This is a genomic window from Thermosynechococcus sp. B3 (assembly GCF_030323045.1).
GTDB lineage: Bacteria > Cyanobacteriota > Cyanobacteriia > Thermosynechococcales > Thermosynechococcaceae > Thermosynechococcus.
This window is the reverse complement of sequence record NZ_CP097584.1, coordinates 451,321-508,991: the sequence shown is the minus strand read 5'-3', so window position 1 is coordinate 508,991 and position 57,671 is coordinate 451,321. Positions and strand designations below refer to the sequence as shown.

General features: G+C 53.0%; 41 protein-coding genes and 2 CRISPR repeat arrays (2 of these 43 only partly in view). Of the genes, 18 read left to right on the top strand and 23 right to left on the bottom strand.

Annotated elements, in window-relative coordinates; translation table 11 throughout:
- Together M0646_RS02495 and M0646_RS02490 are read left to right on the top strand one after the other, a co-directional pair.
- A protein-coding gene (locus M0646_RS02495) for a cysteine desulfurase family protein (RefSeq protein ID WP_286626455.1) crosses the window boundary here: on the top strand, positions 1–210 show its 3' portion. It extends 936 nt beyond the left edge of the window; the window shows 210 of its 1,146 coding nt (coding positions 937–1,146); its start codon lies off the left edge, out of view; its stop codon occupies positions 208–210.
- A 294-nt stretch (positions 211–504) separates the two neighbouring features.
- Positions 505–858: a hypothetical protein gene (locus M0646_RS02490; RefSeq protein WP_149817857.1), complete on the top strand. Its 354-nt coding sequence runs from the start codon at positions 505–507 to the stop codon at positions 856–858.
- Here the strand turns inward: M0646_RS02490 and M0646_RS02485 are convergent.
- The 5 genes from M0646_RS02485 to M0646_RS02465 all read right to left on the bottom strand — a co-directional run bounded on the left by M0646_RS02485 (position 855) and on the right by M0646_RS02465 (position 6,052).
- The gene (locus M0646_RS02485; protein ID WP_149817855.1) at positions 855–1,127 is read right to left on the bottom strand and encodes a DUF3143 domain-containing protein; all 273 of its coding nucleotides are present in this window, start codon (positions 1,125–1,127) and stop codon (positions 855–857) included. The two genes, M0646_RS02490 and M0646_RS02485, sit on opposite strands and share 4 nt — an antisense overlap.
- Positions 1,124–1,597: a J domain-containing protein gene (locus M0646_RS02480; RefSeq protein ID WP_206201315.1), complete on the bottom strand. Its 474-nt coding sequence runs from the start codon at positions 1,595–1,597 to the stop codon at positions 1,124–1,126. The genes M0646_RS02485 and M0646_RS02480 overlap by 4 nt, the downstream gene beginning before the upstream one ends.
- An 8-nt stretch (positions 1,598–1,605) precedes the next feature.
- Positions 1,606–2,826, bottom strand: coding sequence for a type II secretion system F family protein (locus M0646_RS02475; protein ID WP_286626454.1), 1,221 nt, complete (start codon positions 2,824–2,826; stop codon positions 1,606–1,608).
- Positions 2,827–2,862: 36 nt separating this feature from the next.
- Positions 2,863–3,960, bottom strand: coding sequence for a type IV pilus twitching motility protein PilT (locus M0646_RS02470; protein WP_149817851.1), 1,098 nt, complete (start codon positions 3,958–3,960; stop codon positions 2,863–2,865).
- 67 nt (positions 3,961–4,027) lie between these two features.
- Entirely contained in the window at positions 4,028–6,052 is a 2,025-nt protein-coding gene (locus tag M0646_RS02465) for a GspE/PulE family protein (protein ID WP_149817849.1), read from the bottom strand.
- A gap of 261 nt (positions 6,053–6,313) precedes the next feature.
- Between M0646_RS02465 and M0646_RS02460 the strand changes: the two genes are divergently transcribed.
- From M0646_RS02460 to M0646_RS02450, 3 genes are read left to right on the top strand one after another with little or no spacing between them, the layout of a single operon-like run.
- Entirely contained in the window at positions 6,314–6,526 is a 213-nt protein-coding gene (locus M0646_RS02460; RefSeq protein WP_286626452.1) for a hypothetical protein, read from the top strand.
- On the top strand, positions 6,527–6,724 hold the full coding sequence (locus tag M0646_RS02455; RefSeq protein ID WP_024125597.1) for a lipopolysaccharide assembly protein LapA domain-containing protein: 198 nt from the start codon (positions 6,527–6,529) through the stop codon (positions 6,722–6,724).
- Positions 6,725–6,771: 47 nt separating this feature from the next.
- Positions 6,772–8,247, top strand: coding sequence for a right-handed parallel beta-helix repeat-containing protein (locus tag M0646_RS02450; RefSeq protein WP_286626450.1), 1,476 nt, complete (start codon positions 6,772–6,774; stop codon positions 8,245–8,247).
- Here the strand turns inward: M0646_RS02450 and M0646_RS02445 are convergent.
- On the bottom strand, positions 8,244–9,209 hold the full coding sequence (locus M0646_RS02445) for a hypothetical protein (protein WP_286626449.1): 966 nt from the start codon (positions 9,207–9,209) through the stop codon (positions 8,244–8,246). The two genes, M0646_RS02450 and M0646_RS02445, sit on opposite strands and share 4 nt — an antisense overlap.
- Before the next feature lie 90 nt (positions 9,210–9,299).
- Between M0646_RS02445 and M0646_RS02440 the strand changes: the two genes are divergently transcribed.
- Positions 9,300–10,256, top strand: a complete 957-nt coding sequence (locus M0646_RS02440) for a glycosyltransferase family 2 protein (RefSeq protein ID WP_286626448.1) — start codon at positions 9,300–9,302, stop codon at positions 10,254–10,256.
- On the opposite strand, the gene leuD is transcribed toward M0646_RS02440, so the two are convergent.
- Together leuD and M0646_RS02430 are read right to left on the bottom strand one after the other, a co-directional pair.
- The gene (gene leuD / locus M0646_RS02435) at positions 10,249–10,839 is read right to left on the bottom strand and encodes a 3-isopropylmalate dehydratase small subunit (protein ID WP_286626447.1); all 591 of its coding nucleotides are present in this window, start codon (positions 10,837–10,839) and stop codon (positions 10,249–10,251) included. The two genes, M0646_RS02440 and leuD, sit on opposite strands and share 8 nt — an antisense overlap.
- A gap of 9 nt (positions 10,840–10,848) precedes the next feature.
- Positions 10,849–11,901, bottom strand: coding sequence for an adenosine deaminase (locus tag M0646_RS02430; RefSeq protein ID WP_149817839.1), 1,053 nt, complete (start codon positions 11,899–11,901; stop codon positions 10,849–10,851).
- Between the two features lie 211 nt (positions 11,902–12,112).
- On the opposite strand from M0646_RS02430, the gene M0646_RS02425 reads away from it, so the two are divergent.
- The 10 genes from M0646_RS02425 (at position 12,113) to cas5 (ending at position 27,925) form a co-directional block, all read left to right on the top strand.
- Positions 12,113–13,867 carry an RDD family protein gene (locus M0646_RS02425; RefSeq protein ID WP_226971990.1) on the top strand — a complete coding sequence of 585 codons (1,755 nt, stop codon included), beginning with the start codon at positions 12,113–12,115 and terminating at the stop codon, positions 13,865–13,867.
- A 12-nt stretch (positions 13,868–13,879) separates the two neighbouring features.
- Entirely contained in the window at positions 13,880–14,491 is a 612-nt protein-coding gene (locus M0646_RS02420) for a hypothetical protein (RefSeq protein ID WP_149817835.1), read from the top strand.
- 20 nt (positions 14,492–14,511) lie between these two features.
- A complete protein-coding gene (locus M0646_RS02415) occupies positions 14,512–15,084 on the top strand; it encodes a Uma2 family endonuclease (RefSeq protein ID WP_149817833.1) in 573 nt (190 codons plus the stop codon).
- A 46-nt stretch (positions 15,085–15,130) separates the two neighbouring features.
- A complete protein-coding gene (locus M0646_RS02410; RefSeq protein ID WP_286649835.1) occupies positions 15,131–16,789 on the top strand; it encodes a type I-MYXAN CRISPR-associated endonuclease Cas4/Cas1 in 1,659 nt (552 codons plus the stop codon).
- 3 nt (positions 16,790–16,792) lie between these two features.
- Entirely contained in the window at positions 16,793–17,086 is a 294-nt protein-coding gene (cas2, locus tag M0646_RS02405; protein ID WP_149817829.1) for a CRISPR-associated endonuclease Cas2, read from the top strand.
- 252 nt (positions 17,087–17,338) lie between these two features.
- A CRISPR array of direct repeats spans positions 17,339–20,445; the repeat unit is 36 nt; unit sequence GTGCCTCTACCTTTGATGCCGTAAGGCGTTGAGCAC.
- Between the two features lie 692 nt (positions 20,446–21,137).
- Positions 21,138–21,600: direct repeats of the CRISPR family, unit length 36 nt; unit sequence GTGCCTCTACCTTTGATGCCGTAAGGCGTTGAGCAC.
- A gap of 291 nt (positions 21,601–21,891) precedes the next feature.
- Positions 21,892–22,560 (top strand): type I-MYXAN CRISPR-associated protein Cas6/Cmx6, encoded by a 669-nt coding sequence (gene cas6 / locus M0646_RS02400; protein WP_149817827.1) that lies wholly within the window; start codon positions 21,892–21,894, stop codon positions 22,558–22,560.
- A gap of 85 nt (positions 22,561–22,645) precedes the next feature.
- Positions 22,646–24,844, top strand: a complete 2,199-nt coding sequence (gene cas3, locus M0646_RS02395) for a CRISPR-associated helicase Cas3' (RefSeq protein WP_286626443.1) — start codon at positions 22,646–22,648, stop codon at positions 24,842–24,844.
- Positions 24,841–26,358: a type I-MYXAN CRISPR-associated Cas8a1/Cmx1 gene (gene cas8a1 / locus M0646_RS02390; RefSeq protein WP_286626441.1), complete on the top strand. Its 1,518-nt coding sequence runs from the start codon at positions 24,841–24,843 to the stop codon at positions 26,356–26,358. The genes cas3 and cas8a1 overlap by 4 nt, the downstream gene beginning before the upstream one ends.
- 29 nt (positions 26,359–26,387) lie before the next feature.
- The gene (gene cas7i / locus M0646_RS02385) at positions 26,388–27,260 is read left to right on the top strand and encodes a type I-B CRISPR-associated protein Cas7/Cst2/DevR (protein ID WP_286649834.1); all 873 of its coding nucleotides are present in this window, start codon (positions 26,388–26,390) and stop codon (positions 27,258–27,260) included.
- Positions 27,260–27,925, top strand: a complete 666-nt coding sequence (gene cas5, locus M0646_RS02380; protein WP_149817819.1) for a CRISPR-associated protein Cas5 — start codon at positions 27,260–27,262, stop codon at positions 27,923–27,925. Before cas7i ends, cas5 begins: the two co-directional genes overlap by 1 nt.
- A gap of 52 nt (positions 27,926–27,977) precedes the next feature.
- Here the strand turns inward: cas5 and M0646_RS02375 are convergent, their stop codons facing one another.
- A complete protein-coding gene (locus M0646_RS02375) occupies positions 27,978–28,592 on the bottom strand; it encodes a histidine phosphatase family protein (protein WP_286649833.1) in 615 nt (204 codons plus the stop codon).
- 115 nt (positions 28,593–28,707) lie between these two features.
- Here M0646_RS02375 and thrC point away from each other — a divergent pair, with 115 nt between their 5' ends.
- Positions 28,708–29,796: a threonine synthase gene (gene thrC, locus M0646_RS02370; protein ID WP_149817814.1), complete on the top strand. Its 1,089-nt coding sequence runs from the start codon at positions 28,708–28,710 to the stop codon at positions 29,794–29,796.
- Here the strand turns inward: thrC and M0646_RS02365 are convergent.
- The 6 genes from M0646_RS02365 to rsfS form a co-directional block, all read right to left on the bottom strand.
- A complete protein-coding gene (locus M0646_RS02365; protein ID WP_286626438.1) occupies positions 29,793–30,035 on the bottom strand; it encodes a hypothetical protein in 243 nt (80 codons plus the stop codon). The two genes, thrC and M0646_RS02365, sit on opposite strands and share 4 nt — an antisense overlap.
- 291 nt (positions 30,036–30,326) lie before the next feature.
- Positions 30,327–38,537 (bottom strand): filamentous hemagglutinin N-terminal domain-containing protein, encoded by an 8,211-nt coding sequence (locus tag M0646_RS02360; RefSeq protein WP_286626437.1) that lies wholly within the window; start codon positions 38,535–38,537, stop codon positions 30,327–30,329.
- Positions 38,538–38,834: 297 nt separating this feature from the next.
- A complete protein-coding gene (locus M0646_RS02355; protein ID WP_286626436.1) occupies positions 38,835–40,511 on the bottom strand; it encodes a ShlB/FhaC/HecB family hemolysin secretion/activation protein in 1,677 nt (558 codons plus the stop codon).
- A gap of 127 nt (positions 40,512–40,638) precedes the next feature.
- The gene (locus tag M0646_RS02350; RefSeq protein WP_286649832.1) at positions 40,639–43,464 is read right to left on the bottom strand and encodes a cation-translocating P-type ATPase; all 2,826 of its coding nucleotides are present in this window, start codon (positions 43,462–43,464) and stop codon (positions 40,639–40,641) included.
- 45 nt (positions 43,465–43,509) lie between these two features.
- Positions 43,510–45,387 (bottom strand): GTPase family protein, encoded by a 1,878-nt coding sequence (locus M0646_RS02345; protein ID WP_286649831.1) that lies wholly within the window; start codon positions 45,385–45,387, stop codon positions 43,510–43,512.
- Positions 45,388–45,390: 3 nt separating this feature from the next.
- Positions 45,391–45,774 (bottom strand): ribosome silencing factor, encoded by a 384-nt coding sequence (gene rsfS / locus M0646_RS02340; protein ID WP_226971989.1) that lies wholly within the window; start codon positions 45,772–45,774, stop codon positions 45,391–45,393.
- An 86-nt stretch (positions 45,775–45,860) separates the two neighbouring features.
- Between rsfS and M0646_RS02335 the strand changes: the two genes are divergently transcribed.
- The gene (locus M0646_RS02335; RefSeq protein ID WP_286649830.1) at positions 45,861–47,147 is read left to right on the top strand and encodes an AMP-binding protein; all 1,287 of its coding nucleotides are present in this window, start codon (positions 45,861–45,863) and stop codon (positions 47,145–47,147) included.
- Between the two features lie 43 nt (positions 47,148–47,190).
- On the opposite strand, the gene M0646_RS02330 is transcribed toward M0646_RS02335, so the two are convergent.
- The 8 genes from M0646_RS02330 to msrB all read right to left on the bottom strand — a co-directional run.
- Positions 47,191–50,322 (bottom strand): hypothetical protein, encoded by a 3,132-nt coding sequence (locus M0646_RS02330; RefSeq protein WP_286649829.1) that lies wholly within the window; start codon positions 50,320–50,322, stop codon positions 47,191–47,193.
- Positions 50,323–50,678: 356 nt separating this feature from the next.
- Positions 50,679–52,424 carry a ribonuclease J gene (locus M0646_RS02325; protein ID WP_286649828.1) on the bottom strand — a complete coding sequence of 582 codons (1,746 nt, stop codon included), beginning with the start codon at positions 52,422–52,424 and terminating at the stop codon, positions 50,679–50,681.
- A gap of 59 nt (positions 52,425–52,483) precedes the next feature.
- Entirely contained in the window at positions 52,484–53,374 is an 891-nt protein-coding gene (gene dapA, locus M0646_RS02320; protein ID WP_286626426.1) for a 4-hydroxy-tetrahydrodipicolinate synthase, read from the bottom strand.
- A 9-nt stretch (positions 53,375–53,383) separates the two neighbouring features.
- Positions 53,384–53,632 carry a hypothetical protein gene (locus M0646_RS02315; protein ID WP_286626425.1) on the bottom strand — a complete coding sequence of 83 codons (249 nt, stop codon included), beginning with the start codon at positions 53,630–53,632 and terminating at the stop codon, positions 53,384–53,386.
- A 6-nt stretch (positions 53,633–53,638) separates the two neighbouring features.
- Positions 53,639–54,460 (bottom strand): pyrroline-5-carboxylate reductase, encoded by an 822-nt coding sequence (gene proC / locus M0646_RS02310; RefSeq protein WP_286626424.1) that lies wholly within the window; start codon positions 54,458–54,460, stop codon positions 53,639–53,641.
- Complete coding sequence (locus tag M0646_RS02305) at positions 54,435–55,004, bottom strand: cell division protein SepF (RefSeq protein ID WP_286626422.1); 570 nt, start codon at positions 55,002–55,004, stop codon at positions 54,435–54,437. The genes proC and M0646_RS02305 overlap by 26 nt, the downstream gene beginning before the upstream one ends.
- 286 nt (positions 55,005–55,290) lie before the next feature.
- Positions 55,291–57,471: a GAF domain-containing protein gene (locus M0646_RS02300; protein WP_286626420.1), complete on the bottom strand. Its 2,181-nt coding sequence runs from the start codon at positions 57,469–57,471 to the stop codon at positions 55,291–55,293.
- A protein-coding gene (gene msrB, locus M0646_RS02295) for a peptide-methionine (R)-S-oxide reductase MsrB (RefSeq protein WP_149817785.1) crosses the window boundary here: on the bottom strand, positions 57,471–57,671 show its final stretch. It continues 204 nt past the right edge of the window; only the last 201 of its 405 coding nucleotides appear in the window; its start codon lies beyond the right edge, outside the window; it ends in the stop codon at positions 57,471–57,473. The genes M0646_RS02300 and msrB overlap by 1 nt, the downstream gene beginning before the upstream one ends.

The following is a 57,671-nucleotide window of genomic DNA, read 5'->3' as shown; positions in this document are numbered from 1 at the left end:
CGCGCCATCTATCCCCATGTCGCCCTCTCAACGGGGGCAGCCTGTAGTAGCGACAAACCAACACCGTCTCACGTTCTTCTTGCCTTGGGGCGATCGCCCACCCTTGCTCGTGCTTCGCTGCGATTTGGTTTATTACGTACCACCACAGAGACCGAGATTGATTTAGCGCTTCAGCAGATTCACCACAGCATTCAACAACTACGCCACTAGAGATAGATTTATATTTCTTAATATTTATGATTTCTTGACATAAATTTACAATATTCCCAAATGCCGATAATGTCATGGTTTCCGTGATCTAAATCACATCTAAAAGCGCTTTTACGTGGAATTACGCATGATCCCCAAGTTGCGAAGTTCATAGAATAATAACGTACAGTAAATCAATCCTTAACGAGCAGTTATATCCCCTGTTGATCCCCCACAAAATTTGCCCATGGGTGGAAGTGGACAGCGGGAAATCAATTCACAAGATGCCGACATAAGTAGTTGGGGGAACACAACATGACAAAATTATTGCCCGTTACTGCCTACACAATTCGCCGTCTATTGCGGCAATACCAAGGACAGCTCAAATCCGTCGTGGTGGAAGGGGCTTGCTTAGTGGCTGATCCCGAAGCAGACTTGAATGCGGTGCTCGAGAGCCTTTATTTAGATGAGGAAGAAGTCCGCACCCAAGTGGCTGAAATTGAGAAGCTGATGATGACCCATCAACTGCTGTTGAAAGCAGGGGCAAAAGAGCAAGCAGCAGCCATCGAAGATCAAATCCTCTGGATTTTTGGCCTGAAGCGGATCAAGAATCAAGCCACCCAAGAAGCAGCCCCTGCAATGCCGATTATGATGGCCGTGGGCATTTAAGGCCCCGCAAAAATGGCTTCCTCCACCTCGGCACGGGGGCAGGAGTACTTAAAAGAGCGCTGAATCACACTGCCCTCAAGGCGATCGTGATAAACCACTTGGAGTTCCTCAATGTCCAAGCAGATTCGGGCTGACCACTGGGGATACTCTAACTCCCAACAGTGGATATCCGTTTCGTCCCGCACACAGCCCTTTTGCTGTAGCCACGCTTCAATTTGCGGCAGGGCATGGTTGTAGAGGGGGGTTTGGGGATTAGGCAGAGTGTTCATCCAAGTTCTGAGATGCGACTGACAATTTGCAAGATCCATTCTTGCCCCTGTTGGGACAAACCGACAATTACCGCCAGAACCAGACAGCCGACAAAGGTGACCCCCAAGATGAACAGAGCAAATAGTTCCCCCGGCGAGAGGGGGCGATCGTCGGGGGGCACAGCAGTAGAGCGAACAGACCCCTGAGAGCGAGAAGAGGCACCTATCCCCATCGTGCCTGACTGTTTTGACTGTGCCCGCAGGCGTAATTGCAAGTCATACCACTGCCGCTGCTCTGGATTGGTCAGCACTGCATAGGCCTCATTGAGGCGATGAAACTCCTCGCGAGCGATCGCCACCGGCAATGTCGTCGTATCCGGATGGTAAAGCTTACTCTTCTCTCGATAGGCACGGCGAATCTCCGCCAACGAGGCCGTGGGTGCCACCTCGAGAATGTCGTAGTGGGTTCGCGACGGGGACAGATGTGCCATGGCAAGGCTTACTTGACCAGATCGAAGATCTTGAACATGGGCAGGTACATCGCCACCAGAATTGACCCTACCATACCCCCTAGCACCGCAATCATCAAGGGTTCCATCACACTGGTCAGGGACTTCACCGCCTGTTCCACTTCATCTTCATAGAAGTCGGCCACCTTCATCAGCATCTTATCCAGTTCCCCTGTCTCTTCGCCCACGTTAATCATCTGGGTCGCTAGCACTGGAAAGACCCGTTCCTGTTGTAGGGCAAGACTGAGCATCCCCCCTGTCTGGACTTCCTTCGCGGCACGATCAATGGCATTGGAAATCACTTGGTTACCCGCTGTGGCACTGACAATTTCAAGGGAGCGCAAAATCGGTACCCCTGAACGGGACAGCGAACCAAACGTGCGGCAGAACCGTGCCACCGCTGTTTTTTCCACCAAATCACCAAAGAGGGGTAGCTTCAACAGCAAGCCATCAATCATCAGCCGGCCAGCCGGGGTCTTGTAATAAAAGCGAATCCCCAATACCAAGCCCACCACACAGATAATCAACAATGCCATATACTGCGGCGTGCGCAGGAATTCACTAAGCGCCACCATCATGGCGGTAAAGGGGGGCAATTCCCCCCCCAACTGTTTGAAAATACCCTCAAACACAGGGATCAGGAAAATCACCATCCCCAAGAAGATGCCCACCGCCAGCAGGCCTACCACCACGGGATAGGTCAGAGCGGACTTGATTTGGTTATTGAGGCGGGCTTGATCCTCCAGCAACTTCGAGAGACGGTTGAGCACCTCATCGAGCACCCCCCCCGTTTCCCCTGCTTGGATCATGGCTACAAACAGATTATCAAAGGCCTCTGGATGGGGTCGCATGGCATCAGCTAGGGTACTTCCCTGCTGAATATCATTGTTGACGGCCATGAGGATCTTTTTCAGTTTGGGATTGGTGCATTGATCTGCCAAAACACCGATCCCACGCACCAAGGCCACACCGGCGTTCACCAGTGCCGCAAACTGCCGCGCAAAGATCGCCCGATCCTTCACCGTAATTTTGGAGAGGAAGCTGAGGTCGAGGTCGGACTTGAGGGTGAGTTTTTTGGCCTCCTTGACCTCTAGAACCTGTACCCCTTCCAATTGCAAGGCCATGCGTGCTTCCCGTGGTGTCGAAGCTTCCTCGCGAACGGTCCTGTATTTGCCTTGGGCATCCCGGATCCGCACTTCATAGGTTGCCATGACTCAATACCCCTTCTCTTGATCAATAATTGCTAACTAGCGTGCTGCTGCCGCAGGTGTACCCGTACCAATCAGACGTTGCAGCTCGTCCTGACGCGAGGACTTGGCCATTGCTGCTTCATAGGTGATGATGCCCGCACGATAATAATCGGCCAAGACTTTTTCGAGGGTCTGCATCCCCAGCTTGCCGCCCGTTTGAATTGCCGAATAAATCTGCGAGGTCTTGCCTTCGCGAATCAGGTTGGAGATAGCAGGGGTCACTACCATAATCTCTTGTGCCATAATCCGCCCAAATTCACCGGGCTTGGGATTTTTCTTAGGAACCAGCGTTTGGCTAAAGACCGCCACTAACGAGTTGGACAACTGGACGCGAATTTGCTGCTGCTGCTCTGGCGGGAACACATCCACCATACGGTCAACGGTTTGGGCAGCTGAACTGGTGTGCAAGGTACCAAAGACCAAGTGCCCTGTTTCCGCTGCTGAGATGGCAAGCTGAATTGTTTCCAAGTCACGCATCTCACCCACAAGGATAATATCGGGGTCTTCCCGCAGCGCTGCCCGCAGAGCATTGGCAAAGCTCTTGGTATCTTCCCCCACCTGCCGTTGGTGGATCAGGCTCTTGATGGGTTCATAGACAAACTCAATGGGGTCTTCAATCGTCAGGATATGTTCAGCGCGGGTTTTGTTGATCAAGTCAATCATCGCCGCCAAGGTTGTGGTTTTCCCTGATCCTGTCGGCCCAGTCACCAGAATCAAGCCCCGTGGCCGCTCACTCATTTCGCGGACAATGTTGGGCAATCCCAACTGCTCAAACGTGGGAATTTTGGAACTGAGTGCTCGCAAGCAAGCAGCATAGGTTCCCCGGTCTTTATACACATTGACGCGGAACCGGGCGAGGCCACGTACACCATAGGAGCAGTCCAACTCCCAGTTTTGCTCTAGGTGCTTGCGTTGGGTATTGTTGAGCATGCTGAAGATCAGGCGCTGGCATTGCTCTGGGGTGAGTGGTTCGTAGTCCGTCGGGGTTAATTTGCCGCTAATGCGAATGTAGGGGGGTAAGCCAGCGGAGATATGCAAATCGGAGCCACCATTGGCCACCACTTGCTCCATTAGGTCTTCAATCATTAGCTCCATAGGGTGTTCCTCGTCTAAGCAGTTTGGTCAACAACACGAAAGTTCATCACTGACATTAATAATCTTGTTAATCCACAAAGCGGGGTGTCATGCAATAGGGGCATTCTAACCATTCGGGCTGCGCCTCGGCACCGCAGGTACGGCAGGTTAAAGAACTCTTACGTTTGGCCTTGAGTTCTGATTCGAGACCCGTGTCTGTAAAGGTGACGCGCTCGACTTCCTCGAGGGTGGTGACCCCTTCTTTGACAAGGTTCAGGCTATAGGCCAACAGGGTTTTCATGCCCTCTTCAACCGCCGCTTCCTTGATCCGCTCCGTGGGGGCACCCTCAGTAATCAGGCTTTGCAGGCGCTCCGTCACCCGCATAATTTCGTAGACCCCGACCCGCCCTTTGTAGCCAACACCGCCACACTTGCTACAAATCGGCTGGCCACTGGCTTTGGCTGCTTGAATCTGCTCGGGTGTGAGTTTATTGGCTTTGTAGAGGGTGAGGTTCACATCCTTCGAGGCAGACAAGCCAAAGCGTGCCAGTTCCTCACGGGTGGGCGTATAGGGAATGCGACACTCACTGCATACCCGCCGCATCAGTCGCTGGGCAACGACCCCAATTAAGGAAGCGGAGACCATGAAGGGTTCCACCCCCATTTCCGAGAGACGGGCAACGGCACTGGCGGCATCGTTGGTGTGCAGGGTGGTTAACACCAAGTGACCTGTCAAGGCAGCTTCAATAGCGGTTTTTGCTGTTTCCTTGTCGCGGGTTTCCCCCACCAGAATCACATCGGGGTCTTGGCGGAGAAAGGCACGCAGAATGGAGGCAAAGTCCATGCCTTTTTCGCGAATAACCTGTACCTGCGTTAGGCCGGGGAGCGTGTATTCAATCGGGTCTTCCGCTGTACTGATGTTGACACCGGGACTATTACATTCAGCCAGCGCTGAGTAAAGCGTGGTGGTTTTCCCTGAACCAGTGGGACCTGTAACGAGGATGAGGCCAAAGGGGCGCTTGGTCATCTCCCGCACAATAGCAAGGCTCTCAGGGTCAGTAATCAGCTTGTCGAGACCGAGTTGGGTGGCGGAGTTATCGAGAATCCGCAGTACGACTTTTTCGCCCCAGCGGCTGGGGAGGGTATTCACTCGGAAGTCCACCCGTCGCCCTTGGAACATTTTGCGGATACGACCATCTTGGGGGGCACGCCGCTCGGCAATATCAAGGTCAGCCAAGATTTTGAAGCGGGAAACGACGGCTGGCACGATTTTCTTCGGCAGTGGATCAAAGGCTTGGTGGAGCACCCCATCTTTGCGGAAACGAATCCGCAGGTATTCCTCTTGAGGTTCGATGTGAATGTCGGAAACGCCTTCGGTGAGGGCTTTAGCCAAAATTTTGTTGACAAGGGCAATAATCGGAGCATCTTCTGCGCCTTTCAGCGCCTCGGCAAGGTCAACCTCCTGCTCCCCTTCCAGCTCTTCGAGGCCGCCCATGGCTTCGATGTCTTCTTCGATGTTGATGTCACCGATCGCAGCCGGGGCGTTTTTGCCAGCAGTGGTTTCAGCTACCTGTTTATTGAGAATCGGGTCAATGAGGCGTTGGTAATCCTCTAGGGTGATCACCATTCGCTTGAGGGTGAGGTTGTGGGCGCGGAGTAAGCGGGTGAGGTTGTCAATGGCTTGGAGGTTATCTGGATCCACCATCGCCACGAGCAGATAGGGGGGATCAGCGTCGAGGTGCTTGGCAATGGGGATGACTTGGTAGGTGCGGCAGGTGTCAATCGGTACAATCGTGTTGATCAGTTCCTCGATTTGCTCGGTGGGGAAACGATTGAGTTCGGGATCGAGGCAATCAACGCCGTAGATCACTTTGAGTTCAAAAAGCTGTTGCTTGTGGTACTGGCGTAACACATCGGGGGGCATGGTGCTGCCGGTAATCTCCTGTAACACGGTTACGAGGGACTTGCCCGTTTTGCGGGCGGTGTTCATGGCTTCTCGCACCTGATCGATACTGGCGTAACCGGAGGCAACAATGGCTCGTTCTGTGGGGCTAGCGGCTCTGCCGCGCACGGTAAGTGCTTTCCGAGAAGAAGATGACGATGTGTTGACCATAGGGCGCGTTCGGGTCTGGATGGCTTGCCTACTATAGTAGCAACAACCTTCCCAGAGATTTCATGGGTATTTTCACGGTTTATGTTTATTGACATTTTTGTTGACAATTCTTGTTATAGACGCTTTGTAACCGCGATCGCCCTCTTTTGCATAGGCTGAAAATTATTTACAATCCTGCGGCACATTAGAAACTATTAGTTATCTGTTCTCCCTGTTAGCGCGTCCTCTCGATTCCGCCATCATCCTGTGGAGGTTTGCTCTATGCGTGTCAAAGACTTGATTTTGCCTGTGCTGGTGGTTGGTTTGGTCTTTGTTGGTTTTGGCGATCGCTTTTTGCCGGCACCTCTGAGTACGGCCAGTGCCAGTACCCGCGAGCAACTGAATGGCTTTCTTAAGGGTATGTTTACGGGGTTTTCTGTCTATAACCGCTACCATAAGACGGAGGAGATGATTCGCCAAGCGGAAGGGAAGTAAATGCGCCGCTTTTTGCTCTTTTTACTCTGGATGATCAGCAGCGGGGCGATCGCCCTCTTTTCGGTACAGAATGCGAAAGCGGTGTCCCTAAAATTTTTATTTTGGCAATCCATTGAGATGCCCCTTGGCTTGCTCTTGATCTTTGTGGCTGCGATCGCTCTGTGGGTGCCCTATCTAGCTCGTCCACTGCGGCGATGAAGGGGCCACACGCGCTGCTCATTGTACTTGTGATTGTTTTGTGCTTGATGAGGCAACCAAGAATTGCGGCCATTCCAGCCTCACCCCTCACCCTAGAAGTCAATCCAGCCAATCCACAAGCCAGCGATGCCGTAACCCCTTTCCGTACGATTGCTGCTGCTTTGGCTTGGGCACAGGCGCACGATCGCCCCAGCGACATTTACATTCATGGCGGCATTTATCGGGAGGCATTGGGAACGATTCATCAGCGGCAGACGCCCCTGCGACTGGTGGCTCAGGCGGGCGAACGCGTGATTTTGCGGGGCAGTCAACAATGGTCAGATTGGCAAGAAGTCTCCAGCACGCCTAGGTTCACCATTTACCGTCACCCTTGGACATTGGCTTGGGGCTTTTCGGGTAATCCGTGGACAGACTATGGTATTGAGTTACCCCTCGTGGCACAGCGGGGCGAACTGGTGTGGTGGCGGGATACTCCCCTGCGGCAGCGACTCTCATTTAGGGAATTGCAGGGGGATGATTTCTACGTGAATGATGCAGAGCAGCAACTATATGTGGCATTGCCTGCGGGTATCTCACCCAGTGAATTAGAAGTGGCTGTTCACCGTGAGGCTCTGCGCATTTTAGACAGTGGTTTTATCAGTTTGGTGGGGCTACGCTTTGAGCACTATGGTGGCACATTTACCCAAGCGGTGCGCATTGAACGCAGCCATGACATTGAGGTTAAAGACTGTACTTTTTGGGGCAATAATTGGGGCGGCCTCGAAAGTCATCAGAGCGATCGCCTGCGGGTGGAACGAACACAGTTTCTGCAAAATGGCTGGCGGGGCATGGCGGGGGTTCATTTGCGGGACTTCACAGTGCAGCAGGTGCTGGTTCAAGGGAATAATTGGCGGGGGGCATGGGCAGGCTTTTACGATTGGGATGCGGGGGATAAGTACTTTCATCTGCGCCGTGCTGTCTTCGATCGCTACCGCGCTATTGAGAACCAAGCGGCCGGTCTGTGGCTTGATACTGATAATCAAAACGTTGAGATTCGGCGATCGCAATTTGTCGGCAATGCCGTTGTCGGTCTTTTCCTCGAGGCGGGCACAGGTCCAGTGACCATTGAAGATTCCTTAATTGCCTATAACTACAGCATTGCCCCGAACTATCTACAAACCCCCGGCATTTTTGGCTGGGCGACTGCCCATGTTACCCTGCGCCACAACTGGATTTGGGAAAACCAAGGGGCACAAATTGGCGTTCGCGATCCTTCGCCTCGAACCGTCACCCTACCCGAAACGGGTGAGGAAGTCACGATGACTTCTCAAGATTGGTACCTAGAGGGGAATTGGATTGGTAGCCGCCAAGAGCGACTCCTGACTACCCTCAAGGGGGAAATTTTCTTGCAGACACTGAGATTGGCGGAGAACCACTGGTGGAGCGAAGCTCCCTACCCCTTTCGCCTAGAGGGGGAAGACCTCACTTGGTGGCAGTGGCAGGAACGCTATGGCAATGCCAGCGATCGCTGGATCAGCCCCTAGAGGCGATCGCGTAACTGATTGACCATCGCTTGAGCCGAGGCCTCATCGACAAACATCCCCAGTTGAATCTTGGTTTGGTCGCCATTGCCCACCAAAAAGGCATCCGGCACCACAGCTTGGACTTTTTCTAAGTCCGCAGGTTCCTTGTAGGGAGCCAGCACATAGTAGCGACCATTGGGCATTTTTTCCACAAAAAGCTGCGTCGTATGTTCAGGTTCAGCCGGGGTTGGGCTGGCCGTAGGGGTGGGTGATGCACTGGTTGATGGACTCGCCGCAGGTTCTAATTGGGCAAGGGTGCTGCGATTGACATCGGGAAATTCCCGCGCAGTCATATCAGGGCCGACGGGGGGCGTGGGTGATGCTGCTGTTGGCGTTGCAGGTGATTCAGTGGCAACGGGGGCAGGTCGGCGGTTGAACCACCACAGGGCTGCACCACTAAAGCCGGCAAGAATGCCAACCACAATTAACCAGCGTTGCACTAGGTGGTGACTATTGCTCTCCCGCCGCTGGAACCAAGGACGCTGTTGGTTTTTTCGGGCCTGCTTGAGTAGTTCACGGGTAGAGGCAAAGGGACGCTTTGTTGGGTTTGGTGTTTGGGGAGCAGGGGGATCACTGGGATAGGAGGGGGGCAAGAGTTCTGCTAAATCTGTGGGATCAAACTCGAAAAATGGATCGGCGAGTCCCCCGTTGGCGCGTTCATCGGTGGCTGGTGCTGTCTCAGGGGTGAGGGCTAAAGAACTGGCAACGGGAGGAACAGTTTGTGAAATCGGCTCTGCGGCAGCAGCAGGGGTGACACTCGGTTCTGGGGAAGTTGCAGACTCGGGAACCGGCGGCGCTTCAAAGGGGGAATGGGCTTGTACCATGCGATGGCAGCGATATTGAGTGAGTTCTGCCTCTAAACTAAGGTTGAGGGAAGCCAAAGCCGCTTGCAAACGTTGGCGATCGACGGTGGCAGAGGTCATAGCAATCGCTCCGAAAACAGTGCCCTAAAGTCTCTTGGATGAACGCACCACCCCAATGGATTATGCAGCAAACTGTGCAGGTTCCCAACAATGGCACAAGCACCCCTATTGAGCATTTGCATTCCGGCCTATAACCGTCCCCAAGGATTGGCACAAGCGGTTCGCTCAGTTGTCGCAGCCTTGCCCCCTGAGAGCCACGATCCGGTGGAAGTCATTATTACCGATGATTCTGCCACCCCCACAGCAGTAGAGGATTTACTAGCTGGATGGTCAGGCCGCTGGCACTACCAACACAATGCCCAGCGCTTAGGGATGGTGGCCAATTGGAACGCCAGCTTGGCGAAGGCTTCAGGGGACTTTATCCTGCTGTTGCACGACGATGATTACCTCCTGCCCCAAGGAATACCAACAATTCTCGACATCCTCACCAAGGAGGGCACTGCCTTTGATGTCTTTCTCTTTGGCGTGCATTTGGTGGATTCGCATCAACGCTGTTTGCGACGGCAGATACCCCGGCAGCAAACATGGCTCTCCCCAGCTCAAGCCCTTAGGCAATTGCTACGTCATTCCTCGTTTGTACGGTTTCCCGCCTTGATCTGGCGGCGATCGCTCCTCGAGGAGGTCGGCTATTTTGATCCCGCCTACGGCGAAGCCACAGACCTCTATCAATGGCTGCGATTCCTTGCCCAGAAGGGCGTTTACACGGTTCCCCACGCAACGGCAGCTTACACAATCCACGATCAGGCACTGACAATGGGGATGTTTCAAGCTCAGACCTTGGCTACCCTAGGGAATATTTTTGCCGCCGCTGCGAATTTATCGATTCTCTCACCAGCGGAACTACGGCAGTGCCAATGTGACTTTTTTCACCAGTTTATCTTGGCGGGAACATGGCGATTTTTGCGGCGACGGCAATGGCAACGGGCACAGGCAGTGTACCAGCTGTTTGATCTACCAGAGGTGATTGCATTGGGGCGATCGCGCCGCTGGCAAGGCTGGCGTTGGCTCTTTGGGGCTTGGCTTTGGCTACTGCGACGGGTTAACTAACTGCCCACCGCACATAGGGCAGCCGCGCTGCAACGTCGTGAATTTTGTCCTGATTGGCCAACAGTTGACCACAGGCATCCCATTGACCAGAAAGAAGCATTTGCCGCGTACTTTCCGCCATGGTTAAGGGAATCACTTGATCGCCTGCTGTCAAGGTCAGCGCCTGTAAGTCTAGGGTCAGTTCCGTAGTGGGCTGATCTTCTAAGAGGGTTTGCAGTGCTTGTACCTGTTCTGGAGCTGCCGTCAGACAGGGAACCCCCATTGCCAAGCAGTTTCCGGCAAAGATCTCGGCAAAGCTTTCGCTGACAATTGCTTGAATTCCCCAACGGGCGATCGCTTGGGGGGCGTGTTCGCGACTAGAGCCACAGCCAAAATTGGCATTCACCACCAGAATCCGTGCCCCTTGGTACTGAGGCAGGTCAAAAGGGTGTTGCCCCGACTGGCGATCGTCAGCAAAAACGTGTTCCCCAAGGCCATCAAAAGTGACACAGCGGAGAAACCGTGCGGGAATAATGCGATCCGTATCGATATCGTTGCCCCGCAGAGGAAGGCCACGACCCGTAATGCGTTCAATCTTGCTCATAGGCCTATCTTACTGGATTGCGCAGCCTGCAAGTGCATTTTGGGGGGAATTGCCCTGAAGCAGGTTACTCAACAGTAGGGTCGGCGGTTGCGCATGGGGCCAAGCAAAGGCATGGCGAAAGGCGGCTTCCTGACAGGCTTGTAACTCCTTGAAGTTGAGGATGTCGTGGGTGAGCAAGTTTTCGTACTCAAAGGGCAGCCGCACGTTGTGCAGACCCGCGTTGTCGGTACAGATGGCCACGTCCACCCCTGCTTCAAAACAGCGTTCAAAGACGAGGCGTAATTGCGCGTAGCTCTCAAGGGTACCCGTTTGAAAATAGGTGGTGGGGCACACTTCGAGGCATTGACCGGCTGCCGCCACTTCCTTGAGCAGCTCTGGATAGCGCAGGGGAATTTGAATGCCATGACCAATGCGTTGCAGGTAGGGTAGCAATTCGGGATAGCAGCCATTCACCGTTTCGTAGAGGTGGCCGGTGGTTTTGAGACCGCGATCGCGGGCATAGGCATAGAGTTCAATAAATTCCGCCATGCGATCGCCATAGACGCTATCGCCCCCGGCCAAGTCAATGCCACAGACAAACTGCGGAAAACTCGCCGCCAGATCAACAATGGCACGGTTCACCGCATAGGGTAGCCGCGTGTGCATACAGAGAATTTGGCTCGTGACAATCGGGTATTCTGGTACTTGGCAAGCCAGACCCACCGTTTTAACAATGTCGGCCATCTGCTCAATGCGATCGCTCTGGGATCGCTGCGGATCCGTGCGCAGATAGGGGGTATAGCGCAGCTCTAGATACGCCAAGTTTTCAAAAATATAGGCGCCGCGAATCAAGCGAAAGATGAAATAGGGCAAAGTTTGCGGCGTTTGCACACTCTCCACTAGGGTGTGGAGTTCGAGGTATTCTTCAAGGGATTGGCGGGGGCGAGTATAAAAGGTTTCAAATTCCTCATAGTCAGGAAAGCGATCTGCAAGGGCGCGATCGTTCCGCTGAAAATACCGCCAAAGAATCCGCGGTACCACTGAGCCACCCAAATGCCGATGTAATTCTGCGTACAGTGCCATACCTGCTCCTTAAACTGGCCAAAACGCAATCAATACCTAAGCTGGCCAGAGGGGTCAATGCCCGCACCTCAGCCATCGAAAACAGAACGAAAACAGTGATGAACGAAGGATTAAATTGTTCTAATGTTAACAAATTTTACAAAGGTGGCGCAGGAACCAATGGGCGCAAACGCTAGGATCATTTCGATCTCCAATTGGTTGGGTATCGCGAATGTGGCCTTTTCGGCGGCGAGGACGACTCCCCTCTGCGCTCTCTAGTGGCAATGTCGTCACGATTGCTTTGGAACTGTACCGTCATCAGGGCAATCGCTACTTTCTTTTGAGCCTTTTTGCCCATGCGTGGTTTTTTCTGCTCACCATTGCCGCCGTGCTGATCGTGGCCGTAGCACTGATTGTTGGGGGGATTCTTGCTGGGGCGATGGATAATGTTGCCCCCTTTCTCTGGCTCACAGGCATTAGTATCCTCGTGGCTTTGCCCTTGTATCTCTTTGGTTGGACACGGCTAATGGCCAGTGGTGCGCTGCTTTCTCGTCGTATTTACGCTGTCCTGACGGCTCTTGAGGAATCAGAATCGGCAGCCCGCAGCTTCATTTTTCCCAAGATGCTGAATTATTTGCTGGCCACTCTGATGGTCGGTGTCATTTTGCTCTTGGTGTATGGGGTCTTGGGGGCGATCGGCTACTTAATTTATTTGGTGGCATCCCCCTTAGTGCAATTCCTCGAGCAGAATATCCAAACGGAACCCGCAAGAAGTCTCTTCTTTTTAACTTTTCTGCTCAGTATCCTGTTGCTAGTGCTCCTTGCGCTGTTGGTGATTAGCTACTTTATGGCGCGGCTCTCCCTTGTTGATGTGGTCTTAGCCCTTGAACCGGACTGTACGCCCCTCAAATCCGTTCGGCGCAGTTGGCAACTGACGCAGGGACAGGCATGGCATACCCTAACGGTATTTTTTGTTGCTTCCCTTGCAACGATTCCCGCCAATCTCCTTGGCAGTATTATCAACAGCGTGGTGATTATTCCCGTTGCTGGCCTCTTTGTAGGGGTTTTACTCCTGCCCCTCTGGCAAGGGATCAAGGCAGTTCTGTACTGGGATCTGCGAGTCCGCAATGAAGGAGCAGCGTTTCAAGTCCGCCCTGAAGCAGTGAATCCCCTGCGCTGGTTGCGGCGGGTCACACTACGCACACCGGAAAGCATCGAGTTGGACTTTGCCCTTGGGGGAATTGGCAGCCGCGTTTTGGCTTGGCTGATTGATCAGGTGATTCTCTACACGGCACTTGTGCTTTTTTCGCTGGCGGCAGGGTACATCTACTTCTATGCCCTTTACCCGTGGCTGATTGAGGTGCTGCCCGCTAGTGGCCAGAGTATTGAAGCTTGGAGTTTGGGCATTTACCTGTTGGTAATGTTTGCCCTCTACAACGGCTATTACATTTTCTTTGAAACCTACTGGCAGGGGCAAACCCCCGGCAAGTGCTTTGCGGAAATTCGCGTCGTCCAAGACAATGGCCTTCCCATTGGTCTGAAGGAAGCAACCCTGCGCAGTCTGCTGCAACCCATTGATTTTGCTTTTTTCGGTATAGGGGCACTCCTAGTGGCGTTATCTCGATCAGAAAAACGTTTGGGAGATATGGTGGCGGGTACCCTTGTGATTCAAGATGAACAAGCGACACGGTTGGCTCCTAAAGCTACAACCCTTCAGCAACCACAGGGGGCTTGGGTGCAGGAGTTGCGATCGCTCGCCCATTGGGAACGGATGACTCCCGAACAGTATCTCCTAGTACGCAATTACCTCAACAATCGCGATCGCCTGAGTCCTGTCGGTCGCTATCAAGCGGCTCAAGAGCTGCGTCAGCAATTAGAACCCCTGTTGCTGCCCACCTATCCCGCCCACTGGCCTACCCTCAGTGCTGAGGACTTCCTAGAAGGTCTATACACTGCCTATCGTCAACAATACCAGTCATCCCCCTAGTGTGAGGCCGTTATGCGCTTGCTGCTGACCCTTGGTTGTAGTCTGACCCTTTTGGGCGCCTTTCCCCTGCTCATGGGTCGGGCGAGTGAACCGACAATTCAGGCTGCTGCCCCTGTCCCCCAACGCTATCAACTACTGGGGTTATCCTTTGAAACACCCCTACAATTTTCGCCACCCACTTCTTTTGGTGAAAATGGCGTTGCTGTGGTCTATCCCGCCAATGCCGTACCGGGGGAGCACGAGTTAATGGTGAGCCTGATTAGCCTACCCAAAACAAGCGAGGTACTGGGGGGACTTTCGGATCAAGAGTTGCGCAGTTGGCTACGGTTTACCCAAGTGGGGGGTCCTCTCTCAGCAGCCCCCGCACGCATTGAGCGGCGAATTTTGGGACGGCGAGTCCGTGGTGAAATGTTTTATTATCCAACCCCCCGACCGATTCACCAAGAGTTATATTTGATGCATCTCCAAGGGGGGCAGCGGCTAGCTATTCTCTTTGAAGCGGAAGACCAAGTGCCCTTACCCGTGATGGAGCAGGTTTTTAACCATGTGGCAGCATCATTGCAGGAATTACCCCCGCGATCGCGAGAATGGAAACGTAGTTTTGAATGGTGGAAAAACCGTTAGATCTTTGAGGGGCAATAGCTATGCACCATGCTCCCCCCGTGTATCTACCCAAAACCCTTCAGTTCACTGAAGAGCAATTCGCAGAGATTATCAAAGCCAATCCTAATCTACGGTTTGAATTAACTGCTGCGGGAGAATTGGTTGTTATGCCCCCTACAGGCGGCGAAACGGGTCGCTACAATGCCGCCCTCACGGCTGACATTAGTCTTTGGAATCGCCAAACTCAACTAGGGGAGGTCTTTGACTCCTCAACGGGATTTCGCCTGCCCAATGGCGCCATTCGCTCACCCGATGTTGCATGGATTACCAAGGAACATTGGCAGCGCCTAACCCCAGAGGAACGCCAAGGCTTTGTGCCTCTTTGCCCTGATTTTGTGATTGAACTCGCGTCTGCTAGTGATGACTTGTCCCATTTAAGGGCAAAAATGCAGGAATACATGGACAATGGTTGCCGCCTTGGCTGGTTGATTGTCCCCCAGCAACAAATGGCAGAAATTTATCGCCCCCAGCAAACACCAGAGAGCGTGTCTCTGCCAACAACGCTTTCAGGAGAGGAAATTCTTCCTGACTTTTGCCTTGCATTTTCTCCCTAAGGCCAATGGATAAACCAGTGGAATCTTCTCACTGGAGATATCAATCATGGAACAGACCGTTGCCCGCGCTGAAACGGAGACACTGCGCGTTAATTCTCTCCATGCTTTTGCCTACTGTCAGCGGTTATTTTATCTCGAAGAAGTTGAGGAACTTTACACCCAAAATGAATCCGTCTTTGCCGGGCGACGGCTCCACGCTGAGCTACAAAAATTAGAACGGGAAGATTGGCAAGAATTCAATCTGGAAAGTGTAGCCCTTGGCCTCCGGGGGCGGGTTGATGCACTGCGTACCCTAGAGGGGCATTTGATTCCCTACGAGCACAAAATCGGTCGCTGTTATCGCGATCGCCAGCAGCAGCCCCAAGCTTGGCACAGCGACAGGGTACAAATTCTGGCCTATGCCTGTTTACTAGAAACCGTTCTCGGCGTCACTGTCCCCGAAGGCCGCATTCACTATCACCGCGATAACGTCACTGTACGGGTTCCTGTGGATGAGGCAGGCCGCCAACTGGTGCGGGACACAATCGAGCAAGCGCGTCAACTGCGTGCTTCCCTAGAACGTCCCCCTGTCTGTAGCAACGAAAGACTTTGTCTCAACTGCTCCTTGGCGCCTGTTTGCCTGCCTGAAGAAGCCCGCCTCGCCCGAGATCCTGAGCATTTACCCCTGCGGTTATTTCCGCGAGATGACGAGCGTGAGATTATCCATGTCACGGCTGGCAAAGCGGTAATCAGGCGAGCTGGCGAGCAGCTACGGATTGCCATTGACGATGAACCTGAGCAAAAGCTGCCCATTCAGCAGGTGGGTCAAGTTGTTATCCACAAATTTGCCCAAATTACCACCCCAGCCATTCATCTCTGTGCCTATGAGGATGTCGGTGTTCACTTCATCAGCAGTGGTGGGCGTTATATCGGCAGCATTGACAACCGCAAGGGCAGTATTCAACGGCGTATTCGTCAATATCAAGCCCTGACGAACCCAGACCAATGTTTACGTCTTGCCCAGTTACTGGTGAACTGCCGGGGACAGAGTCAGCGTCGCCTGTTACTCCGAGGACAGCGGAATCGCCAAGATGCTCTGCCTGCATTGCAAGAGACCACTACGCAAATGGATCGGCTCATTAGCAGCATCTCCCACGCCAATTCCCTAGAGGCTCTACGCGGCATTGAAGGCAATCTTGGCGCCCTGTATTTTTCAGCGTTGCCCTATTTACTGGGGGATCACGTTCCGAAGGAGTTGCACTTCAACGGTCGCAATCGCCGCCCCCCGAAAGATCGTTTTAATGCGCTGCTCAGTTTTGGCTATGGCATGCTCCTCAAGGACGTGATGAATGCCATTCTCACTGTTGGTCTTGAACCCGCCTTTGGCTTCTATCATCAGCCGCGTACCCAAGCACCACCCCTTGCGTTGGACTTGATGGAAATTTTCCGCGTCCCCCTTGTGGATATGGTCGTTATTGGTTCGATTAACCGTATGCAGTGGAACTTTGACGAGTGCTTTGAGGTACACCGAGATCACGTATGGCTAAGTGACTATGGTCGGCGTAAGTTCATTGAACTCTATGAAGCCCGCAAAGGTGAAACATGGAAACATCCAGTGACCAACTACTCGCTCACTTATCGGCGAATCTTGGAGCTGGAAGTACGTTTGCTCGAAAAGGAATGGTGTGGTGAAGCAGGTCTATTTGGCAAACTCATTTTGCGTTGACCCATGGGTGAATCCAAAAATTGGTACCTCATCTGCTACGACATCCGCGACCCCAAGCGATGGCGACAGGCTTATAAGCAGTTAGAGGGCTATGGTGAACGATTACAGTTCTCGATTTTTCGCTGTCGTCTCACGCCACGGGAGCGGGAAAAGCTGCGGTGGCAACTAGAAAAAATCCTCACAAAGGAAGACAGTCTCCTAATCGTAGGATTGTGCAGCCAATGCGTTGAGCGGGTATGCGCTTGCAACCGAGCGGGGACATGGCCAATGTCGGAGCAGAACTTCAAAATCTTTTAGCATGCAAGCACCTCTGGACTCAAATATTCTCCGAACGCGCCGATATTCAAATACAGCCCCTTGACTAGGTTTGGGAGTTTTTGTTAGATTTAGAGGTGCTTGAAAATCTCTGAACCTATTCCCCAGAGCGGGATTGACAACTGAATACTGTCCGAGGCTAAAAATTTTACAGTCACAAAAAAACAAAGTGCCTGAGGTGCTTGAAAAGTGACTGTGCTAAGCTAGTCCTAGAGGCATTTCTAGGGCGCCGCTGTGCCTCTACCTTTGATGCCGTAAGGCGTTGAGCACGTTCCCTAGCGTACTTTTCTATCTGGTTGTGGCGAGTGCCTCTACCTTTGATGCCGTAAGGCGTTGAGCACTAACAAGCACTATTTTCACAACACTGATTCTTGGGGTGCCTCTACCTTTGATGCCGTAAGGCGTTGAGCACGCTCACTCAATGCAACGCTAATTTCCTCTATATTTGTGCCTCTACCTTTGATGCCGTAAGGCGTTGAGCACAACCACGAGTATTATATTTACATCAAAAAAGATCTTGTGCCTCTACCTTTGATGCCGTAAGGCGTTGAGCACGAAGTGCTAGTAATTTAGCAGAGGCAGTTTTAAAACGTGCCTCTACCTTTGATGCCGTAAGGCGTTGAGCACGTGTTCAGAGGGGTAGTTATTAATAAACGGCGCAATGTGCCTCTACCTTTGATGCCGTAAGGCGTTGAGCACCTCGCTATTTGTATCGCCTTCAAAGCTTGTGCAAGTGCCTCTACCTTTGATGCCGTAAGGCGTTGAGCACGGCCTAGGTTAGAGTAAAGGTTAGAACTTAAAAATTGTGCCTCTACCTTTGATGCCGTAAGGCGTTGAGCACTCGGTATACTCTAAACTGAATGAAATTCTTAGACGAGGTGCCTCTACCTTTGATGCCGTAAGGCGTTGAGCACTTGATTGCCTTTTCCACCACGGGGATGATGATAGGTGTGCCTCTACCTTTGATGCCGTAAGGCGTTGAGCACTTTTTGTAAGATAATTTCGCGGTTTTTCCTCCTCGTGCCTCTACCTTTGATGCCGTAAGGCGTTGAGCACACAAATTTACTCTTTTATGCTTGCTTAGCTTGCTAGGTGCCTCTACCTTTGATGCCGTAAGGCGTTGAGCACCCTAAAGCCTCACCTTTTAATCCTCAGGTCAACCTAGTGGCTGTGCCTCTACCTTTGATGCCGTAAGGCGTTGAGCACTCCAATAATCTTCAGGTCGTTCTACTCTACTAAACGTGCCTCTACCTTTGATGCCGTAAGGCGTTGAGCACCTTAGGGCACAAAAAAAGAGCAGTTTAACGTCAGTGCCTCTACCTTTGATGCCGTAAGGCGTTGAGCACATCTTTGATCTAAGTCAACTTCGCCCAGAAGGGACAGGTGCCTCTACCTTTGATGCCGTAAGGCGTTGAGCACTACAGTCGGAAATCCTAAATTTCTCATCCATTTGTAAGTGCCTCTACCTTTGATGCCGTAAGGCGTTGAGCACTACAAACTGCAGGCACAATTGCTATTCCTGCGAAGGTGCCTCTACCTTTGATGCCGTAAGGCGTTGAGCACTGGGTTGGTTACTTCAATAGCTACATTACGAAGCCGGTGCCTCTACCTTTGATGCCGTAAGGCGTTGAGCACTTTTGTACCGCCAAAAGTGCAGAAGAAAGCTAAGGTGCCTCTACCTTTGATGCCGTAAGGCGTTGAGCACTATTTTGCCAAGGAGCTTGAAGTCTTCCTTCGCCCGTGCCTCTACCTTTGATGCCGTAAGGCGTTGAGCACAAGAGGGTAAGCGCCTTATTATCGCTGACTACTCTCGTGCCTCTACCTTTGATGCCGTAAGGCGTTGAGCACGTTTGAGCTGGGTTTACTTTTTTGATAAACCAGAGTGCCTCTACCTTTGATGCCGTAAGGCGTTGAGCACGGAAACCTTTCTATTTAGGAGATTCTCTATTGGTCATGTGCCTCTACCTTTGATGCCGTAAGGCGTTGAGCACTGTCGGTGGATGTCTGCCCCGCGGGTCCTGAGGGGTGCCTCTACCTTTGATGCCGTAAGGCGTTGAGCACTCTCTGGGAGATGATAGAATTCTGCAGGGATTGTGGTGCCTCTACCTTTGATGCCGTAAGGCGTTGAGCACTAGTGTTTGCGGATCTAGGTAAGTTTGGTTGCTTAAGTGCCTCTACCTTTGATGCCGTAAGGCGTTGAGCACTCGTCACTAGAGTAGCTACACCTACTTCTCGCCCGTGCCTCTACCTTTGATGCCGTAAGGCGTTGAGCACACTTTCAGGCTTTTGAGCAATCTGAATATGATATTGTGCCTCTACCTTTGATGCCGTAAGGCGTTGAGCACTTAGTCTTAAACGTCCTAGTAAATTTGTATATTACGTGCCTCTACCTTTGATGCCGTAAGGCGTTGAGCACAGAACAAGAGCAGTGTTTGCTCTTGCAGCGTGCGTGGCGTGCCTCTACCTTTGATGCCGTAAGGCGTTGAGCACAGCAGAGGTAAAACGCCCTGTATCCGCCCCTAGTTGTGCCTCTACCTTTGATGCCGTAAGGCGTTGAGCACTTTTCGAACCAGCTAATCAGTCTGTCAGTAGACTTGGAGTGCCTCTACCTTTGATGCCGTAAGGCGTTGAGCACATCTCGCCGATTGGAGCTGTCTCGCCAGTGAAGTGAGGTGCCTCTACCTTTGATGCCGTAAGGCGTTGAGCACTTCCTAATCCAGAACTAGCTGCAGCAGATACGTGCCTCTACCTTTGATGCCGTAAGGCGTTGAGCACATCTCCAAATCAACTTAGCCAAGAAAATCTTGACCGTGCCTCTACCTTTGATGCCGTAAGGCGTTGAGCACACGGCCAAGCGAGACAAAACTTTAGCGGTAGAAGTTCGTGCCTCTACCTTTGATGCCGTAAGGCGTTGAGCACAGCGAGGAATCGATTTTAGATATAGCGCCTCTCGACGTGCCTCTACCTTTGATGCCGTAAGGCGTTGAGCACGGACTTCTTCCCCCGTCAAAAACCGAACAAAAGGTGCCTCTACCTTTGATGCCGTAAGGCGTTGAGCACGAGAACCCCCTTGTACCAAAACGACAACCTTAACGAGTGCCTCTACCTTTGATGCCGTAAGGCGTTGAGCACGGACTTCTTCCCCCGTCAAAAACCGAACAAAAGGTGCCTCTACCTTTGATGCCGTAAGGCGTTGAGCACGAGAACCCCCTTGTACCAAAACGACAACCTTAACGAGTGCCTCTACCTTTGATGCCGTAAGGCGTTGAGCACCTTCAACAGCCTTTAACAATTCCTCCCCACGCGTGCCTCTACCTTTGATGCCGTAAGGCGTTGAGCACGCTTGGGTTTTGAAGGATCGCAATTTTGTCCCAATTGAGTCTGTTCTGTAACCTTTCACCTATCACCTACCCCTATCGATTAGGGGTAGGTTTTGTTTTCTAGTTAGGAGAGAAAATCGTCACTATGAGCGAAATTAGCATCTTTGCCCGCGATTTTGGGTTCGGGTTTACCCCCAAGCCCAATACTGCTAAAGTCGCCGCTACTGTTAGCGGTCGCAACTTAGCAATTAGTATTACACCACTAGCGTTGACGCTTATTTCAAGCGACAAACTACGCCTAATGCGGGCCAAAAAGCTAGTGGACCGTTTACTGGTCAAAAGGGTTTTCGTTCCCATTGGGTTTCTGGTCCTTGGCGGTTGCACCGCCACCGATATTTACAACCTACTTGAACGGGGTTGTTTTATCCAATCGCTAAAACTACACTTTTTCTATAAAGGGGTTCTTTGTCAAGAATCCGACCTAACCTTACTCCAACAAGTGATTGTTGGAGAGTACCTAAAATTACCCGAATCCCTAAGGGGGGCAATCGCTTGGATTTTAAACTTGCCAGAAGCCCAATTAGAATACTGCGAAGCTTGGGCTTCTTTGACGTATCTTAATGATAATTTTAGGGCGATTGAAGTGGTGACTTCTGAAGTAGGAACTTCAGAAGTAGGAACTTCAGAAGTAGGAACTTCAGAAGTAGGAACTTGTGCCTCTACCTTTGATGCCGTAAGGCGTTGAGCACGCTTCTCAATTTAGAGGATGCGATTCTTGAGTATTGTGCCTCTACCTTTGATGCCGTAAGGCGTTGAGCACATCGCGATCGATGGATAGATCGCCCCAGATATAAGCAGTGCCTCTACCTTTGATGCCGTAAGGCGTTGAGCACGTCCGGGTGTATCCCGCCTACTTCACAATCCTCAAGTGCCTCTACCTTTGATGCCGTAAGGCGTTGAGCACCAGACCGCGCTTTGTGGCAACAACAAGCGATCGGGTGCCTCTACCTTTGATGCCGTAAGGCGTTGAGCACCTCTTGAAGAACGGCGCCTAGATATGGATGCTACTGTGCCTCTACCTTTGATGCCGTAAGGCGTTGAGCACCTCTTGAAGAACGGCGCCTAGATATGGATGCTACTGTGCCTCTACCTTTGATGCCGTAAGGCGTTGAGCACAGATCCAAAAAAGAATTGAGTGAAGTAGAGAAACGTGCCTCTACCTCTGGTGCTGTGGGCTAGCCCAGCGGTTGGTTAACTTTCTTGAATAAAAATAAAAAATTGTATCCAAAAGCTTTTTTGCTCCTTGTGGTTACCTACAGTAGAAGTTAAAATTTTTGTAAGTTGACAACTATAAGTTATCCGTTAGCATGATTCTTGAAACTAGACAGTGGCTACCCTTGGCAGTGCTCCAGAGACCCATAATTGAGGGAAAGCATTCAGATTAGGCGGGGGTAATAAGATAGCGTCATGACTAGCCACAATCACTTTCTTGAAATCCATTACAGCTTGCGTGGAAGAACACTGCCAGCAGATCATGGCTATGCATTATACTCTGCTATTAAAAAACAGTTGCAACAATCGGGGCGGCCAGATCTACCTTCAGATATACCAAGTGATCTTCGCCTTAGCAGTATTGCTGGAATTCCTAACGGTGAGGGTATTATTTATCTAAATCGTGCTTCACGCTTTCGCCTTCGCTGTCCTACAGATCAAGTGCAGACGTGGTATCGCTTTTTCCAGAACCAAGTGTTGGATATTCAGGGGCATCTGATTCGCCTTGTGCAACCTCGAATTACATTGCCAGAGCCTTCAGGAACCCTCGCAGCTCGCCTAGTCACTTTCAAATTAGAAGCAATTGATCACCTAGAAGTGCCCCGCTATTTTTTGGAATCTTGTCAAAAAGGCCTAACTCATTTAGGCATTCAGGGAAAGGTATTTATTCCTTCTGATCCGAATGGTGATTTAGCACGGCGCACGATTCAAGTGAAAGGCAAAAAAGTCGTAGGCTACCGCGTGATTGTTGAAGATTTAACTCCTGAAGATTCTCTAAAGTTGCAGTGGCATGGATTAGGAGGACGAAGACATTTTGGCTGCGGCTGGTTTTACCCGGTCAAGGAGGAACCGAATGCTGCCTAGTTCTCCACCCCCAAAACTAGACCCAGATATTTTGTTGGCAAAATCTTCACTCCCAAGCAGCGCCGACTGGAGAGGAAGGTATCATTTGGCTGGTCATACCGCGGCGGTTGTGAAGTCAATTACCACCTTGGTTGATGCACTGGGCACAGGGTTGCTCCAGCAGTTTGGATTTAGCAACGACACTAGGGAAACCCTGCGGGCAACGGCGCGACTGGCCGCTTATCTGCACGATTGGGGTAAGGCCAATCACCAATTTCAAGGGGTGGTCAGGTACCCCCTCAGGGCTTCAAATCCATCGGTGCAGCCTCAACAGAACCCCTTGCAATACCCACAACTTATCCGTCATGAAGTGGGGTCTGTCTTGCTGGCGTGGGAGTTCCGAAACTGGCTTTGCCAATGCCCCAATGCTGACTTGATGACAGCGATCGCCGCAGCAGGAGGACATCACCTCAAATTAGGCGGTCAGCAGGGGCGAGACACCAGTGCACTGGGGGAGATCCGCGAGGGCAGTGGCGACCCTTACCTGTACTGGTATGTCCATCATCCTTCCTTCCGCAAGCTGCTTCGCTATGGGGTAAGAACCCTAGGGCTGCCTCAAATCATTCCTCCTTTTGCGTTCTCATCGCGATGGGACATGCAAACAATCAAGGAGAAACGGGCAGCAGTCTTGCAGGCTTTTATTGACTGGAAACCAACTGTTGTGTTTGTTGCTGTTGTGAAAGCACTGCTTGTGGCAGCAGATGCCATTGGCTCGGCCTCAGCAGCGGTGACAACCAACCTCCAGCAATGGATCCAAGAACAACTACAATGCACTTTAACGGTGGCTGATCTACAAAAGGTGATTGATGCCCGGCGGGGTCAGCACTGCCTGCGGCCATTTCAAATTGATCTGCGGGAGGACTCCAAACGAGTCACACTGGCACGTGCGGGTTGCGGTACAGGGAAAACCCTTGGTGCCTATTGCTGGGCACAACGCCATGGCATTGGACGCAAGTTGTTCTTTTGTTATCCAACAACGGGCACTAGCACCGAGGGCTTTCTGGGCTATGTTCATCACCAAGTAGAGTCAGAGCTATTGCACTCTCGGTCGGCTATTGATTTGGAGTTGGCTTGCACAGGAGAAGAAGAAGACAATGGCGATGGAGCGGTTAATGAGGCCGCTCAGAAATTAGAAGCCTTCAAGGCGTGGGGGGCAAAGGTCAATGTTTGCACTGTAGATACCGTTTTGGGACTCCTGCAATGTCACCGCCGTCCCCTGTACTGCTTTCCAGCGATCGCCAAGGCTGCTTTCGTCTTTGATGAAGTTCATTGCTATGACGATGCTCTCTTTGGCGCCTTACTGCGATTTCTCAACGTTGTTAAAGCGCCAATCTTACTCATGTCTGCCTCATTTCTACCCGCGCAGGTGGAGGCCATTCGCAATGCAGTGGGAGAACCTGTTGAAATTATCCAAGGCCCCCGAGACATTGAACACCTGCCCCGTTATCGCTTCCATGAGCTAGCACAGCTGGACTGGGCGCGGGTTCAGCAAGAACTTGACCAAGGTGGTAAAGTCCTGTGGGTTTGCAATCAGGTGGATACAGCGATCGCTACCTATCAGCAAGCGAAAAATCAGGGACTTCAACCTCTGCTCTATCACAGTCGCTTTCGTTATGGCGATCGCGTGCACCATCACCGCAAAGTGGTAGAGGCCTTCAAACAAAATCAACCCGTCCTAGCCATCACCACGCAAGTGGCAGAAATGTCGCTGGACTTGTCGGCAACACTCCTCGTGACTCAAATTGCTGACCCCGCAGGGCTAATCCAGCGGTTGGGGCGGCTCAACCGTCAGTACTGCGGCCACGCCCTTGATGCCCTCTTTTACCCCGATGACAAGGTTGGTTTTCCCTACAGTGCAGATGAACTGGATGCGGGTTGGGCACTGGTGCGAGGGTTTGTCGGTCAGCTGGTTAGCCAAGCCCAGCTCGCCGCTTGGTTAGAAAAACTCAACACTCCACACACACCCAAGGATCACTTTGTCTGGCTGGATGGCAGATGGAAAACGTATCCTGCACCGTTGCGCGAAGCAGGCTATACCGTCACTGCCCTTCTCGAACAGGATCAGGAGGAGATTGCGTTCCTCAAATCTAGTCAACTGATGCGCTACACAATCCCCCTACCCGCTACCAAAAATATCAAGGGTTGGCGGCGCCACAAGAGCGGATATTTGATTGCGCCTAAGGAGCAGTGGCACTATGACCCAAACCTAGGGGCGTTCGCTTCCCGGCAGGAGGTGAAATTGTGAGCCAATTTACCTTATCGATCTTTGATCCAAATTTTCTTTTGCCCCATCGAGCAGGAATTGCGGGTCTAGCCTTAGCCCTATCCGAGTTGGAAAGCCAACGTTCACAGGCTCCCTTAACTTGGAACGTCACCGATGAGGTCGTTGAACTGGCGTGGAAAGGGAGTGATCGAGAGGTTGTGACATGGCTGCTAAAGCAAACCTATCAGATTAATCACCAAGGCTATCTAGAGGTTCCTGCCCTCAAGCTTGATGCCCAGGGGCAATACACGTTTACCCAAGGGGTACTCACCACATTCCTCCAGCACAATACACAGCGCAAACTCAGCAACACTTCTGTCACTCGCACGTTCTTAATTGAGCCGGATCAACCAGAGATCTCGATTGAGGTGAAGCCCCTAGAGAGCTGTTATTACACCGGCGACATCAAGGAGGCCTTTAACAATAAGGGAGCCTTCAAGAAAGAAATTCCCCTGAAGGGAAATCATCTGCCCGGACTGGTGGAATGTTTTGTCAATGGTCCCTATCAAGAATCGCCGCAGGGCTTTCTGGCGTTGCTTTTTTTGCCCCTTGCCTGTGGCTACTACCAACTTCCTCCCCAAACTGTTGGTGGCAAGCTCTCTGCCCGCTCAGCACTGGTTATTCCTGAAGTTCAAAATCTAAAGCACTGGGTTAAGCGCCGTCGGGCGATGTCGGGGTGCACGTATCGAGACTTTCGTAGCAGTGGCGCTGGTGAATCTGCGTTGCATTTCCTGTTGCAGGAAAAGGTGGTCGAAGCAGTGCAACCCTTTGGCGTGCACTACTGTGAGGTTTACCAGTTGGGGAAGCAAGTCTGGGATGCCCAGCAAGCTTACCTGAAACAGGCGGTGTATCGCGTAGAGGTTATGGATGAAGTCCTCGAATTGTATGAAGTCGCTCGCCAAGTTTTTCCTGCGCACGTGCGACAAAAGGAGAATGGTGAAACTTGGTTAGCTCTTTCTAAAGCACTGCCTTGGATTTGTGACAATTTAATTGGAGGTCAGCCTTGGTATGCAGGTTTCTTTGAATTTTACAAACGTAATAAGCTCTATGAACGTGAAGGGTTGGTAAAAATGACCAAACACTTGAATCCCGATGAACAGGTGCTCTTTGAGGTGGTACAAGGTGCTTTTAGTAAATACCTGTACGGGCAGATTCAGCAAGCTAAGAAGCAAGGTCGCCAATTAGACTATGGGCAAGTGACCGATAAGGTTATCTACCGATTCCAACGTCCGAGTACGCAACAGGAATTTGCTACTGCATTGGTGGATTTCCTAAGCCAGTTTCGTAGCAAAGCCGCTCGCGATAAAGGCCCGCAAATTGTTCACTGGATTCACCGTGAGGAAAACTGGCGGCGAGCAAGAGATCTGGTACTGCTGGCGATCGCCACCTACAGCAGTAAGAAGGGAGATGCTCTCAATGGTGCTGAGGTTGCCTCTGAATCAATGGATGAGGTGAATGTAACGGAAGAGGAAATGTTTTCCTTTGTTGATGAATAGTTGCTGTCTTTAACTTAGGAGAAATAACAATGACAAAACATCTTTTTGCAACAATTGTAACGACCACTGCTGTTGCAGCCAATAACCGGGGGGAAGGGGATGGGAGCACTCTCTCAACTTTGCAAAAAATCACCCGTGGCAATGATCAATACACTACTGTGAGTGCAGAAGCGATCCGTTGGGGATTGCGGGAGTATTTTCAAAATCATTATGAAAAAGAGGTGAATCGCACATTTAATGCTGAGACTGACAAGTATAGCTTCAAGGATGAACAATTCAGCGCTGAAAAATACATTGATGATGACTTGTTTGGCTACATGGACGCCAAAAAGGGGAAGGATAATGAAGATGCCACGACCAAACGGCGGGGTGCCCTAGAAATTAGTCGCGCTATGAGTCTGGATCCCTATTGGGGGGATATTGCCTTTGGTTCTAAAGGCGGCGAAAAGGGAAAAACTTCGATTCATAGCACCGAAGTACACTGCACTGCCTATCAGTACACGATCGCCCTCACACCAGAGAGTTTGAAGAAACCAGAACGTGCCCTCCTTACCCTCGATGCCATTGGGGCGGTGCGTCATGTCGGCGGCAACCATGCCCGCTTTTTGTACGACTTTCGGCCAGAGTCCATTGTGCTTCGCATCACAGATGATCCCAGTCCTTGGATTATGGAGGTGTTTAAGCGCATTGGGGAGTCGGTGGGCTGCCCACGGCTAGTGCGACTGGTTGAAGTGGGGGATGTGAAGGCTGATGAGCTACTGGTGGGCGGTGAGATTGCCGATACTCCCTATGGTCAGCAGTTAAAGGCATTGGGGGTTCAGGTCTATCGCGGGGTCAAAGAAGCGATCGCCCACGCCAAAGAACAATTAAAGCAACAACTCAAGCTTGAGGTGCCCGCCTAATGCAACTTTACGTTGATTGTCCCTGTACCAGTTTTCCCCGCAGCTTTGCCCGCGACTTTAAGGAGACCTACCGCTATCCACCCCCCTCCACGATCTATGGCATGCTCCTTTCCCTGATCGGTGAAGAGAATTTGGATCAACATCGGGGTGTCAAACTGGCCATTGGCATTATTGGTGCTGACCCACCCATTTCTCGCATTCTGCGTAAACAGCGGCATCACAAGTTCAGTAAGAATCGCCTCGGCACCTATTCCACGAGTAAATTCTCCAAGCCGAATCACCATGAACTGCTCACAGATGTGCAAGTGGTTGTCAAAGTTGATTCGAGTGAGGAAAATGCACCACTGAAGCTGGTTGATCGGCTGGCGATCGCCTTCACCACACCCCAGCAAATTTCCCGCTTTGGTGGCCTGAGTTTGGGGGAGTCGTGGGCACTGGTCAATGGTGTACGCCCCTATCGGGACAACGATGGCTCGATCCGCTGGCTCATTAAAGACAATCGAGGTCTCATTAGCCTGCCCATCTGGATCGATCGCCAGAGCAGCCAAGGAACCTTTCAACGCTTTCGCTTAGGCAACGAATTTGAAGACCATTGCTGGGTCAGGATTCCGCAGCTAACTGTGCCAACCCCAAGATCGCGACCCTCCGCCGCTCGCAGATCTTGATGCCAATCGAGCAAATTGCGGTTTGTTAACAACCTTAACCTGAGCTGGCCGTCTAGGAGCACTGATTAAAGGCATTGATGCGCCACCAGCGGATATTTTCTGCCTCAAAGCGCCCATCCAGATCCACCCGTACTGAAAAGTCAAACCAAGCAGCGGGGGGAATTTCCATCCCCCACAGGCGATCGCTCCCCAGAACAACGCTAATCAGGCACTGCAAAAAGCCGCCATGACTAATACACCAAACACACTGCTCGTCCCTGTGGCGTCGGAGCTGTTTCCAAGCCTGTTTTGCCCGCTGCCAAGCCATGGCCATTGACTCTGCCTCGGGAACTGGAATCAGGTAGTCACTCTCCTCCAGTTCTTCACAAAGATCGGGATGTTGCGCCTGCGCCTGTGCCCACGTGAGTCCTGTGAAAATGCCCTGATCAATTTCAATTAACTCCGCCAACTCTTGAACCTTTAAGTCAGGACAAGGATTCATGAGTGTCGCCGTATCGCGGCAGCGTTGCAGCGGACTGGTGTAAATGGCATGGGGTAAGGGGAGCTTTTCCCGTAAGGCAAGGACTTGCTGCCGTCCTCGTTCTGTGAGGGGTACATCCTGCCGCCCGAGCATGACGCCTGAAGCATTACCAACGGCTTCTCCATGGCGAATCAAAATTAGACGCATAATGTGATTCTCCGGCAATTGGCAAGTGTAACCCCTGATCGCTAAAATTATCCTACTGTGTGGCTAATCTCTATCTTCAGCCTCAAATTTATTCATATTTTTTGACTGCGTACCTGTGCCTGTAACACTCTCTGCTCCCCCCATCCGTCCTGCTTGGCATGGCCTGATTCACGCTTACGGTGAGTTTTTGCCTGTGAGCGATCGCACCCCAGTGGTCACCCTCTATGAAGGCAATACACCACTGATTCCCGTGCCTCAAATTGCAGCCCGCATTGGCCGCAACGTCGCGGTGTATGTCAAGTACGATGGCCTCAACCCCACAGGGAGCTTCAAAGATCGTGGCATGACCATGGCCATTTCCAAGGCCAAGGAAGCGGGAGCCGAAGCTGTGATTTGCGCCAGCACAGGAAATACCTCGGCCTCAGCAGCGGCCTACGCGAGACGGGCAGGCTTACGGGCCTATGTCTTGGTGCCCGAAGGGTACGTTGCCCAAGGAAAACTGGCCCAAGCGCTCCTCTATGGTGCTGAAGTGATTGCCATTGAGGGCAACTTTGATCAAGCCCTAGAGATTGTGCGCCTAATGGCGGAAACTTACCCCGTGACGCTGGTCAATTCCGTCAATCCCTATCGGCTGGAAGGACAGAAAACCGCCGCCTTTGAGGTGGTGGATAGCTTGGGCAATGCCCCCGATTGGCTGTGTATTCCCATGGGTAATGCAGGAAACATTACTGCCTATTGGATGGGCTTTTGCCAGTATCGTGAGCAAAATCGTTGCGATCGCCTGCCGCGGATGATGGGCTTTCAAGCAGCGGGATCTGCCCCCCTTGTCAAGGGCGAGGTTGTCACCCATCCCGAAACGATTGCGACGGCCATTCGCATTGGCAATCCTGCCAACTGGCAACGGGCGATCGCCGTCAAAGAAGCCAGCCAAGGTGCCTTTAATGCCGTTACCGATGAGGAAATCCTGAATGCCTATTGTCTGCTGGCTTCTGAGGAAGGTATCTTCTGTGAACCGGCTAGTGCGGCTTCTGTGGCGGGTCTCTTGAAATTGGCCGATCAGGTGCCCAGTGGTGCCACGGTGGTCTGTGTGCTGACGGGCAATGGTCTCAAGGATCCAGAAACAGCGCTCAAGCAACAGAGCGATCGCTTCCACCGCCACATTGAACCCACTGAGCAAACTGTAGCCAAGGTCATGGGCTTTTAGAAACCGCGCTCCGCTCGCATCAGGTGGCGACTTGCCTTCAAGAGTTGTACTGCGGCTCGATTGGTGGCTAAGCTGGCAACATTGGCGGTGGTGGGTGCAGCTGCTGTCAAGCTGGCAGGTTGGGCTAACTGCTGAGCACGGCTAAACAGATCGCGCACGGTGGGATTGCCCCCACGAAAGTAGGCCATTTCTGCTTCGGTGCGGGTCAACTCACGACTCAGCGGATTGGGCTTTGGCAATATTTCGAAACGTACTCCTTGCCTCCCGCTCAATGGATCGAGGCGCAGCGGATCTAGGACGCCCTATTGCGGCGGGGGCGATCGTCGTCGGTAGAAACATCGAATTGGCAACGTGGGTGTTGAGCCGCTCAAGACGTGCAAACAGCTCCGCCTTTGACCGGTTGAGCCCAAGGAACAGAAGCTTGAGGGTCTTAGTGAGCGTTGCCATGTTGATACCATACCAATGTCCCGTGTATTTGCAAAAGATATCCCCCCTAAAGGAGGGGGGACTTACAGCGCTAAGGGTAATAGTTACTGCAAAGAATCAGTCTCTAGCTCAAGGTTTACGCATTGACCCTCGTCTGTCCACTCCTCATTTTCATATACTGTCAGCTGCGTTAGCGGATCAACAGCTGTTTGTTGGCTATTGATGAGTACAAGACGAGACTTCGATTTACCTTTTTGATCCTCTTCTGTAAATCCCTCCCTATTAGAAGAACAGCTTGCACTGGTTGTTCCTGCTATGGTCACACCACCACGTTGCCCCCCTAAGGTTGCTTTAGAAGCACCTTGGTCACCATTAAGAGGCTGATTCCCACCACTAGGAGGCTGATTGCCGTCACCGGGTAGATTGGGGGCACTAGGAGGCTGATTCCCACCACTAGGAGGCTGATTGCCGCCACCGGGTAGATTGGGGGCACTGGGAGGCTGATTCCCACCACTAGGAGGCTGATTGCCGCCACCGGGTAGATTGGGGGCACTAAGGCCGGTAGTTGTTACAATATCACTACCAACAGTGCTAGTTACTGTACCAATATTAACCGAGTTTAGACCATTGTAAAGCAGGCTACCATTTACCTGTGCAGCAAACAACGTTACGGCAACAGGGGCATTGTTCAGGTCAAAGGTGCCACTGCCCTGCAGACCCAGTCCGGTGGCGGTGATGCTGCCTGTTGCTGTCTGAGTGACCCCATTATTACTGATCAGGGTTAGGTTGCCGCTGCCAAAGTTGCTGCTGGCGGCTAGGGTGAGGGTGTTGCCGCTCTCGATGATGGCATCGTTGTTGGTGGTGGTAAGGCCAGCTGCGGTTGTTGCCGTATCGCTGCCCACCGTGCTGGTGACAGGTCCGCCAATGGTCAGGTCATCACTGTCTTTGAAGCTGACGCCACCCGTGACGTTGGCCGCAAGGGTGTCCACATCATTGCTGGCATTGTTCAGGTCAAAGGTGCCACTGCCCTGCAGACCCAGTCCGGTGGCGGTGATGCTGCCTGTTGCTGTCTGAGTGACCCCATTATTACTGATCAGGGTTAGGTTGCCGCTGCCAAAGTTGCTGCTGGCGGCTAGGGTGAGGGTGTTGCCGCTCTCGATGATGGCATCGTTGTTGGTGGTGGTAAGGCCAGCTGCGGTTGTTGCCGTATCGCTGCCCACCGTGCTGGTGACAGGTCCGCCAATGGTCAGGTCATCACTGTCTTTGAAGCTGACGCCACCATTGACGTTGGCCGCAAGGGTGTCCACATCATTGCTGGCATTGTTCAGGTCAAAGGTGCCACTGCCCTGCAGACCCAGTCCGGTGGCGGTGATGCTGCCTGTTGCTGTCTGAGTGACCCCATTATTACTGATCAGGGTTAGGTTGCCGCTGCCAAGGTTGCTGCTGGCGGCTAGGGTGAGGGTGTTGCCGCTCTCGATGATGGCATCGTTGTTGGTGGTGGTAAGGCCAGCTGCGGTTGTTGCCGTATCGCTGCCCACCGTGCTGGTGACAGGTCCGCCAATGGTCAGGTCATCACTGTCTTTGAAGCTGACGCCACCCGTGACGTTGGCCGCAAGGGTGTCCACATCATTGCTGGCATTGTTCAGGTCAAAGGTGCCACTGCCCTGCAGACCCAGTCCGGTGGCGGTGATGCTGCCTGTTGCTGTCTGAGTGACCCCATTATTACTGATCAGGGTTAGGTTGCCGCTGCCAAGGTTGCTGCTGGCGTCTAGGGTGAGGGTGTTGCCGCTCTCGATGATGGCATCGTTGTTGGTGGTGGTAAGGCCAGCTGCGGTTGTTGCCGTATCGCTGCCCACCGTGCTGGTGACAGGTCCGCCAATGGTCAGGTCATCACTGTCTTTGAAGCTGACGCCACCCGTGACGTTGGCCGCAAGGGTGTCCACATCATTGCTGGCATTGTTCAGGTCAAAGGTGCCACTGCCCTGCAGACCCAGTCCGGCGGCGGTGATGCTGCCTGTTGCTGTCTGAGTGACCCCCCCATTACTCATCAGGGTTAGGTTGCCGCTGCCAAGGTTGCTGCTGGCGGCTAGGGTGAGGGTGTTGCCGCTCTCGATGATGGCATCGTTGTTGGTGGTGGTAAGGCCAGCTGCGGTTGTTGCCGTATCGCTGCCCACCGTGCTGGTGACAGGTCCGCCAATGGTCAGGTCATCACTGTCTTTGAAGCTGACGCCACCCGTGACGTTGGCCGCAAGGGTGTCCACATCATTGCTGGCATTGTTCAGGTCAAAGGTGCCACTGCCCTGCAGACCCAGTCCGGTGGCGGTGATGCTGCCTGTTGCTGTCTGAGTGACCCCATTATTACTGATCAGGGTTAGGTTGCCGCTGCCAAGGTTGCTGCTGGCGTCTAGGGTGAGGGTGTTGCCGCTCTCGATGATGGCATCGTTGTTGGTGGTGGTAAGGCCAGCTGCGGTTGTTGCCGTATCGCTGCCCACCGTGCTGGTGACAGGTCCGCCAATGGTCAGGTCATCACTGTCTTTGAAGCTGACGCCACCCGTGACGTTGGCCGCAAGGGTGTCCACATCATTGCTGGCATTGTTCAGGTCAAAGGTGCCACTGCCCTGCAGACCCAGTCCGGCGGCGGTGATGCTGCCTGTTGCTGTCTGAGTGACCCCCCCATTACTCATCAGGGTTAGGTTGCCGCTGCCAAGGTTGCTGCTGGCGGCTAGGGTGAGGGTGTTGCCGCTCTCGATGATGGCATCGTTGTTGGTGGTGGTAAGGCCAGCTGCGGTTGTTGCCGTATCGCTGCCCACCGTGCTGGTGACAGGTCCGCCAATGGTCAGGTCATCACTGTCTTTGAAGCTGACGCCACCCGTGACGTTGGCCGCAAGGGTGTCCACATCATTGCTGGCATTGTTCAGGTCAAAGGTGCCACTGCCCTGCAGACCCAGTCCGGTGGCGGTGATGCTGCCTGTTGCTGTCTGAGTGACCCCATTATTACTGATCAGGGTTAGGTTGCCGCTGCCAAGGTTGCTGCTGGCGTCTAGGGTGAGGGTGTTGCCGCTCTCGATGATGGCATCGTTGTTGGTGGTGGTAAGGCCAGCTGCGGTTGTTGCCGTATCGCTGCCCACCGTGCTGGTGACAGGTCCGCCAATGGTCAGGTCATCACTGTCTTTGAAGCTGACGCCACCCGTGACGTTGGCCGCAAGGGTGTCCACATCATTGCTGGCATTGTTCAGGTCAAAGGTGCCACTGCCCTGCAGACCCAGTCCGGCGGCGGTGATGCTGCCTGTTGCTGTCTGAGTGACCCCCCCATTACTCATCAGGGTTAGGTTGCCGCTGCCAAGGTTGCTGCTGGCGGCTAGGGTGAGGGTGTTGCCGCTCTCGATGATGGCATCGTTGTTGGTGGTGGTAAGGCCAGCTGCGGTTGTTGCCGTATCGCTGCCCACCGTGCTGGTGACAGGTCCGCCAATGGTCAGGTCATCACTGTCTTTGAAGCTGACGCCACCATTGACGTTGGCCGCAAGGGTGTCCACATCATTGCTGGCATTGTTCAGGTCAAAGGTGCCACTGCCCTGCAGACCCAGTCCGGTGGCGGTGATGCTGCCTGTTGCTGTCTGAGTGACCCCCCCATTACTCATCAGGGTTAGGTTGCCGCTGCCAAGGTTGCTGCTGGCGGCTAGGGTGAGGGTGTTGCCGCTCTCGATGATGGCATCGTTGTTGGTGGTGGTAAGGCCAGCTGCGGTTGTTGCCGTATCGCTGCCCACCGTGCTGGTGACAGGTCCGCCAATGGTCAGGTCATCACTGTCTTTGAAGCTGACGCCACCCGTGACGTTGGCCGCAAGGGTGTCCACATCATTGCTGGCATTGTTCAGGTCAAAGGTGCCACTGCCCTGCAGACCCAGTCCGGCGGCGGTGATGCTGCCTGTTGCTGTCTGAGTGACCCCATTATTACTGATCAGGGTTAGGTTGCCGCTGCCAAGGTTGCTGCTGGCGGCTAGGGTGAGGGTGTTGCCGCTCTCGATGATGGCATCGTTGTTGGTGGTGGTAAGGCCAGCTGCGGTTGTTGCCGTATCGCTGCCCACCGTGCTGGTGACAGGTCCGCCAATGGTCAGGTCATCACTGTCTTTGAAGCTGACGCCACCCGTGACGTTGGCCGCAAGGGTGTCCACATCATTGCTGGCATTGTTCAGGTCAAAGGTGCCACTGCCCTGCAGACCCAGTCCGGCGGCGGTGATGCTGCCTGTTGCTGTCTGAGTGACCCCCCCATTACTCATCAGGGTTAGGTTGCCGCTGCCAAGGTTGCTGCTGGCGGCTAGGGTGAGGGTGTTGCCGCTCTCGATGATGGCATCGTTGTTGGTGGTGGTAAGGCCAGCTGCGGTTGTTGCCGTATCGCTGCCCACCGTGCTGGTGACAGGTCCGCCAATGGTCAGGTCATCACTGTCTTTGAAGCTGACGCCACCATTGACGTTGGCCGCCAAGATGTTCACATCATTGCTGGCATTGTTCAGGTCAAAGGTGCCACTGCCCTGCAGACCCAGTCCGGCGGCGGTGATGCTGCCTGTTGCTGTCTGAGTGACCCCATTATTACTGATCAGGGTTAGGTTGCCGCTGCCAAGGTTGCTGCTGGCGGCTAGGGTGAGGGTGTTGCCGCTCTCGATGATGGCATCGTTGTTGGTGGTGGTAAGGCCAGCTGCGGTTGTTGCCGTATCGCTGCCCACCGTGCTGGTGACAGGTCCGCCAATGGTCAGGTCATCACTGTCTTTGAAGCTGACGCCACCCGTGACGTTGGCCGCAAGGGTGTCCACATCATTGCTGGCATTGTTCAGGTCAAAGGTGCCACTGCCCTGCAGACCCAGTCCGGTGGCGGTGATGCTGCCTGTTGTTGTCTGAGTGACCCCCCCATTACTCATCAGGGTTAGGTTGCCGCTGCCAAGGTTGCTGCTGGCGGCTAGGGTGAGGGTGTTGCCGCTCTCGATGATGGCATCGTTGTTGGTGGTGGTAAGGCCAGCTGCGGTTGTTGCCGTATCGCTGCCCACCGTGCTGGTGACAGGTCCGCCAATGGTCAGGTCATCACTGTCTTTGAAGCTGACGCCACCATTGACGTTGGCCGCAAGGGTGTCCACATCATTGCTGGCATTGTTCAGGTCAAAGGTGCCACTGCCCTGCAGACCCAGTCCGGTGGCGGTGATGCTGCCTGTTGCTGTCTGAGTGACCCCATTATTACTGATCAGGGTTAGGTTGCCGCTGCCAAGGTTGCTGCTGGCGTCTAGGGTGAGGAGACCGCCGGTACGGAGGATGACATCAGCGTTGTTGGTGGTAATACCATTAGCAGTTAAGGTTGTTGTGCTGTCAGTGCAGCAGTTAGGATACGTTGTAACAAAAGGAATGCTCAGATGCCCAACCGTCAGATCGTCCTGATCTTGGTATGTGATGGCGCCAGTTGAACTCGCGGTTGCAATTGTATTGACGTTGTTTGAAGGTTGATTCAGGATAAAACTGCCGCTGCCACCCAAAATTAAGCCACTTGCTGTGAAGGGAGATGTTTGAGTGACAGAGCCCCCATTACTGAAAAGTGCTAGCGTGTTTCCTCCTAAGTTAATTGATGAATTCAGTTGAATGTTGCCACCCCGGAGGGTAAGGTGTTGATTTCGAGTAATGGGAGAGTTGATGGTAACTGTTCCTGTGCCATTTTCATGGCCAAAGATGACATGACTAAAACCATTCGTTAGACCAAATTCGGTGCTGCTTAGGGCAAGATGAGTCGTATCGGGCGCTGTCCCAGCAATATCAATATCACGACCCGGTGTAAAGGGTTGGATGACCAAAATGCCAGAGCTACCTAATGTAGTGTTGCTGCTTAGATCAAGCCTGTCACCCACAAGAATAATGTTGCCACCATTCGTACTTTGAATCGTTGGAGTAGCACCTGCTGTACGAATACTCATCCAATTTTGGGTGATGGCGCTGCTGGCAGTACCGGTATGTTCACCGATTAGGCAGATGTTGCCCGTATTGCTGGTCACTATAAAGGCATTATTAGGGTTACCCGAAGACGAAGGCTCACCAAACTTAATTGCATAATCGGTTGGGTTACCACCCCGCAAAACGCCCTTTAGGGTAATATGGCCTGAACCCATTGCCGAGATTTCAGCAGAGAAGCCGTCGGTTAAATGACGCTGTAACTCAAGACCGTCTTTGCTTCCTGTACCTGTCCCTGTACCTGAATAACCCTCGTAAGTGATGTTGCCGCTTCCTGTGGTTCGAACTAAAGCGTTCCAGTGAGCAATTCCGTCATCCGTTGAACTGCTGCCATTGGCAGTACCTTTAATGGTTATGTTTCCATCTTGGTTAGTGATTTGTGTTTGCCTACTACCTGAGGTATTGGGATTGTCAGTGCCGCGTGGAGTTGTTGTAATGAAAACACCATCGTTGTTTGAGCCGCTACCCCCAGCAGCAATACCGGTAATGCTTATATTTCCTGTGATATTTTCAATGCGAGCACCCCGGCTGAGATAAACACCATAGCTACTACCACCTCCCGTACCGCCAGTACCGTTGAGGGTAATTTGGCCACTGTCGCTTCGCAGCGTGGCATGACCTGTTAATTGAATGCCGTAGTTATTACTACCTGAGGTACCTCCCCGACCCGTGAGGGTAATGTTACCTGAGTTTGTTGCTAGTAGCGTGGGTTGAGCCGCCGTTCCCTCAATGAAAATACCCTTAAAATTACCAGAAGTACCACCACTAATGTTGGCTTCTAGTGTGATGCCACCGCCGCCGGTATTTTGGATTGTTACACCGGGCTGAATGACAATGTTACGGCCTGCCTGTAGCGTTAGAGTAGTATTCTGACTCCATGTAATGTTTGTATTGGTTTGAACAGTAATTGTCTCCGAGCCACCACTAGTTGCAGCTGCCGTGCTGATGGTCAAGTTAGCCGACCCAAGTTGACCAACGATATGTGCATCATCAAAGGTGTTAGGGCCAGTGTTAGAGCCGAGGCCATTTTGAATGGTAATCGAGCCGGGATCAAGGAGAAGGGTACCAAAGGAACCGTTGGGCGCCCTGAGATCGGCAAAGCCTGTGACGTATAGGTTATTGCGTGCCGAAACTTCGGCAAAGCCGCCATTACCACTAAGGCTGCCCCCGCGGGCACTAATGTGGCCGTGGAAATGGGTGGCTTCATCTGCCCAAGCAATGACAGTACCCCCATTCCCTTGGGTTAGCGCATTAGCTTCTAGGCGTGCCCCTGCGTCAATGAAGGTGTTTCTGGCATTGGGCAGAGGACCTTGCCCTTGAGGACTGCCGCCAATAAAAATCTGCCCGCCGCCTAGGTTGCCATTGGCCGATAGATGGGCAGTGTTCTGAAGATGAATATCTTGACCTGTTACGGTAATTTGACCGCCGTAAATACCATCTGCATCTAGGCGTCCGCTAATATTCACTTCGCCTGTGGGGCCGCCTGCTAAGATAATCCGCCCTTGACGATTCTCAACTGCTCGCGCTTCGATGATGCCATCAACGTTCATCACCCGATCCATGATGCGCTGAGCAGCACTGGCAGAAAGGATAACGTGCCCCGCGCTAATGTGCCCCTGCTGATCAATTAGACTAGAAAGTGGGCGACCATAGACATCCGTTACTTGCTGAGATAGATCACTATCTACCCTGACGCTGAGCAACCCATCTCCTGTGAAGTCTAGGGTAACACCAGTGCCGCTCACTAGGGCAACTTGACCCAAGCGTGCTGAAATGAACCCTGTGTTTTGAACTGCTGGCGCAATTAGGGACACCACACCTCCCTCCTGGGCAGTGATGCGCCCTTGGTTGGTAATAGCAGCCGGCGGCCTATTGGAGAGGTTGTAAAAGCGGAAATTGTCCTGCAAAAAGTCTTGATCTTTAATGTCAAGGGTACTTGCAATAAGGCTGCCCACATTAACTTGGGCACTGGGTAAAAAGACGATGCCGTTGGGATTGATTAGAAAGATGCGACCGTTGGCGTTCAGTTGACCGGCAATACTTGAGGGGGTTAGCCCTGTCACTCGGTTGAGTGCGGCTGCTGTTGCGCCCGGCTGGACAAAGAATACCCCTTCATTGGCTCCAATGCTAAAGCCCTCCCAGTTAATGATGGCTTTATGACTGCTTTGCAGAATATGAAGCTGATGGGGGGTACTTTGTTGAAAAGAGACTTGCCCCTCACTCACTGTTGGGTTTTGTGGCAGTGCCTCGGCTATCCGAGGACTGAGACTTGTTAGGAAAATACTCGACAGGGTAAGGGTGATACCATTTAGGAACACACTGAATATCTTTTTCATGGGTTTAACTCCAACAGCCTTTGGAGGGTTGAAGAATAGTTTAAAAAGGTAGGTACAGTAGCACAAGTTAATCCTAGAACATCCTTGACTATAAAATCAATAAGTATTTAGGCTGACCTAGTCATTGATTCCAAGGAAGCAGCAGAACCATGTTTCGGCTTCGTGACTCGGTTTTCCTTTCTGCTCCATGCAACTGAATCCCTAAGAACAACAGTTGATGGCTGCTTCCCTACCTCAGAGTCCCTGCGCTGCCCAGTTCTCTTGCCCACAATGTAAGACCGTAGTATCCCCTAAAAGCTAGAATATGCCCTGAACTTGGAAGAATAGACGCGGGCTCCGTTCAAAGGCGGGTTCAATTCTCGTTAGGGGAAAGGCTAGCTCTAGGCGAAGTTGTAGGCTAGGGTTGATGAGCTGTCGCAAACCCAAGCCCGTTGACAAGGCCTCCTGACTGCTAGGCTCAGCAATCGTCGGTCTTTTAAGAAAGGTCTGGCCATAGTCTACAAAGGCATAGGGCTGGCTAGTGAAGCTTGTTTTACGAAATTTATAGGAACGGGTATGTTGTAGCTCAAGACGTAGAGCGTAGCCATCATCTCCTAAAATGGCGGATTGAACATAGGCAGAGCCAGAGTTGAAGCCACCAATTCCAAATTGCTCAGAGGCAACAAGGGGAGCGGCGGCTGTTTGGGCTGCACCTGTTAGGCTGACTGACCAATTTTTAGGGAGAAAGAAAATCTGTGTAAAGTCCAAATTTGCTTTGAAGGCTGCAGGGGTAGCATTGAAGCGAGAAAGAGGTAAAGTGGGAGTTCCGCTCAGACGCGCCCCCAAACCTGCAATGCCTTGAGAGAGCTGTATAGAGGCATTAGTGAATCCAACCCGGCTTGTATAAGTGACTTGACTCGATGCACGGAAAACACGAACTCGATCCTGACTGAGGAGAACTTGTGGCCCTAAAAATGTGGTACTGACCGTGCTATTGAGGGCATCAAAAGAAGCACTTGTGAGCAGGTTGAGTTTCCTTGAGCGAATGGGGTAATAGGAAAAGCCTATGCTGCCCAGCCAACTGTTGCTTTTGATCCTGAAGGGGGCAAGGTTATCTCCAGGCTCACTTTCAGCATAACTGAAACTGCCTACAAATTTGAGACTATTGGCGTCTAAGGGAATGTTTACATCGAAGCGACCACTTTTGAGTTCGTTGAAATCGAAAGGAACGGTTGTACTACTCAGAATAAATTGCTCACCTCTGTTCAGCAGAGAATTAAAGTAAGCCCCTGCCTGAAGACGAATAGGACCAACACTGTCGGCATACCAATTGTTGAGTGTAAAGAAGGGTTGAAAGGAATCCTTCTTGGCAGTAATCGTCAGAATAGTTGCGCCGGGCTGGTTACCAGCTTCAAAGCGTCCACTCACTTTGTAGCCGGCCAAATCGCTCATCAATAGTAGATTACGCTCGAGAACTTTAGTTCTGAGAGGGCGAGAGGATTGAATACGATCAGCATAGGGCTGTAATGGCTTGATCGTTCCCGCGGAACCTTCAAACCGTACTTCCTCGACATAGCCTTCGACAACTTTGAGACGAACAATGCCTTCGGTAACTTCTTGGGCAGGTACAAGGACACGGATTAGAAGATAGCCTGAGCGGCGGTAGTGCTCGCTGATTTTTTGGGCAATGGTATAAATGTCAGCAAGAGTCACGTTGCGGTTGAGCTGATCTGCGTATAACGTTTTAAGTGCTTCGGGGGAATAGACAGTTGAGCCACTAATAATGATGTCTTTTAGAAGGAAGCGAATTTGATCGGAATCGGTCGGTGGCCGGATCTCTTGACCCTCAGGAATTGTAATCTTTGGCTCACGAGGGGGCAGGGGAGGGGGTTGAATTTCTTCGATGAGGCGCTCAGGGGAAAAAGCTTGGGCAAGAAGCACTCTTGCTTGCAGTTCGGCAAGATTGGTGTACAGGAGTCCAAGTACAGAAATCATAGCTTGTCTGTAAAATACTTTCAGTTGCAAAATATCAGAGCCTCTCTCTTTTGTCTAGGTTCTCAAAACGTTAGCCCCTAATTCAGGGGGTAAGCAATAGCGGATATTACGAAATTAGTTAACAAAATTAATCTAGGAGTTGTAATTCATGCCCTTTGTGCAACCAGTGGAGCACGAGCTTTTCTAATTCAATCCAGACAAACACCAGCGTGCTAAAGCCGATGCACACGGCTAGCTCAGTCCCCGAGAGCAGATAGGTACCAAAGAACCGTCGCAGAGGGGAGGCGTAGATCAGCAGGAGTTGCAGAATCGTTGTCAGGATGACTGAGCCCCAAACAAAAAGGTTGGAGGTGGGGCTCATTTCAAGCGTCAGCCGTGTACTGGAACGGGCGGCAAGGGCATGACCCATTTGAGCGAGACAGAGGGTGGTAAAAACCATGGTTGTCCAACGTCTTGGATCGAGTCCTCCTTCCAGATGTTCAGCGGTGTAGCTGTAGGCCCATACCATCAGGGAGATGCCGACGATCGCCAAGATCAAACCGACACGAATCATATAGGAACCCAAGCCACGGCTAAAAATACTTTCGTTGGGCTTAACAGGAGGACGCTTCATGACATCGGGATCCCCCGGCTCAACGGCAAGGGCAAGGGCAGGCAGGCCATCAGTCACCAAGTTCATCCAGAGGATTTGCAAGGGCGTTAGAGGCACACCTCCTAGTCCCAGTAGGGGTGAGCAGGCAATCGTGATCACTTCACCAATGTTGGAGCCGAGAATGTATTTAATAAAGCGACGAATATTGCTGTAGATCACTCGCCCTTCCTCGGTAGCCGCCACAATGGTTGCAAAGTTATCATCCAAGAGCACCATATCACTGGCTTCCTTGGTGACATCCGTCCCCGTAATCCCCATGGCTACGCCAATATCCGCTTGTTTGAGAGCCGGGGCATCATTCACACCATCCCCAGTCATGGCCACAATCTCACCGTGACGTTGCAGCGATTTGACAATCCGCAGTTTATGTTCCGGCGAGACCCGGGCATAGACACTGACGGTGGGGGTGGCGGCATCCAATTCCTCGGTACTGAGTTTTTCAATGTCCCGACCCGTGAGGGTACAGTCGCCCCACTCACAGATACCAATTTGACTGGCGATCGCCTGAGCTGTGAGTTGGTGATCTCCCGTAATCATAATCGGGCGAATCCCAGCAGTGCGACAGGTGGCGACGGCCGCCAGTACCTCCGGACGCGGGGGATCAAGAATGCCCACTAGCCCCAACCAGATCAAATCCTGCTCACTGGTGTCTACACTCTCCGCTGGTGGCAGCGCTGACCAGTAGCGATGGGCAATGCCCAAGACCCGCAGACCCTGAGCGGCAAAGCGATTGTTTTGCGCCAGAATCTCTTGACGCTCCGCCAGTGTGAGGGGTTGAATGTCTTGCCCCACTTGGCGCCATTGACAGCGTTCCAAGGTCAGTTCGGGTGACCCTTTGGTAATCATCCAGTAGGGTTCCTTGGCGGCAATCGCAGGAACGGACTCACTGCGGTAGAATGTACTCATGCGCTTGCGATCGGCATCAAAGGGAAACTCCACTACCCGCTCAGCCTTTTCCTGCAATGCTTTGAGGTCAATCCCCCCTTTAGCGGCCAAGGGCAGGAGAGAGCCTTCGGTCGGGTCGCCGAGAATCACCCACTCCGCTGCGTGTTGTTTAAGCAGGGCATCATTGCACAGCGCTCCCGCTAGAAGGAGCAGTTGGCGTTCGTATAGGGCTGAGGGGTCATCGGTATTGGCGTCATAAAATTCCCCCCTTGGTTCATAGCCATTGCCGCTCACCTTGGCGCGATAGGAGGAGGTTGCCACCGCCTGCACCACCATTTTGTTTTGGGTGAGGGTACCCGTTTTATCCGAGCAAATGGTTGTAACACTCCCCAGTGTCTCCACGGCCGGCAGCCGCCGAATCAGGGCATGGCGTTTCACCATCCGTTGCGTTCCCAAGGCAAGGGTGACGGTAATCACGGCGGGCAAGCCTTCGGGGACGACGGCCACCGCCATACTGAGGGAGACTTCAATGAGATGCGGCAGCAGTGAGAGATCGTAGAGACCCCCAGCAATCACGACAATGCTCACCAGCACCAAAGCAATGGCGACTAGGCGATTTCCCAGCTCGGTCATCCGTTTTTGCAGAGGTGTGGGTTCCTGCTCCACCCCTTGCAGGGCAGCGGCAATTTTCCCTAGTTCAGTGTCCATGCCGATCGCGGTGACGATGGCGGCTCCTCGCCCTTGGTTGACCTCTGTGCCCGCAAAGACTAGATTGGCGCGATCGCCCAGTTCCGTATCAAGGGGCAAGATTTGCGCAGCATTTTTACTGGCGGCTTCTGCTTCACCGGTGAGTGCTGCCTCGCGGATTTGCAGGTTGACGGCTTCAAGGAGGCGACCATCGGCAGCCACTTTGACCCCCGCTTCCAAAAAGAAAATGTCCCCAACCACCAGTTCAGGGGAATCAATTTCCATGACCTTGCCCTCACGCAGGACACGCACTTTGGGCGCCGCCATACTTTTCAGCGCAGCGAGCGCCTCTTCAGCACGGGCTTCTTGGACATAGCCCAAAATGGCATTGAGAATGACCACCACCAGAATGGCGGTTGCGTCCTTGGGGAACGGAATGGTGTTTTCTTCGAGGGATTCGAGAATCTCCAATGTGCCAGAGATGAAGGCCACCACGAGCAGCATGATCAGCATGACATTGCGAAACTGATCAATGAAAATCTGCCAGCGCGGGCGGCGACCATTGTCAACGAGTTCATTGCGGCCATATTGGACTTGTCGCCGTTGCACTTCTGCACAACTCAGTCCCTGTTGGCGATCGCTCCCTAGGCGGCTAATGACTTCATCAGCACTCAGAGCATGCCAAACTGATTCACGATCCATGGGGGAGGAGGCATTGGAGGAGGTCATGGCGGGTGAGGAGATGAACGGTTTTTATCCTTTCTTTATCTTCGTCTATTTTGCTGGAACCATACCAAAGCGCTGCCAATAGTCCTCATAGCGCGCCATCAGCGTCAGAGGTGGCTTAGGCTGTGTCCAAAACTCTACGAGGGTGTGTCCCGTTGCCCAAGTGTCTTGATCGAGGGGGCTACGACGTTGTAGCAGCAAGGGAGCCAAGGTTTTCAGATCAAAGGGGCGCGTTGGTACCTCGATGCGATCGCTGGCATTTTGCAACAGCGTGTAGAGTTCATAGGCCAGTTGCAATTTACAAAGAATCACCGGCAGGTGTTCTAGGGGCAGTTGTTCGGCGAGGAGCCATGCAGCGGCGGCAGACCCCGTGAGCATGGTCGAAAGAAACTGGAGCACTGGTCGCTTGAGCAAATCGGTAATGCCCTGACTGGTGGTGATGCGGTGGCAATAGGTGTCAATGAGGCGAGAAGCAGCGTGAAGCCGTGTCTGGCGATCGCTAAGCCAGCGAGCCATGCGGATCTGCTTGGCGGGGGCAATTAAATTCACAAGGGTATCACTGAGGGCATCGAGTCCCCAAGCCATGCGTTCTTCAGTGCCGTTGACAATCGGCAAAATATGGGGCGTATAGGTGCCCAACTGTTCTTGGCGATAGGCCACCGCCTCGCGAATACTCACTTCCTTGGGACGGGTACCCCGTTGCCAGTCGTAGGGGGGATGCCATTCCCGCAGGGGGCGTAGCCGATCCACTTGGGTGACCGCCACCACAATCGGCAAGTCCCTCACCTGTTGGCGAATCAGTTGCAGGGCGGTGATGTCCGGGGCAAGGGCAGGATCCAGCGCTGGGGTCAGCAGCAGCACCACATCCATGCGCGGCAGTAATTCCCGCAGGCGAGCTTGAATATCGGCACCGCGAATATCTTCGTAACCGGGGGTATCCCACAGGGTCAAATCCTCCTGCCAACGGTATTGCTGGATCTCGTTTGTGTTGGGCAAGGGGGAAACACGGGTGGTGGGGGCAGCAAATAAACTATTGATCAGGCTACTTTTGCCTGCGCCGGTGCGACCCACGAGAAAGACGTTCACAGGCTCAGTTTCGGCACGGGCAAGGGGCAGACTCTGCTCTAAAATGTCCTGTAATGTGCCTGTATCTGTGCGCGGGGTGGGGGTGGGCAATTCCAGTGGGGTGAGGCTGCCACTGTAGAGGGCGATCGCCCGCAGTCCCAAGGCCTTGAGCACCTGTTCCCGCAGGGTGAGTCCCAAGTTAGCAATCAGGGCTTGATTGGCCTTTTGCTGCTGCTCTTGGGTAAAGGTTTTGGTAATCGCCACACTGGGATTGAGGAGCCACTGCGCCCAATTCCAAGCCGTAAAGCCCCAACGCGCAACGGGTGCCACCTGCCGCGAGAGTTCATAGGCGCGCACTGCCTGCCCCACAGTTACCCGCGACAAAATTGGGTTGAGGGTTTCCAGCCAGCGATCCACATCATCAATCGTGTCCCGCAGCAGGCGGTAGGCTTGGGGCACATAGATTTGCAACAGCGGACGTTGGGCATTAGGGTAATAGACTTTGGCAATCTCACTGACAAGGGTGTGTGCCCGCTGCCAAAAGAGTGGCCAATTTTCCCAAGGGGGCGGGTCTTGGCGGCTCTGCTCAAGGGTGTGTTGGAGAATCTTCAGGGCGCGTTGATCCGTTTCTGAATCACTGCTTCTTGGCAAATCAAAGGGACGGGGGTCAATCTCTGTCGGCTGACCCTTGAGCCAATGGGCAACCCCCCACCGCCACAGCAGCAGAATCAGCACGACTACTGCCCAGACCCAACTCAGTCCCCAAGTATGAATTTGGATCGAGGCGGCGGTGAGGATAAAGCTGGCGATCGCCACCAGTGGCAAGATCAAAAGAATCCACTGCCACCAAGAGGGCTGCATCGGCTAGGTGGTCACTAGTGACTCAAAGGGAATGCGCTGGGCGTGGCCCCAAAAGGCCTCAAGGTTGTAGTATTGACGTTCCTTGGGCAACTGCACATGGACAATCACATCACCGTAGTCCATCAGCACCCATGAACATTCCGCTTGGCCTTCAATATGTTGGGGCTGGCGTTGGCAATGTTCAAGAGCCGCCTCCTCAATCCCTTGATAAATGGCGCGCACTTGGGTTTTTGAGAGTCCCGTAATGATCACAAAGTAATCGGTGAGGTAGGACACACCACTCACATCCAAAAGGCAGATATCCACTCCCTTGCGATCGTCGGCGGCATAGGCGGCGGTCCATGCTAGTTTAAGGCTAGGGTCAGTAATTGCGGCTACCCGTTGCATCTGTTGAATAGTCAGGCTGCTGTCTCCTAAATGCACTCCTTTATCCTTTGATTTTACCTATTGGTTTAGGGAGGGGTAGGACAAATTTGTTACAAAACCTTACGAGTATTGCCCCCCACTGGCTGTGGTATCCCCACAACGGACAATGGCACACTGCTACCGCCAGACTCCTCGAGCAATTAGCCAACTATCAAGAGCAACTCCAAGAGCAACAACCCACTCTCCTCGTTCTTGCAGAACCCGATCCCCTCTCGTTTCTCAGTGGTTTTCTCGCAGCGCTCTCCACAGGGACGCCCCTATTACTGGCCAATCCCCACTGGCAATTCCAAGAGTGGCAGCAGGTGGCAGCGATTCTGCCTAGAAATTTCCTTGCTTGGGGAACGGTGCCCCCCCTCGACCCCCAAGGCTCTGAAGAACCATTGCCCCAAGGCTGGATTCTGATTCCCACTGGCGGCACTCAAGGGCGGTTGCGCTGGGCAATTCACACGGTGGCGACCCTTCAAGCGGCAGTAATGGGGCTGCAAAGCCATTTACAACAAAGGGCGATTTACTGTCTGAGTATTTTGCCCCTATACCATGTCAGTGGCCTGATGCCCGTGGTGCGATCGCTCTGGAGTGGCGGAGAACTCTATCTCGGTACCCATCTACGGGATCTACGGCAAACGGCGCCTCCTGCCAATGGCGATCTGTGGCTGTCTCTGGTACCGCGGCAACTGCAACAGGTGCTTGCAGACCCTCTGCCATGGCTAGCGGATTTAAGGGGCATTTTCGTGGGCGGTGGCCCCACTTGGTCGCAACTATTAGAGGAAGCAGCAACCCAGCGATTGCCTCTATGTCTCAGTTATGGCATGACAGAAACTGCTGGCATGATCTGTGCCCAACGGCAGGGGGAATTTTTGGCGGGCGATCGCTCCTGTGGTCAAGTCTTACCCCATGCCCAAATTGCTTTAACCCCTACGGGGGAGATTCAGATTCAGGCCGCCTCCCTTGCCCTTGGCTATTACCCTGGGTTATTCCATGAAGGGATATTCCAAACGGACGATCGCGGCGAATGGCGGGGCGATCGCCTCTACATTTTGGGACGCAGCAGCCGCAAAATCATCAGTGGTGGTGAGAATATCTACCCCGAAGAGGTAGAGGCCTTACTCCTTAATAGTGGCCTTGTCCAAGACATCTACATCTACGGCGCACCCGACCCCCTTTGGGGTGAGCAGGTCATTGCCCTCTATGTGGGAGATGCCTCCCCTGAGGAACTCAGCCGATGGCTCAAACGGCAGTGCAGCGCCTACAAATGCCCTAAGAAATGGATTTCTGTGCCCCAAATTCCCCGCACGCCCCAAGGAAAAGTGCGATTATCCTCGATTGAGACCTAGCCACCACCATAAGCATGACCAAAACGAAAGCCAATACTTATCCCTAACTCAGCAAGGGTTTGAGGAGTGAGACAGGAGTATTGGGGTTCCCCGCTACTGCTGCGCGAACATCCGTACAAAAGTGGCCAGCTAGTTCGGCTAGTCGGTCTGTAGAAGTGTTGCCACTGTAAGCTTCCGTGATTAAAGCAGTAATTTCAGGTCTTCTTGCTACTGCTCTGCGGACATCACTTTCCTTATCCTTCGCAAGGGTTTCGAGGAGTGAGACAGGAGTATTGGGGTTCCCCGCTACTGCTGCGCGAACAGTCCAATACTCATCCTTCGCAAGGGTTTCGAGGGCAGAGACAGGAGTATTGGGGTTCCCCGCTACCGCTTGGCGGACATCACTCTCCTTATCCTCAGCAAGGGTTTCCAAAACAGAAGCAGGAGTATTGGGCTTCCACGCTACTGCTGCGCGAACATCACTCTCCTTATCCTTCGCAAGGGTTTCGAGGGCAGAAGCAGGAGTATTGGGGTTCCGCACTACTGCTTGGCGGACATCACTCTCCTTATCCTCAGCAAGGATTTCCAAAACAGAAGCAGGAGTATTCGGGTTCCGCGCTACTGCTCTGCGAACATCGCTATCCTCATCCTTCGCAAGGGTTTCGAGGAGTGAGACAGGAGTATTGGGGTTCCCCGCTACTACTTCACGAACAGCCCAACTCTCATCCTTCGCAAGGGTTGCGAGGAGTGAGACAGGGGTACTCGGGTTCCCCGCTACTGCTCTGCAGACAGTCCAATCGTTCTCCTTCGCAAGGGTTTCCAAAACAGAAGCAGGAGTATTGGGGTTCCGCGCTACTGCTGCGCGAACATTCGAACTCTCATCCTTCGCAAGGGTTTCGAGGGCAGAGACAGGAGTATTCGGGTTCCCCGCTACTGCTGCGCGAACATCCGTATAAAAGTGGCTAGCTAGCTCTGCTAGTCGGATGGTAGCGGTGTCGTTGCTCTTAGCCTCCTCAATCAACGAAACAATTTCAGGTCTTTCTGCTATTGCTTTACGAACCTCCCAATACCAATCCTCAGCAAGGGTTTCGAGGGCAGAGGCGGGAGTATTGGGGTTCCCCGCTACTGCTGCGCGAACATTCGAACTCTCATCCTTCGCAAGGGTTTCGAGGGCAGAGACAGGAGTATTCGGGTTCCCCGCTACTGCTGCGCGAACATTCGAACTCTCATCCTTCGCAAGGGTTTCGAGGAGTGAGACAGGAGTATTGGGGTTCCCCGCTACTGCTCTGCGAACCTTCCAATACCTATCCTTCGCAAGGGTTTCGAGGGCAGAGACAGGAGTATTGGGGTTCCCCGCTACTGCTCTGCGAACCTCCCAATACCAATCCTCAGCAAGGGTTTCGAGGAGTGAGACAGGAGTATTCGGGTTCCCCGCTACTGCTCTGCGAACCTCCCAATACCAATCCTCAGCAAGGGTTTCGAGGAGTGAGACAGGAGTATTCGGGTTCCCCGCTACTACTGCGCGAACATCCCAACTCTCATCCTTCGCAAGGGTTTCGAGGGCAGAAGCAGGAGTATTGGGGTTCCCCGCTAATGCTACGCGAAGAGGCTGAGCAAGGGTTGCCAAAACAGAAGCAGGAGTATTCGGGTTCCCCGCTACCGCTTGGCGAACATCCGTACAAAAGTGGCTAGCTAGCTCTGCTAGTCGGATGGTAGCGGTGTCGTTGCTCTTAGCCTCCTCAATCAACGAAACAATTTCAGGTCTTTCTGCTACTGCTCTGCGAACATCGTTATCCTCATCCTCAGCAAGGGTTTCGAGGGCAGAGACAGGAGTATTGGGGTTCCCCGCTACTGCTTCACGAACATCCCAACTCTCATCCTTCGCAAGGGTTTCGAGGGCAGAAGCAGGAGTATTGGGGTTCCCCGCTACTGCTTCACGAACATCCCAACTCTCATCCTTCGCAAGGGTTTCGAGGGCAGAAGCAGGAGTATTGGGGTTCCCCGCTAATGCTACGCGAAGAGGCTGAGCAAGGGTTGCCAAAACAGAAGCAGGAGTATTCGGGTTCCCCGCTACCGCTTGGCGAACATCCGTACAAAAGTGGCTAGCTAGCTCTGCTAGTCGGATGGTAGTGGTGTCGTTGCTCTTAGCCTCTTCAATCAACGAAACAATTTCAGGTCTTTCTGCTATTGCTTTACGAACCTTCCAATACCAATCCTCAGCAAGGGTTTCGAGGGCAGAGACAGGAGTATTGGGGTTCCCCGCTACTGCTGCGCGAACATCGCTATCCTCATCCTCAGCAAGGGTTTCGAGGAGTGAGACAGGAGTATTGGGGTTCCCCGCTACTGCTGCGCGAACATCGCTATCCTCATCCTCAGCAAGGGTTTCGAGGGTAGAGACAGGAGTATTGGGGTTCCCCGCTACTACTTCACGAACATCGCTATACTCATCCTTCGCAAGGGTTTCGAGGGCAGAGGCGGGAGTATTGGGGTTCCCCGCTACTGCCGCGCGAACATCCGTACAAAAGTGGCTAGCTAGCTCTGCTAGTCGGATGGTAGCGGTGTCGTTGCTCTTAGCCTCCTCAATCAACGAAACAATTTCAGGTCTTTCTGCTATTGCTCTGCGAACATCGCTATCCTCATCCTTCGCAAGGGTTTCGAGGGCAGAGACAGGAGTATTCGGGTTCCCCGCTACTGCTGCGCGAACATATTTATCCTTATCCTTCGCAAGGGTTGCGAGGAGTTCAGGAAGAATCGTTGTTGCCTTAGCCGCCTGCTGTCTTACTTTTGCGCTTTGACGCTGAACTGCAACTGTTAATGCCCAAGTCGGCGGCTCTGTAAGCTTTAATATTCGTATTAAGGTTTCATCACTGATGCTCTGTAGTTCACTGTCTTGGAGCACAAGGAGTTCCATCCCAGGATTGCGAGCTACTGCCACTGGAAATTCCTCAGCTAGTTTATAGAGGGTCGCTGGAGGGGTCTGGGGATTCATCGCCACTTTACGGCGGACATTGGCCGCTGGATGTTGTGCTAAAGTTGTCAGGAGAGCATGGGATGCACTGAGGTTCTTGGCAAGAGCTTCTGCTAACGGTTTATTGCTTTGAGCTTCCGATAGCCAAGCCTCTAGGACTTCAGCAGGGGTATTGCCATTGGCAGCAACCGCAAGGCGCACTTTTTTATCGGGGTCATTGGCCAACATCCGTAAAATGTTTGGTGAAGTAGTAGCAGACTGCGCTACCTGCCGACGTACACAAGGGTCAGGATGCTGAGCTGCAGTAGTCATCGAATTAACATCAAAATCATCAATATCCATTGCGCGCCACAATTTTTATTTGCGATATTGGTACTAGTCTGTTATTGTAATTCTAGCTTTAGTTGTTAACTATGGTTGAGTTGCTTCCTAATCAGTTGAACGTGTTGAGGGGTTATTGCTCGGCAAGAAATCAACTGAAAGCCCCCGATCGTTTCAACGCTAGCTAGCGCAGCGGCAACAAAAATAAACGGGCAGGGATGCCCTACAAAATAGGCACCTTCTCCTGCCCAAGGGGCTTGATGCTAGCCAACCACAGAAGCCGTGCTGCGACGCCGCCGAATTCCCGTGGTCACCGTGGGGGTGACTTCGATCGGTTGTAGGAGCAGTAGGACTGAGGCATTGCCCTGAAGTTCACGGCGCACCAGTCGCACCAGTTCCCGTTCAATGTGGGCTTTGACCCCTGCCCAATCGATATCGCCGTTGCGGGCATATTCACTCCAGCGATCGCTCAAAGCGGTTTCGACCGTGGCATGTACCCAAGCCTGCCAAGCCTGTGGCTCAATCGCCGTGACCACGCCCCGCAGGTGGACTTCAGGAGTGGCCTTCAGACTGCCATCAGTACCCACCGCCACCGCCACGGTGATAATGCCTTCCTCAGCCAGTTGTTGTCGCTCTTGCAGCACATGGGCTTTGACGATGCCACCGCGATCCAGTAACTCAATGCCAGCAGGCACCTTATCGACGACCCGAATCGAGTCACGGGTAAGTTCCACCACATCGCCGTTGTCAATAATCACCATATTCTCAGGGGGAATGCCCATGCTCTGAGCCGTTTGGGCGTGTTTCACCAGCATGCGGTGCTCGCCATGTACGGGTAAAAAGAACTTGGGCTTCGTCAAGGCCAGCATTAGCTTTTGATCCTCTTGGCAGGCATGACCAGAGACGTGAATGCCCTGTTCGCGACCGTAGATGACTTTGGCGCCTTGCATCATCAGGCGATCGATCATGTTGACCACGGCAATCGTGTTCCCCGGAATGGGGTGAGCTGAGAGAATCACAGTATCGCCGGGGCGAATTTTAATTTTGTTGTGTTCCCCTTTGGAAATCCGCGTCAGGGCAGACAGAGGTTCCCCTTGGGAGCCAGTGGTCAGGTACATCACCTGATGATCGGGGTACTTGTGCATCATGTGCAGTGGCACAAAGAGATCGTCTGGGCAGTGAATGTAGCCCAACTGCCGCGCATGGGCAATGACATTGAGCATCGATCGCCCCAAGACCGAAACCACGCGGCCATATTTTTGAGCCAGCTCTAAAGCCATACTCAGGCGATGTACCGAAGAGGCAAAGGTGGTAAAAATAATCCGCCCCTCTGCTTGGCTAAAGGCACGATCCAAGTTGGGAAACACCGATCGCTCCGAGGGGGTGTGGCCGGGCACTTCCGAATTGGTGGAGTCACTAATGAGACAGAGAACCCCCTTCTCCCCATGCTCCGCCAGCCGCTGAATGTCAAAGCACTCGCCATCAACGGGGGTAAAGTCAAATTTGAAATCCCCGGTGTGGATAATCACGCCAATGGGGGTATGAATCGCCACGGAGAAGCTATCGGCAATGGAATGGGTATTGCGGATATACTCCACAAGGAAGTTTTTGCCCAAACGCACCATCTCCCGCGGCTGTACCGTGCGCAGTTCGGTGCGATCGCCCACCCCTGCCTCTTCCAGCTTCCCTTGGAGCAGTGCCATCGCAAGACGCGGGCCATAGATGACGGGAATATCAAACTGCTTGAGATGAAAGGGGATGCCACCAATGTGATCTTCATGACCATGGGTCACAATCATTCCCTTGATTTTGTCGCGGTTTTGCCGCAGGTACGTCATATCGGGCAGGACGATATTGACCCCGTGCATGCCATCGGTGGGAAAGGCTAACCCTGCGTCCAGCAAAATAATTTCATCTTGGAATTCAAAAACACAGGTGTTCTTACCAATTTCATGCAGCCCACCGAGGGGAATAATTTTCAGGGCAGCAGTTGCAGCGGATTGACTCATAGGTCTCCTTACGATGAAACAACAAAAAAGGTGCAGCTTGGGAAATGCCCAGCGTTGTCTTAAGACTTCAGTAGGCCAAGAGCATCTAAAACAGGCTTCAATTGGTCAATCACAGCGTCACTCGCGGACGTGAGGGGCAGTCGGGGAGCACCCACCGCCCAACCTTGCAGGCTGAGGGCAGCTTTAATCGGAATCGGATTCGTCGTCACAAATAAAACCTTGAACAGGGGCAATAGTTGACAATGAATAGCAGTCGCTGTCGCTGTGTCGCCTTGGATAAAAGCTTGGATCATCTCTTGAATCCGTCGACCAACAAGGTGACTGGCTACACTGACGACACCATAACCACCCACGGCCAGCAATGGCAACGTTAGGGAATCATCCCCAGAGTAAATGCGAAAATGTGGCGGCAGCTGGGCACGAAGGGTGCTGGCTTGGTCAAGGTTGCCACTAGCCTCTTTGATGGCAATAATGTTGGGATATTCAGCAAGGCGGATCACTGTTTCTGGTAGCAGGTTCTGCCCTGTACGGCCGGGGATGTTGTAGAGCATAAGGGGAAAGTCCGGCACTGCCTTGGCGATCGCCTGAAAATGGGCATAGAGTCCTTCTTGGGGGGGTTTGTTGTAGTAGGGTACCACCAAGAGGGCACCATCGAGGCCGAGTTCTGCGGCCTTTGCCGTGGCATGAATGGCTTCACGGGTGGAGTTGGAACCCGTACCTGCAATCACCTTGGCTTTGCCTGCCACAGCCTGCTGCACCGTTTGAAAGAGTTGAAATTCCTCTTCCCAAGTGAGGGTGGGGGACTCGCCCGTGGTGCCACAAACCACAATGCTATCGGAGCCATTGGCCACAAGGTGCTGTGCCAGTTCTGCCGCCACATCGTAGGCGATCGCGCCATCGGCTGTAAATGGCGTAATCATGGCGGTAATCACACGTCCAAAGTCAGTCACAGTCCACCCTCAGCCAAGTCCTGTTGAGTTGCCGAATTGTGACCGCGCGGCTATACACGCGCCGGCGATCGCCCCCACCACCACTCCGACGGCGAATCCCCAACGGTGGGGCAGGGGAGACAACAGACGCCAGTAGCAAATTTGGCTCAAACTCAAGGCAGTGATGGCAGTGATACAGGCAAAGTAGTCAATGAACACCACCTTCCCATCTAAGCCTTCGATGGCGGGGGGGTCAGCGGTTGTGGGAGAGTTGGGCATAGGCACTTAGTTGAGGGCTTGGGCACGCTCGTAGGCCGCTTTTACCGTTTGCATGAGGGTTCCACGCACACCAGCAGCTTCCAGTACTTCGAGACCCGCAATGGTTGTCCCCGCAGGACTGGTGACCGCATCCTTGAGTTGCGCTGGATGCAGCCCGCGCTCATTAAGTAATTGTACTGTGCCTGCTATTGTGCCATAAACGAGTTCCTGTGTCAGCGATCGCGACAAGCCCACCGCCACCCCCGCATCGCACAGTGCCTCCACAATAAGGGCAATAAAGGCAGGCCCTGAGCCAGAAAGTGCAGTGACCGCATCCATTTGCCCTTCACTGACGGCCACCACTTGCCCTAGCACACCTAACAAATTCTTAATTTTTGCGATCTCTGCTTCAGTCGCTGCACTATCGCTAGCAAGGGCAATCACGCCGGCGCCCACTTGGGCTGGTGTATTCGGCATCGCCCGAAAGATCAACCGCTGGGGAAAAAGCCGCCGCAGCCGCCCACTGTTAATCCCTGCCATGATGGAAAGGGCAACGCCAGTGCCCTGAGCTACCGGCGTATCCGCCAGTTCTGACTCAATATCGGCAAAGACCTGTGGCTTGACCGCCAGTAGGAGCGTTTCGGCGGTAGCGACCTCTAGGTTCGTTGTCACCCTAACCCCATAGGTGTGGGCTAGATACTGCTGCCGCTGGGGCGATCGCGCCGATACCCACACCTGCTCTGGCAATAGACCATCTGCCAGCAACCGCGAAAGCATTGCTTCCGCCATGCGGCCACAGCCAATGATCCCCAGGGCAGGCACCCTAGGCACTGCGCTGTTGTTGGGCATCCATTCCCCAAGCTGGTGATGGGGCAACCGGTGTTGCGGCTGGGCGCACTCCCCCCACTTGCGTACTCACTTGGACACAGCTTGGCGTAAAGAGGAAAATACTCTCGCCAATACGCTCTTGGTGGCCATCAATCGTGAACGTGGCACCGGCAACAAAATCCACTGAGCGTTGGGCTTGCTCTGGCTCCATCAAGGTCAGATTTAGCACCACAGACTTCCGCTCTTTAAGAGCCTTGATCACCTCAGGCATTTCACTAAAACTACGGGGCTGCATCACCAAAACTTCCGCCACTGCCCCCCACCAACGACCGGCATTGGGCATCCCAATCACATTCGAAGGAGCTGATCCCGTCGGCACTGAGCCAGTGGCAACTGAGGGAGACGGACTGGCGTCACAGTCGTGACTCAGGGTTGGCCGCGATGCGGGCAGCGATTCCACGTCGGATTCCGTGGTTAGTGTTCGTGCCGTTCTTTGAGGGTATTCCTCATCGTAGATGTCAGTCTCTGGGGTTAGGCCCATGAGGTCACGGAGTTTGCCCAACATAACGACTCACTATTGCTCCCAATAAATGTATGAGTTGTAAGAATTTTCTGACATGCCGTAGCTGAGTCACCGCGACAGGTCAGAGGGATAAAAACCAAATGAATATGTTTCATGTCTTAACAATCCTAGTTTCGTGGCTAAAAGGGAACCTATGCACAAACGGCCACGAGAGTTGAGTTAAAACAGGAAGGTTCAACTGGCCATTTTACAGGAAACCGAGACAAAAAGATGAGGTTGGCCTTAAGTGTCTCGCTTTTGCCTTGGGTTTGTCAAGGGTAATGATGCCTTATGTTGGTCTGGCTATGGGAATGCGAAACCAAAAAGTAGCCCCCTGCGGGTGGTTGTCTTCAACCCCTATCTCACCACCATGGGCCGTAATAATTTGCCGACACAGGTATAGCCCTAAACCAATACCGGTGCGATGGTGACTTTCCCTGCCACGGTAATACAGATCAAAGAGGCGCGATCGCTGGTCAGAGCCAATACCGACCCCATTATCCTGAACGGTGCAGTAAGCCATGTCCTCCTGAACCTCTGCTGTGAGGGTGATTGTTAGGCCGGGGCGATTGTGTTTCAGGGCATTGCTAATCAAATTCTCATAGACTCGCCGCAGTTGCATAGGATCAACAGGCACAAGGGGCAACGTGGGGGGGATATCAAGTTTCACGGTGGCTTTATTTTTCTGGAGCAGCGGTTGTAGCTCCGCCACGATCGCCTTGACAAGCGTGGCTAAGGATGTGGGTGCGATCGCCAAAGAGAGGGAAGGTTGCTGATCCACGTGAATATGCAGCAGTGTTTCAATCAGATGTAGTTGCCGCTGCTGGCTATGCTGAATACAGGTCAAGGTGCTGCGGGGCACAGGAATCGTGTCGCTGGTGTTGTTCTGCAAGAGATGGTTAATCACCATCAGGGTACCTAGGACAGGGGTGCGTAAATCATGGGATACGGCGTGCAAAAAGACATCCTTGAGGTGGTTGAGTTCCTCTAGTTCACGCATTTTTTGCTGCAACTGCTCGGTACGCTCGGCCACCTGCTGTTCCAAGTTGGCATTTAAGGCCGCCAGTTGTTGATAAAGTTCTGCTTGTTGCAGGGCGATCGCCACCTGAGTCGCCAACTGCTCCAAAAAAGCGCGCTCGTAGGGCTGCCACTCTCGCGGGCGGTCACATTGGTGGACTCCCAGTAAAAAGCACAGGCCTTGGGGCTGATGTTGGATCGGAATCAGCAGACAAGACTGGATATGGTGCGCTGCATACACCTGTCGCAGATGGGGATCAAGCATTTCCCGCTCGCAGGAGAGTGTGGCCGGTGTGGTCAGCAGCCGTGAACGGTAATGCACGTTTTGCAGGAGAACCTCAAGATTCGTGTGCCATTGGGGCGCCATCGCCGCCGCCACCACTTGAATCTCCTCTGTCCTCGGATCAAAAGAGACAATAAACACGCGATCGCTGAGGAGATAGCGGCGCACTTCCACCACTGTGGTATTGAGAATCTCTGGCAGTTCCAGCGTTTGGCGAATGCGGAGGGCAATTTCCGCCAGCAGTTGTTGCCGTTGGGCAGCCAATTGTACGTTCTGTTCAGCGGTTTTGCGTTGGGTAATATCCCGTATTCCCACCACCCTCGCCCAGCGCCCCCGATAGAGAATGGATTTTCCCTGAACCTCAACAATCAGTGCTTCACCACTTTTGGTGCGAGCAAGGGCTTCAAAGGGAATATCAATGGGCTGCTGAATTCGCTCTAAAATCAGCGATCGCGACTCTGGATGGGTCAGCAACAACACCGACTGCCCCACTAGTTCTGAAGCCGTATAGCCAAACAGCCGTTCAGTTGCGGCGTTGACATCAAGAATTGTCCCCTGCTCATGGATGACTACTGCCTCAGAGGTGGCTTGAAAGAAGGTGGCTAAGCGGGCTTCGCTTTCCTCTAGTGCTCTGAGGGCGCGGTGGCGATCGCGACTTTCCACCACCAAGGACACCAGATCCGCTAGGGAAGCGGCAAACTGCTCTTCAGCAATGGTCCACTGGCGGGGTGAACCAATGTGTTCGTGGCAGAGGATGCCAATCATGCTCCCTTCAACCCAAATCGGCACATCCAACAGCGAGGTAATGCCAAGAGGTTCTAAATAGGTCTTGCGAAACTCCCGCGTGCGGGGATCGTGCCAAGCGTCATGGGCAGTAATGGTGCGCTCCTGTTCGAGGGCAGCAAAATAGTCGGGGTAATGACTAGCGGTGAGGGTCATCCCCACCGTAAAGGCTTGGGGCGACTGCTGAAACAACTGCACACATTGAATTTGCTGGCGATCGCCCGCATAAAACCACAGACTCACCCGTGCCACATTGAGACTGCGGGCACTCGTCCAGAGAATGTCCTGCAAAATCTCCTCAAAGTTTGCTCCGTGGAACGGCTGCCGCCGCGCCAGTTCTACCAAAATGCGGTTGAGACTTTGCAGTTGTTCAATCACGGGGGTCATCAAGAGGCGGCAGCGTCAGGGATAAATTCCAGTGCCGCTGAGTTAATGCAATAGCGCAGTCCCGTGGGTGGCGGGCCATCCTCAAAGACATGGCCAAGGTGGGCATCACAGACATTACAGAGAACCTCCGTGCGCACCATGCCATGGGACAGATCCCGCTCCATGCGGATATTTTTGGGGTCAAGGGGTTGCCAAAAACT

What these genes read in the sequence shown, in the direction of transcription:
- M0646_RS02490 (WP_149817857.1), top strand. Translation starts at nt 505, where the DNA reads ATGACAAAATTATTGCCCGTTACTGCCTACACAATTCGCCGTCTATTG.
- M0646_RS02485 (WP_149817855.1), bottom strand. Translation starts at nt 1,127, where the DNA reads ATGAACACTCTGCCTAATCCCCAAACCCCCCTCTACAACCATGCCCTG.
- M0646_RS02480 (WP_206201315.1), bottom strand. Translation starts at nt 1,597, where the DNA reads ATGGCACATCTGTCCCCGTCGCGAACCCACTACGACATTCTCGAGGTG.
- M0646_RS02475 (WP_286626454.1), bottom strand. Translation starts at nt 2,826, where the DNA reads ATGGCAACCTATGAAGTGCGGATCCGGGATGCCCAAGGCAAATACAGG.
- M0646_RS02470 (WP_149817851.1), bottom strand. Translation starts at nt 3,960, where the DNA reads ATGGAGCTAATGATTGAAGACCTAATGGAGCAAGTGGTGGCCAATGGT.
- M0646_RS02465 (WP_149817849.1), bottom strand. Translation starts at nt 6,052, where the DNA reads ATGGTCAACACATCGTCATCTTCTTCTCGGAAAGCACTTACCGTGCGC.
- M0646_RS02460 (WP_286626452.1), top strand. Translation starts at nt 6,314, where the DNA reads ATGCGTGTCAAAGACTTGATTTTGCCTGTGCTGGTGGTTGGTTTGGTC.
- M0646_RS02455 (WP_024125597.1), top strand. Translation starts at nt 6,527, where the DNA reads ATGCGCCGCTTTTTGCTCTTTTTACTCTGGATGATCAGCAGCGGGGCG.
- M0646_RS02450 (WP_286626450.1), top strand. Translation starts at nt 6,772, where the DNA reads ATGAGGCAACCAAGAATTGCGGCCATTCCAGCCTCACCCCTCACCCTA.
- M0646_RS02445 (WP_286626449.1), bottom strand. Translation starts at nt 9,209, where the DNA reads ATGACCTCTGCCACCGTCGATCGCCAACGTTTGCAAGCGGCTTTGGCT.
- M0646_RS02440 (WP_286626448.1), top strand. Translation starts at nt 9,300, where the DNA reads ATGGCACAAGCACCCCTATTGAGCATTTGCATTCCGGCCTATAACCGT.
- leuD (WP_286626447.1), bottom strand. Translation starts at nt 10,839, where the DNA reads ATGAGCAAGATTGAACGCATTACGGGTCGTGGCCTTCCTCTGCGGGGC.
- M0646_RS02430 (WP_149817839.1), bottom strand. Translation starts at nt 11,901, where the DNA reads ATGGCACTGTACGCAGAATTACATCGGCATTTGGGTGGCTCAGTGGTA.
- M0646_RS02425 (WP_226971990.1), top strand. Translation starts at nt 12,113, where the DNA reads ATGTGGCCTTTTCGGCGGCGAGGACGACTCCCCTCTGCGCTCTCTAGT.
- M0646_RS02420 (WP_149817835.1), top strand. Translation starts at nt 13,880, where the DNA reads ATGCGCTTGCTGCTGACCCTTGGTTGTAGTCTGACCCTTTTGGGCGCC.
- M0646_RS02415 (WP_149817833.1), top strand. Translation starts at nt 14,512, where the DNA reads ATGCACCATGCTCCCCCCGTGTATCTACCCAAAACCCTTCAGTTCACT.
- M0646_RS02410 (WP_286649835.1), top strand. Translation starts at nt 15,131, where the DNA reads ATGGAACAGACCGTTGCCCGCGCTGAAACGGAGACACTGCGCGTTAAT.
- cas2 (WP_149817829.1), top strand. Translation starts at nt 16,793, where the DNA reads ATGGGTGAATCCAAAAATTGGTACCTCATCTGCTACGACATCCGCGAC.
- cas6 (WP_149817827.1), top strand. Translation starts at nt 21,892, where the DNA reads ATGACTAGCCACAATCACTTTCTTGAAATCCATTACAGCTTGCGTGGA.
- cas7i (WP_286649834.1), top strand. Translation starts at nt 26,388, where the DNA reads ATGACAAAACATCTTTTTGCAACAATTGTAACGACCACTGCTGTTGCA.
- cas5 (WP_149817819.1), top strand. Translation starts at nt 27,260, where the DNA reads ATGCAACTTTACGTTGATTGTCCCTGTACCAGTTTTCCCCGCAGCTTT.
- M0646_RS02375 (WP_286649833.1), bottom strand. Translation starts at nt 28,592, where the DNA reads ATGCGTCTAATTTTGATTCGCCATGGAGAAGCCGTTGGTAATGCTTCA.
- M0646_RS02360 (WP_286626437.1), bottom strand. Translation starts at nt 38,537, where the DNA reads ATGAAAAAGATATTCAGTGTGTTCCTAAATGGTATCACCCTTACCCTG.
- M0646_RS02355 (WP_286626436.1), bottom strand. Translation starts at nt 40,511, where the DNA reads ATGATTTCTGTACTTGGACTCCTGTACACCAATCTTGCCGAACTGCAA.
- M0646_RS02350 (WP_286649832.1), bottom strand. Translation starts at nt 43,464, where the DNA reads ATGACCTCCTCCAATGCCTCCTCCCCCATGGATCGTGAATCAGTTTGG.
- M0646_RS02345 (WP_286649831.1), bottom strand. Translation starts at nt 45,387, where the DNA reads ATGCAGCCCTCTTGGTGGCAGTGGATTCTTTTGATCTTGCCACTGGTG.
- rsfS (WP_226971989.1), bottom strand. Translation starts at nt 45,774, where the DNA reads ATGCAACGGGTAGCCGCAATTACTGACCCTAGCCTTAAACTAGCATGG.
- M0646_RS02330 (WP_286649829.1), bottom strand. Translation starts at nt 50,322, where the DNA reads ATGTTGGCCAATGACCCCGATAAAAAAGTGCGCCTTGCGGTTGCTGCC.
- M0646_RS02325 (WP_286649828.1), bottom strand. Translation starts at nt 52,424, where the DNA reads ATGAGTCAATCCGCTGCAACTGCTGCCCTGAAAATTATTCCCCTCGGT.
- M0646_RS02315 (WP_286626425.1), bottom strand. Translation starts at nt 53,632, where the DNA reads ATGCCCAACTCTCCCACAACCGCTGACCCCCCCGCCATCGAAGGCTTA.
- proC (WP_286626424.1), bottom strand. Translation starts at nt 54,460, where the DNA reads ATGCCCAACAACAGCGCAGTGCCTAGGGTGCCTGCCCTGGGGATCATT.
- M0646_RS02305 (WP_286626422.1), bottom strand. Translation starts at nt 55,004, where the DNA reads ATGTTGGGCAAACTCCGTGACCTCATGGGCCTAACCCCAGAGACTGAC.
- M0646_RS02300 (WP_286626420.1), bottom strand. Translation starts at nt 57,471, where the DNA reads ATGACCCCCGTGATTGAACAACTGCAAAGTCTCAACCGCATTTTGGTA.